Consider the following 57,010-nt stretch of genomic DNA (forward strand, 5'->3'; position numbering starts at 1 on the left):
CCGCCGCCCGCCGCCGGCAGCTCGTGCTCGTGCACCGGCATGTCGTCGCGCAGCAGGTTCTCGGGGATGAGGACGGCCGCGGTGACGCCGCCGCTCGGGGAGTCGCGGAGTTCGACGCGCAGTCCCTGGCGTTCCGCGAGGCGGTTCACCACAAACAGGCCGATCTGCTTGGCGTCGAGGAGGTCGACCTTCTCCGACTGGATCTTGCGGTTGGCGTCGGCCATCGCGTCCTCGTTCATACCGAAGCCGCTGTCCTCGACCTCGATGAGAACGCCGTCGCGCAGCCGGGCCGCGCGCAGCTGGACCTTGGTGCTGGGCGGGGAGAACGCCGCCGCGTTCTCGACGAGTTCGGCGAGCAGATGGATGACGTCGGCCACCGAGCCGCCGTTCAGGGACACGCGCGGGACCGCCCAGATCTGGACGCGGCTGCCGTCCTCGATCTCGGCGACCGCGGCGCGCAGGGTGTCCGCCAGCGGGATCGGGTCCCGCCAGCCACGGCCGGGCGCGATGCCGGACAGGATGAGGAGGCTCTCGGAGTGGCGGCGCATCCGGGTGGCGAGGTAGTCGACGCGGTACAGCTCGTGCAACTCGGCGGCCTCGCGCGGGCGTTGCTCCAACTGGTCGAGGATGTCGAGCTGGCGGTGGAGCAGCACCTGGCTGCGGCGGGCGAGGCTGACGTACACGCCGGAGATGCCGCTGAGGAGTTCGGCGCGCTCGGAGGCCGCCTTGAGCGCGGCGCGCTGTACGGCCGTCAACGCGGTGCCCACCTGGGCGAGTTCGTCACCGGCGAGGCGGCGCATCGGGGCCTCGGCGTCGATGTCGACGCCCTGCCCGGCGTGCAGCCGCCGCATGGCCTGCGGCAGCCGCCGCCCGGCGACTTCGAGGGCCGAGTTACGAAGGTCGAGAAGCTCGACGATCAGACCGCGCCCGACGGACACGGAGACGAGCAGCGACAGCAGCACACCCACCAGGCCCAGCACCACGGCGATCCCGGAGGCGCCGAGGGTGTCCCAGCCGAACGGGTTGGCCTTGGCGGCGGCGGCCGTACCGGCCTCGGTCTCGGCCTTGCCGAGCGCCCGCAGCACACTGCTCGCCGAGTCGTCCCAGCCCTTCAACAGACCGTCGGTCACGGCCGATTCACCGGGCCCGGCACTGCGTACCCGGTTCTCGACCGCTGCCACCTGCCCGTAACTCCCGCTCTCCAGAAGGGCGTTGTACGCCTTCTGGTGCTCGGGCCGCAGATCGGCGACGGCCGGCTTGAGCAGACCACGCTGGACGGTGACGGCCCCGACGAACAGCGCGTACTGCTCGCCGGTGAGCTTTCCGGCGGCGGCGCCCGCCGCGAGGAGCGCCTGCTCCTGGGCCAACGCCTCGCGGGCGCGGGAGAGTTCGAGGACGACACGGGCCTCGGAGGCGGTGGTCGTGCCCTTCTCCCCGGTGAGCCCGCCGGTGACGGCGAAGGCGTCCTCGACGATGCCGGTGTACGCCGTGTACGCGGTCTGCGTGGCGTTCTTGGCACCGCTCTGCTGCGCCGCGCGGAGCGCCGCGAGGCCCTTGGCGTCGTCGGTGAGCTTGTCGAGGCGTTCGGGGAGCGCGGAGTTGAGGAGCGCGGCGTCGGAGCTGGAGGAGTTGATGCCGTCGAGCAGCGCCTCGGCGGCCTTGTCGGTGGCCTTCTGGACCTGCTGCGGAACGTCCGCGTCGCCGCCGGCAGCAGTCCGCTCGGCCTGTATCGCGGTGACGAAGTCGGCGACCGGGGCGAGCAGTTCGGAGTTGACGTCCTTGGCCCGCTCGGCGTCACCGATGGTGGACGCGGTGGTGACCGCGGCAAAGCTCCACAGAGCCATGAGCGAGACGACGGGCAGCATCAGCAGGGCGACGATCTTCGCCCGGACGGATCTGGGGCGCAGTCGTTCGGAGGTGCGAGCCATACTCATCGGGGCCTCGTTGTGTTCTTCAGCCCGTCCGGCGTTTGAGGACGAGCGCGTTCAGCGCGATACGGGGGTCTGGGGGCAGAGCCCCCAGAGGATGGGAACGGGTAGGGGCGGCGGGGGCGCTGCATACATCAGCGGCTCCGCCGCGGGAATCAGGCGGTGGACAACTCGACCTCACGCAGCAACTCCGCCGCGAACGCCGCCTCCGCCCGCTTCCCCGTGGGCGACAACGCGACATACGCCGACGCCAGGAACAGGAACGACCCGAGCAGCACAGCCAACGGGAACAGGAACTCCGTGGACGTGGCCCCCGGCAACTCCGCACTGCTGGCCGCAAGCGTCACATCGACCGCGAACATCGCGGTGTAGTGCATGCTGCTCACCGCGAGCCCCATCACCAGCGCGGCAACCGTGGCGAGCACAGGCCCCCGCACGATCAGCGTCAGCGTCAGCGCGGCGGTGGCGGCGACGACGGCGATCGCGACGGAGGCGATGACGAGCATCGGGTCGTACGAGATGTCGCCGTGCAGGTTGAGCGCGTACATGCCGGCGTAGTGCATCGCGGCGACACCGAGCCCGGTGCCGAGGCCGCCGAGGATCACGGACCTGACGCGGGAGCGGCCGTACCCGGCGGTGAAGACACCGGCGGCGACGACGGCGATCGCGATGACGAGGCTGAGAACGGTCAGCGGGACGTCGTACCGGATGGGGGTGCCCTCGACGCTGAAGCCCATCATCGCGACGAAGTGCATGGTCCAGATGCCGGACCCGATCGCGAAGGAGGCCAGCGTCAGCCAGTTCCGCTTGGAGGCGCCGTCCGATTCCAACGCCCGTACGGTGCAGCGCAGTCCGAGTGCGGAGCCCAGGCAGGCCATCGCATAGGAGAGAACGGGAGTGACCCATCCGGCGCTGAAGTGATCCATGTGGCCCATGGGGGGAGTTCCTCTCGCCCAGGTAGTACCGCCGGTAACAGGGAACCGGGATCGGCCGATCATGCCACCCCTCCCCATGCGCCAGATGGCGCGAAAGGGACCTTGAGGTGGATTGACGAACATTCAATTGCGGTGATGTAGGTAACAGTTGACCCGTATATTTATGCAGGTCAACGACAGAGGGGCCGACTTTCCGCCGACCCCTCAGCGCTCTTCAGTACCGTTGGACACCGACGCTAATGAGCCATGATCACGTAATTACGAGGACTGCTCACGAGAACTGCTCACGAGGACTACTTGCCGGCGACGGCCGTACGGACCTCGCCGAGCAGGTCGTACATCGTCTGGCCGGGGCAGTCGGTCGCCAGCCAGTCGCGGTGACCGCTGATCGCGTTGACGTCCTTCGTCACGCCGTTGACCGGGTTCACATAGGTCAGCTTCGCCTGCGGGTCCAGGCCCTTGAAGCGGGCGATCACCTTGATCAGGCGGATCAGCGACGCCTTGGCCGCGTCGGTCGGCGGCTGGGCGACCAGGTTGCCGAGCAGCGCGATGCCGAGGTTGCCCGAGTTGAAGCCGCCGGTGTGGAAGGCGGTGACGAGCTTGCCGTCCGCGTCGAAGGCCGGGATCAGGTCGTCGCCGGAGTAGCGGCCCTCGTAGACGACGCCCGCCTCGTCGATGAGGAAGTGGTAGCCGATGTCGCCCCAGTCGAGGGTGACCGCGTGGTACTCGTAGATGGCGCGCACGGTCGCCGCCGGGTCGGGGTCGTTGTTCACGCCGTCCGTGTGGTGGACGGTGACCGTCTGGAACGGGTAGTACACCTCGGGCGAGTTGACCTTGCCGTCCTTGTACCGCTTCGACTCGTCGGCGCCCCACGCCGGCCGCGACAGGTACTGCACCCCGCGCACCCGGGTCGGCTCGGTCGGCACCCGGAAGGCCTTGGCGGCGCCGCCGGTCGTGTCGATCGCCAGCGACCGCGCCCCGCTCGCGCTCGCCCCGTCGGGCAGCTTCAGCTCGTACGCGGTGGCGTCCCCCGCCGCCACCAGCGCCGTGCCGCCGTCCTCGACGGTCGCGCAACCACCGCTCAGCTCCTGCCACTTGCCGGGCGCGGAGGCGCCGTCCGCGAACCTGATCCCGGCGCCGTCCGCCGCTCCGCTCCAGCGCACGCCGACGTACGAGATGGCGAACGCGGCGCTCGCCTCGGCGGTGCCGGTGGCGGCCTCGGTACGGGTGGCCGGGAACTTCTGCGGTTCGGTTCCGGCGGTGCCGGACGCGCTGTCCGTCGTACCGGAAGTGCCGGACGTGGAGTCCTCGCCGCCGCCGGCCGCGAAGACGACCGGGGTCAGCGCGCCGCCGACGGCGACCGCGCCCGCGGCGCCGATCATGCCGCGCCGGGTGAGGGGGATTTTCCTGCGATGGGAGGGTGACGAGGGGGGAGGTACGGACACGGAGGTGCCTTCCGGAAGTGCTGGGGGAGGTGGCAACTCAAGGGGGACCCCACGCCGCGCGCGCACCCATGCAACTCACACGACTCGTGCGACTCGTGTTGAGATCTGCGGCGGCGAGTGCTTGAAGTTGAAAAAACCCTACGCGTCACGCCCACCCCACCCGCACCTCCAGAAGCCAAGGAACGGTGAATTCCCTGTGCGGATCGGGCAATTCGGGTTACCTGAAAGTAACTCCCTGTACACGCTGTTACAGCACGCTGGCGCCCGGTACCGGCCCCGCCGCGACCCGTACGGACCGGCACGTGCCGGACGCCGACAGCGCCTCCGCGACCTGCCGTGCGGCCACCGCGTCCCGGGCGAGAAACGCCGTCGTCGGACCGGAGCCCGAGACCAGCGCCGTCAGGGCGCCGGCCGCGCGGCCCGCCGCGAGGGTGTCGGCGAGGGCCGGGAAGAGGGAGAGGGCGGCGGGCTGGAGGTCGTTGGAGACGGTCGCGGCGAGCGCGTCCGGGTCGCCCTTGGCTAGCGCGTCGAGGAGCTCGGGCGAGGCGACGGGCGCGGGAACCTCACTGTCCGCAACCGCGACCAGCCGGTCGAACTCCCGGAAGACGGCGGGTGTCGACAGCCCGCGCTCCGCCATCGCGAACACCCAGTGGAAGTCACCGCCGGTCTCCAGAACGGTCAGCTTCTCCCCCCGCCCGACCCCGAGCGCGGCACCACCCACCAGACTGAAGGGCACATCGCTGCCCAACTCGGCGCAGATGTCGAGGAGTTCGACACGAGAGGCGCCGGTCCCCCAGAGCGCGTCGCAGGCGAGCAGCGCACCGGCGCCGTCGGCACTGCCGCCCGCCATCCCCCCGGCGACGGGGATGTCCTTGGCGATGTGGATGTGCACGGCGGGCGTACGGCCGTACCGCTCGGCGAGTGCGACGGCGGCGCGGGCGGCGAGATTCGTACCGTCGAGAGGCACTTGGGCGGCGTCCGGGCCTTCACAGGTGATCCGCAGCTCATCAGCCGGCGTAACGGTGACCTCGTCGAAGAGTCCGACGGCGAGGAAGACGTTGGCGAGGTCGTGGAAGCCGTCGGGGCGGGCGGCACCGACGGCGAGCTGGACGTTGACCTTGGCGGGAACCCGTACGGTGACGCTCACAGCTGCCCGGACTCCTCGTCGTTCTTCCGCTCCTGAACCTTGTTCTCCGCGATACGGACGAAGTCCTCGACGCCGATGGACTCGCCGCGGGCCTGCGGGGAGACACCGGCGGCGACGAGGGCGGTCTCGGCGGCGGCGGCCGACCCGGCCCACCCGGCGAGCGCGGCACGCAGGGTCTTGCGCCGCTGGGCGAAGGCGGCGTCGACGACGGCGAACACTTCGAGCCGCGAGACGGTGGTCTTGAGCGGCTCGGCACGCCGAACGAGGGAGACAAGCCCGCTGTCGACGTTGGGCGCGGGCCAGAAGACGTTACGTCCGATGGAACCAGCGCGCTTGACCTCGGCGTACCAGTTGGCTTTGACGGAGGGCACTCCGTACACCTTGGACCCGGGCGGCGCGGCAAGCCGGTCGGCGACTTCGGCCTGCACCATCACCAGCGTCCGCTCAATGCTCGGGAACGTCTCCAGCATGTGCAGCAGCACGGGCACGGCGACGTTGTACGGCAGATTCGCGACGAGTGCGGTGGGCGGGGGACCCGGCAGTTCGGTGACGCGCATGGCGTCGGAGTGCACGAGGGAGAACCGGTCGGCGCGGGTCGGCATCCGGGCGGCGACGGTGGCGGGCAGCGCCCCGGCGAGCACGTCGTCGATCTCGACGGCGACGACCCGGTCGGCGGCCTCCAGCAGCGCGAGGGTGAGGGACCCGAGCCCCGGCCCGACCTCGACGACCACATCGTCGGGCCGCACATCGGCGGTGCGCACGATACGGCGGACGGTATTGGCGTCGATGACGAAGTTCTGCCCGCGCTGCTTGGTGGGCCGGACGCCGAGGACTTCGGCCAGCTCACGGATGTCGGCGGGGCCCAGGAGGGCGTCGGGGGCGGGGCTGGTACTCACGGGTCCAGGGTACGGGGGGTGGGGGGTGGGTTCGCGCAGTCGGGCTGGGGGCCGAGGCCGTCCGCCCCGACCCGCACCCCGGACTCGTCCGGGATGGCTTCGACGGCCGGCTGCTGTCTGCTGTCCAGGTCCAGGACAGGGGTGGGTTCCTTGTACCAGGACTCGATGACGGCGTTGCCCCGGAAGTCGCGGCGGCGGTCGTCGTGGAGGCTCCAGCGGTAGGTCTCGTGGTCCGGATCCCCGGCGTAGTAGTCGGAGGTGCAGATCTCGACCCGGTGCCCGTCCGGGTCACGGAGGTAGAGGTGCTTCTCCTCGTGGAGCGGGCCGAGGATGTCGGCGGTGCGCAGTACCTGATGCGACTCGTGGGTGGCCACGCCGAGGTGGAGCAGGCGCGGTCCGGCGCCGCCGGTGAAGGCGACGTCGTGTCAGCAGCGCGGGGTGGGGAGCAGCGGCAGGCCGCTGAGGTGGGGCAACGAACTGTTCACCTCCCGGATCCGTCCGGTCCCGGGAGCGATCCGCAGGTCCCAGCGGGCGGCGAGGGTGGCGAGAGCCACTGTCATGGTGGTCAGGGCAAGGTGCTCGCCGACGCACCGGTGGGGCCCGGTGCCGAAGGGGAAATAGGCGCCTCGCGGGCGGTCGGTACCGTCGTCGGGCCCGGCCCGGTCCGGGTCGAACGCGCGCGGGGCGTCGTAGAGGTCGGCGGCCCGGTGCACGGCGCGGGGGCTGTAGCCGATCTCGGCGCCTTCGGGGACGGTGACCCCGGCGAGGGTGACCTCGCGTCTGGTTCGGCGGGTGAAGAGCATCGGGGCGTGCAGCCGCAAAGTCTCGTCGATGACTTTCCGGGTGAAGGTCAGGTCGGCGAGCCGGGCGTACGTCACGGGGCCGCCCTCGAACACGGCGTCGGCCTCGTCCTGTAGGCGTCGCTGCACCTGGGGCCTGACGGTGGCCTCGAAGACCGCCCAGCTCAGCGATGTGCTGGTGGTCTCGAGTGCGGCGAAGAGCAGGATCAGGAACTCGCTGCGGATCTGGGCGTCGGTGAGCGGGGCGCCGGTCTCGGGATGCCGGGCCGCGAGCAGCGCGCCCAGGAGGTCGTGATGCCGTTCGGGGTCGGCGCGGCGCTCCTGCACAAGCCGGTCGACGGTCCGGTGGAAGCGGTTCACGGCAGCGGCGAAGCGTCGGTTGCCCGCGGTGGGCACGGTGCCGAAGACGCTGGGCAGGAGAGTCTGCGGGAGCAGCCGCCGGGAGATCGCGTACATCGTCTCGCGCATGTCCCGCACGGTGGCGCGGTCCAGTTCGGTACTGCACAGACAGCGCAGCGCGACCGCGGCGACCAGGTCGGAGATCTCCTGGTCGGCCGCCACGACCCGGCCCGGCTGCCACCCGCCCAGGCGCGTCTCGGCCTCGGCACCGATCACCTCGACGTGGTCACGGACGCTGCGGCGGCTGAAGGACGGCTTGAGGGTACGCCGTTGCTGCCGGTGCGTGTGGCCTCTGGCCGTGATGAGCGGGTTGCCGAAGTTGCCGGCCAGCGCCTCGAAGAAGCGGCCCCGCTCGAACGTGTCGGTGTCCACCTGCAGTCGGTGCACCAGGGCCGGGTCGTTCGCCAGCAACAGCCCGATGGGCCCGAATCCGACGCGGACCAGCGGGTCGGAGGTCCGGGTGGCCTCGAGGAACGACAGTGGCCTGCGCAGCAGGGCGGGGCCGTGGCCCAGGAAGGGGACCCGGCCGGGGGCGGGCGGGCAGTGGGTGCGGGAGGAGACGGGCGAGGAGACGGGCATCGGCGGGCTCCTGGATGAAGGGGTCTCCGAGGGACGAGCGGCGGAGAGGAGGAGAAGAGAAGAGGGCGTCCGGAATCCGGTGCTAGGTCGGACACGGCCTGAGCGGGTCTGGCGAAGTCGGCTGCGGTTCGGCCGCGCCATGAAGGGGCGCGGGGAACTGTGCGACCAGCCACGTTGGTGCCGCAGACGATCGACGGCGTGTCGCCGCACCTCCAGCGGAGCGCCTAGCGCTTGCCGCGGACCGCCGCCAGCAGCATGGCGGCGAACGCGAAGGCGGCGGTCGCGAGCATCGTCGGGCGGGGGCCGGAGGCGTCGACGATCAGGGCGCCGATGAAGGAACCCGCCCCGATGGCGCCGTTGAAGGCGGCCACGTACAACGAGGAGGCGGCCTCGCTCTCCTCCGGGACGAGCCGCAGCACCCAGGTCTGCAGGGCGACCGGCAACGCCGCGTAGAGCAGGCCCCAGCAGACCAGCATGGTGACGGCCAGCGGAAGTCCGGCGCCGCCCGCGTACATCACCACCATGACCACGGACAGCAGCCCGGTGCTGCCGATCAGAGTCGCCCGCAGGTTCCGGCCGACCAGGGCACCCGCCGCGAAGTTGCCCACCAGCCCGGCCACGCCGAAGACCAGCAACAACACGCCGATGAGGGACGACCTGACTCCGGTGACCTCCTCCAGATAGGGCGTCACATAGGTGAAGGCGAGGAAGTGACCGCTCATGATCAGCGCGGTGACGCCGATCGCGACCCGCAACGCACGGTGCCGCAGCACATGCGGCAGCGCGCTCAGGCTGCCGCTGCCCCGGGCCGGCAGCGCGGGCATGAACAGCAGCGTCGCCGCCAGGACGAGGAACCCGAGGATCCCGACGCAGAGGAAGGCCACCTGCCAGCCGGCGGACTGGCCGACGGCGGTGCCGAGCGGAGTGCCCGTGATGGAGGCGAGGGAGATGCCGCCGAGGACGAGGGAGGTCGCGCGGACGGTGTGCCGTTCCGGGACCAGCCGTACGGCGATCGACACGGCGATGGACCAGAACACCCCGTGGGCCAGGGCCACGATGATGCGGGCGGTCAGCAGCAGCGCGTAGCCGGACGCGGCGGCGGCCAGGAGATTGCCGATGATGTAGACCACCATCAGGCCGACGAGCAGCCACTTGCGGTCCACGCGCCCGGCGAGCACGGTGAGCGGTGCGGCGGTCAGCGCCGCCACCCCCGCGAACCCGCTGACCAGGAAGCCCGCGGTGCCCACCGACACCGATGTGCCGTCGGCGATGGCCGGGAGCAGTCCGATGGGCAGGGTCTCCGTGGTGACGAAGGAGAAGACGCCGAGAGCCAGCCCCACCACGGCCAGCCAGCCGCGCAGCGCAGAGTGCTGGGGCGCGTCGACGGACGTGCCGTCAGGTCCGGTCGAGGCGTCGTCGTCTCCGGACCGCCTGTTGTTCTGATCGGTCGCGCTCTGGGTCATCTTCGCTCCGGATTGAATTCAATGGTGGTCTGCCCGCAAGCACTGTCCGGGCCACCACACCGCCACCACCGGCGATCGTGATCAGCCCGAATGGCGCGGAGGAGTACGCACGAAAAGAGTGCGCTTATGTCCGCAGGTGAATTGTCGCGCGCATACGGTGCGCGGCGGAAGTGTCTCCCGATCATGGTGGTGTGACCACCACCCGCCGGGGCGGCCAGCGCCGCACGCTGCGGGAATGTGCACCGAGAAGGCCCAGGCAGGCGGCGCGCACGGTGGTGCTGGCGCTAACTGGATAAATTCACCCCGGTAATTCAGCCGCTCTTCGGGTAGCTTTCAGTTCGCCCGACGGATGTCTTTCCCGTACTCGTCAAATGCCCGCGACTCGGTCGCGTCGGGAATCACCGTACACATCGCAGATTCCCCCTTTCCCAAAGGAGTAGAGTTTTGTCGACGGAGAAATTGCGTGCGACGGGGCACGAGACAGCGGGACGTGTCTCGCCGTCCGCCGGCCCCGCGATACCGGGGCGAACCCGGGCCACCCGCCTCAACACACTCACCGGACTGCGCTTCCCCGCCGCGTTCGTGGTGTTCCTGTACCACGCGTCGCTCCTGGCGTTCCTGGGCGTCCCCTGGCTGAGCAGCAGCACGTCCGTGACCACCTACTACAACGCCGTCGCTCACGCCGGCGCCCTGGGCGTCACCTTCTTCTTCGTGCTCAGCGGGTTCGTGCTGACCTGGTCGGCCCGTGACACCGACACCGCGCCGCGTTTCTGGCGGCGCCGCTTCCTCAAGATCGTCCCGAACTACGTCGTGGTCTGGGCGCTGGCCATGGTGGTGTTCGCCGCCCCCTACACGGACATGACGATCGGGCTGCTCAACCTCTTCCTGATCCAGGTCTGGTATCCGGACTTCGCGATCAACTTCGGTGTGAACCCGGCTGGTTGGTCCCTCGCCGTCGAGGCGGTCTTCTACCTCTCCTTCCCGGTCCTGCTCCACTGGATCAAGAAGATCCCGGCGCACCGGCTGAACCTCTGGGTCGCGATCGTGGCCGCCGGAATCGTGGCGACACCGCTGCTCTCCGAACTGCTGGTCCCGGCCGGCACGACGATGATGGACATGGAACCCGAAACCTCGGTGAACCAGTACTTCTTCGCCTACATCGTGCCGCTGCCCCGGGTGCTGGACTTCGCCCTCGGCATCCTTGTGGCGCGCTCGGTGATGGCGGGACGCTGGCGCAACATCGGCATGATCTGGTCCGGTGCGCTGCTCGTGGCCAGTTACGTGGTCGGCTACTTCACACCGTTCATCTACTCGACGCGGGCGGTATGTGTCGTGCCCGCCGCCCTGCTCATCGCCGCGGGCGCCATCGCGGACAACGAGGGCAGGTTCACGTTCTGCCGCAACCGTGTGATGGTCTGGCTCGGCGACATCTCGTTCGCCTTCTATCTCGTGCACTACACCGTGATGGTCGCCGTGTGGAAACTGCTCGGCAGCAAGGCGTACTCGCCTCCGGAGGCGGCCGGGATGATGGCGCTGTTCATGGCCGTCGCGATCCTGGTCTCGTGGGCGCTGTACGGGCTGATCGAGAGGCCGATCACCCAGCGCTGGTCGAACCCGAAGAAGAAGCCGGTGGCCGAGCCTCCCCCGGTCGCGCCCGTGTCTCTCGCCCCCCAGCGCGTCGGCGAGGAGTGAGTGAGCTGGCGAACGCGTGAACGGGGGACCGCCTGTCCCACCCGGCCGGAGCCGGGCGGGGCAGGCGGTCCCCTTCGCTTCCGTCAGCGGATCCCCACGAGGTGGCTCAGCCGGCGACGGCGACCGTGCCGGCGACGGCGAGCCCGGCCGCCGCGCGCAGACCCGCAGGGGTGGAGACGTAGCCGAAGAGCGCGCCGCCCGGATCAACGGCGGCCGATTCGCCGAGACCGCCGAGATGGACCGGGACGAAGCCGGCGTCGTGCACCAGGGTCTCCGTGACCTGCTGGGCGGCCGGGTCGTCCGACGCGGTGCCCATGCCCCAGAAATGCGGCTGCTGGGTGCCGCGCGACCACAGCAGTTCGTCCGGGAAATGAGTGAAAGCCCGTGCGACGGAACTGCTGGGCAGCCGCTCGGCGGTCCAAGTCCCCTGGGTGACACCCGGACCGAGCTGGGAGACGAAGAGGCCGTCCTCCGACACACCGATCGGGCTGGTGGCGTCGATCACGGTCTTTCCGGCCAACTGGTCCGCCAGCCGGTCCAGCAGGTCGCCGAGGGCCGGGTGCGGGACCGACAGCAGCACGACGTCACTCGCGTCGACCGCCTCGGCGTACGTCGTGGCCCGGGCCCGGTCGCCCAGCGGCTCGATGAAGGACGCGAGCCGGTCCGGGGTGCGGGAGCCGAACGTGACCCGGTGCCCGGCCGCCAGCCAGTGACGGCCGAGCGGGCTGCCTATGTTTCCCGCGCCCAGGACGGCAATGGTCAGGGGTGTCGCCGTATCGGTCATCTTGAACTCCTCGGTGTTTTCCATGAGATGTCGCTTACGGAGCCGGGTCCGGAGCCGGACACGGATGTCGGCCGTCGGTCACCTCTGACCGACGGCCGACAGCGCGGTCTCAGTGCGCCACTACGTCGGGCCAGACCAGAGCGGTCGAACCCCAGGTCACGCCACCACCGAAGGCGCTCATCAACACACGGTCGCCCGGTGTGATCTGCCCCGCGGTGACGGCGTCGGCGAGCGCCAGCGGGATGGAGGCGGCCGAGGTGTTGCCCACGCGGTCGAGATTGACGACCGTCCGCTCTCTCGCCATCCCGAGCTGATCGGCCACGGCGTGCAGGATCCGTACGTTCGCCTGGTGACCCACAAACCAGTCCACCGTGTCCGGAGCCCATCCGGCGCGGTCCAGCATGGCTTGGGAGGAGGCCGCCATACGAGTGACGGCGTGCCGGAACACCGGCTTGCCCTGCATGCTGAAGTACGACTCGGCCGGGCGTGATCCGGACTCGTCGGCCCCGGTGACCGGCTGCCGCGAACCACCGGCCGGAACGATGATGAGGTCCTTCAACGAGCCGTCGCTGCCGAGGTCGTGCCCCAGCAGCGCACCCGGTTCGGTGGGATCACCGGCCCGCAGCACCACGGCTCCGGCACCGTCGCCGAAGATGACCGAGGTCGTGCGGTCGGCCGGGTTGAGGATCGTGGAGTACGTCTCCGCGCCGATGACCAGCACGCGTTCGGCGATGCCGGCGGCGATGGCACCCGCCGCGGACGCCAACGCGTAGACGAATCCGCTGCACACGGCGGCGATGTCATAGGCCGCGACGGCCTCCATGCCCAGCCGGGAGGCGACGTCGGGAGCTGTCGCCGGGCACGGGTGGTCCGGGGTGGTCGTGGCGAGGACCACCAGGTCGACGTCGCCGGAGCCGGCCGACTTCAACGCCCGACTGCCCGCCTCCACGGCCAGGTCGCCGGTGGCGGTCCCGGGGTCGGCCCAGTGCCGCCGCGTGATGCCCGTCCTGGTGCGGATCCACTCGTCCGAGGTGTCCAGGGTCCGGGAGAGCTCCTCATTGGTCACGACCCGGGGCGGGACGAACGTCCCGAGCCCCGCGACGACCGCTGCTCGGCTCATCCCACCGCCTCCCTCACCGGCGGTAGATGTCCATGGCACAACACATACGTCACGGGGGCCTCCATAGTCGCCGGCGCAGGACACCGCTACCGGGCACGGTGGAATGGGCCGCCCTCCGCTCGGGAAGGCGACGGACGACGGGGCGTCATCGGTGGGTCCGCTGCACGGTCACCGGACGCTGCTCGATACGAACGGCACGGACTCCCGCGCCGTCCTGAAGACGTCACGACGATTATCCGGCGGTGGACCAGACCTCACCAGACCGTGCTGACGATGTGGGTGCGCACGGTGGTGGCACGGCCACCACCTTGTCGGCCGTGGGACACGGCGACCGAGCCCAGGAGCAGGTGAGCGCGACGCGGCTTCGATCGCGACCGCGACTACCGACGCGGCCTTGCTGTCAGGCCGACGGAGGACCGGCGATCCCCGGTGGCAGGTACACCAGAAGCCGGGTGCAGGGGGCTTCGTCCAAGTCCATGGTGAACAGCACGAAGGGGAGACGGCCGTCGTCGGGATGGTCCAGCTCGACGGTCGTCGGCATCCACTCCTCGACCTCGTGGCGGGCCCATAACTCAGCGAACTGCTCGCTGTTCTGGGCCAGTTGGTCCGCTATCCGCTCGTATCCCGGATCGTCGGCGTCGTACGCGGCCTGGAGGCGGAACCGGGCGGTCATCTGTCGGGCCACCTGGGGCCAGTTCAGATACCGCTGGCCGTGGGATCCGGTGAACAGGCTGGTCAGGTAGTTGTGGTTGCCGTCGCGACCCAGGCGCAGCACATCGGCCGCCAGTCGGTTGGCCGCGAGCACCTCCCAGTAGCCGTCGATGACGCACGACGGCCCCAACGACTGGGTGTCGACGATCCGTTGGTACACCTCGGGGTCCGGGAGGTCGGTATTCGAAGCCGGCATCGGGGGATTGGCGTCCGCGAGCCGGTACAGATGCACCCGTTCGAGTTCGCTGAGGCGCAGGGCGCGACTGATCGCGTCCAGTATCCCGTCCGAGACCCTGATGGGGCGGCCCTGCTCCAGCCACGCGTACCAGGACGCGCTCACCCCGGCCAGGACCGCGACCTCCTCCCGGCGGAGCCCGACCCGGCCGCGCCTGCCGACGGCCGCCAGCCCGACGTCCGCGGGGGAGAGCCTGGCACGGCGGCTGCGCAGGAAGTGCGTCAACTGGCTGCGCCGCTTCTTCGTGCTGCCGGTACGGGAAGGCACAGCGTCCATAGCCACGCAAGGTAGATCGCGCCTGCACGCACTGTCAACGGCGCGAATCGTCCGCCTGACGGTTCGAGACCCCTTCGCCCGGTCCGTCGCGCGCGACGGACGGTGGCGGTCGTTCAGTGCTCCGCGGACCCGAGCACACGCCTCAACTCGGCGAAGAACAGGTCCTTGTGCTCCCGGTTGAAGAAGTGCCCCCCTGGGAGAGCGCGGACCGAGAAGTGCCCGCTGCTGTGGGTACGCCACGCGGCGGCGTCCGCGGCGGGGACCAGCGGATCGCGGTCGCCGGTCAGGATGTGGACCGGACAGGGCAGCGGGCGGTGTCCCGCCGCGGGGTACCGGTAGGTGGCGCACACCTGGAGGTCGTCGCGGAGCCGGTCCACGACGGCTCTCACGCGCCCGGGGTTCTCCGTCACCAGACGGCCGGCTCCGCCCAGGCCCAGCAACAGCTCGAGGGTCGCGCCGTCCGACAGTTCCACGGCCAGGTCCGGCGCCGGCGGGAGATGCGGCGCACGATGGGCGCCGGCCACGAAACACGCGGGCGGGCGCCGCCCCGCGGCGAGTTGACGCTGTGCCACACCGTAGGCGACCAGCGATCCCATGCTGTGACCGTAGAAGGCGTAGGGCTCGTCGAGGGCGGGAGCCAGCTGCCGTGTCACCTCGTTCACCAACGCGTCCATCGTGCTGACACCACCCGGGACGCCGGCCGCGGACACCGACCTCGGGGGCATGGACACCGGCACCACCTCCACACTTCGACCGAGCCGGTGCGCCCAGCCCGCGAAGGACCAGGCGCTGCCCCCCGCATGGTGGAAGCAGAACAGGCGGAGCCGCCCGGCTTCGTCCTTCACCGAGACGCTCTGCGCCGTACTTGCCGCCGTGCTTACCGGGGTGTTCGCCGCTGCGTGGGACATGCCCGCCAGTCTGACGCCGAAGGCCGACGGGAGGCAGTGCGTGCCGAACCGGGTGTTGCCACCACCAGTCAGCCTGACCAGCAGGAGTACCTGATTTCGCCATTGGTATTGACCACCAAAAACGCCACCGACAAATTCGGCCAGTTACTTGAAAGATCTAGCTCTTGCGTCCCTGTCGCGGCGTCGAATAGACTGCCGCCGTCTATTTCCGTAAAGCCTTGACGCTCGCAGCGTGGCGAGAATGTAGACGGCAAGCTGGCAATAGGAACGAGGTCGATGCATGCAGAAGACCGCATCCCCCCCAGTATCCGGACTTTTACGGCGGGCGAAGCTGCGCCATTTTCTCCGGGCCCGTAGGGCCCAAATAACACCAGAAGAAGTCGGGCTGGTGAACATGGAGCGAAGGCGTACCCCCGGGCTCCGCCGCGAGGAGGTGGCGGCCCTGGCCGGGGTCGGGGTGTCCTGGTACACCTGGCTTGAGCAGGGGCGGGACATAAACGTGTCCGAATCGATCGTGAACGCCGTCAGTGACGCCCTGCGACTGGAAGGGTGTGAGCGCGATTATTTCCATCGGCTGGCCGGTCACAATCCGCCACAGCGCACCGATGGGCAGCGCCGGGACACGACGCAGGCACGGATGCACGCGCTCGTCGAAGGGTGGTCGTCCAATCCGGCCTACATCACCGACAGGTACGGACGTATCGAGCTGGCCAGCCGCTCGGCTCGTTCCCTGTTCCGCATCAACGTGCAGGGCGACAACTGCGTGGTGAAATTCTTCACCGATCCGTCCACGCGCGAGAAGTATCCGGACGCGGACACGGTGGGACGGGGTCTGGTCGCCGAGTTCCGGGCGCAGTCGGCCCGTTTCCCGGAGGATCCGGAATTCGGTCGGATCGCGGAATGGGTGTGCGAGCGCAGCCCGTACTTCGCCGCACTGTGGGACTGCCACGAGGTCGACGACCCGTGTCAGAGCGTGCGCAAGATCGTTCACCCGGACGCCGGAGTGATGGTCTTCGACCGGATGGTGATGCGTGCGCCCACGTGTCCCGAGTCACACCTGATCCTGTACATCGCCAAGCCAGGGACGGACCAGGCCGAGCAGTCGCGCGGTCTGGCCGGGTGTCACGCCGAGGCAGCCTGAGCCGTAGGCCGACGTGATGCCGGACGCCGACTCGGGACGTCGGCGTGTCCGGCTCGCCCCGTGTTCTCACCGGGGTACGGATCAGGTTCTCCGCACAGGTGGTGTTCGCACCACCACGATCAGGAGACACTTCCTCCATCAGTGCCGTACTCCCAAGATGAATGTGTGGGACGCGGCCGAATTGAAGCCGCTGAATTCCCCAGTCGTGAAGAACTGGTGTTGAAGAACCGTCCGTCGCACAGTGCGGCGCTTCAGGTTCTTTTTGCGCGATTCACGGAGGAAGAAATGGGTAATTCGATCGCCAGCCGTATTGTCGTGGTACTGGCTGAACTGACCGTGCCGACAGCGGATGTCACACCGGACACCACTTTCGAGGCCATGGAAATCGACTCACTGCTGCTGGAAGAACTGGCCCTGCGCCTGCAGAAATCTTTCGGTGTCGACATCGAGATGGGCGAACTCGTGCCTGAGCAGACCGTCGCCGAGGCGGCCGCGGTGCTCGCGTCCAAGGGCGTCACCGTAGCCTGACGCACACCACGTCCGCGCCGCGAATTCTCGCCATTCTTCACGCGGACCCAGGGGGCGGTACGGCACGCGAATCTCATCGCCGCGACCGGCGCGCCGGTCGACCGTGCCGTCCACCACGTTCCATCACTTCCAAGCCCGTTCAGCCATGTTCCAGTGAGAGGAATTCCGATGTCTTCCACCCTGCTTGTTCTCAACGAAGTCGCCGTGGCCCCCGGCAAGGTGGACCAGGTCCTGGCCGAGTGGAGCGAACTGAATCAGAAGGAGCCGGTGGCCGGCCGTGTGCTGTACCGCAGCACGGTCGACGACAACGTGCTGGAGATCACGCCCATCAAGGAACTCTCGGATCTTGGCGCCCTGAATTCCGTCTGGCAGAAGCTCTGGGAGAGTGTTTCGGCCGATCTCGTCTCCGACTTCAGGCGCCAGCTCCTGGAGTTCGTCGAGGCGCCCAAGGACGTCGCCGACGCGCTGCCGCAGACCCCGTACGTGCAGCTGCGTCACATCGAGGTGAAGCCGCGGGAATACACGGCCTACCGCGAGTGGCGCGAGAGCACCATCTTCGACGTCGTGCGGCGAGCGGACCAGGTCAAGGCGTTCCTGGCGTACCACTCGCTGCTCAGCACCGAGCCGGGCGTGATGTTCGTGTCCGGCTTCGAGTGCGAGCCGGAGGAGTACCAGAAGGTCTTCACGTCGCCGGAGTACCAGCAGATCGTCCAGCAGGCGGGCGACCGCTACATCGTGGGCGGCGAGAGCGGGCTGTACACCCGCGTCTACAAGCGCGCCGATGTCTGAGACCGGTACCGCGGTGACCGGCCCGGCCTGGCTCGCGACCCCGAACCGCAAAGAGACCCACGAGCTCAGCCTCACCACCCAGGGGCCGCTGTACCCGCCGAGCGAGGTCATGGACGGCGACGGCAACTTCCTGGTGGTGGGCATGATCAACCGGCCCGCCGGTGGAGGAGGCGCCGTGCCCGAGTGGGGCGCGGCCGTCGTCTCCCCGGGCAGCCCGGTCCCCGGGTTCGGCCGCCTCGCCCCGTACACGGTGCTGCGCGAACTGGACACCGACCCCACCGGAGTGGACCGGGACGTCGTCCTGTACACGCTGCCGCTGCCCCTGCCGTGCAACAACTACCCCATGGTGTTCGCGCCGGAGCAGTTGCCCGACGCCGACCAGGTCAAGCGGGAGAGCCACGCCTTCCACGAGGTGCCCATCCCGGACCTTCGCCCGGAGGACGGACCCAAGGTCGTCGAGCCGGTGACGTTCGGCGAGTGGATGCGGGCGAGCGGCACCCTTGACGTCGGTGTCACCCCCGACGGCCACTCCGGGACCTTCGACTTCGGGTTCTCCCACCTCGTACCGAACAGCGTCTACACCGTCATGTCGCTGCGCGCCCACGACCTGGATCCGGCGGGGCCGACCCGACCGGGCCCGCTCGGCGTGCCGAACGTGTTCGTCACGGACGCGGACGGCGCCGGCCGGTACCACGCCACGATGCCGAACCCGTTCCCGGACCCGGAGCTGCCCGGCGCCAACCGGATCATCAGCGTGGTCGTGCTGTGGATGAGTTACCAGCGCAGCTACGGCGGCGCCATCGGGGAGTTCGGTCTCGGCGGCGACATCCACGCCCATCTGAAGCTGCGCGGCGCGTCCTTCCAGAACCTGCGGACCACGCAGGCTCCACGGTCCTGACGGACCGCCACCGAACGCCAGTTCGCACAAGAGAAGCACGACAGAGCACAAGAGAGGTCCCATGCCCATCATCTCCGTCACCACCTGGGACGGCCAGGACGACGCCCAGTGCCAGGAACTCCTGGAGGAGCTGACCCGGACCGTCAGGCGGGTCACGGGAGCACCCCTGGACAAGATCACCGTCTACATCCAGGAGGTGCCGCGCAACCGCTGGGCGGAGGGCGGAGCCCTGGGCGACGACCCGAAGTTCCCGGAACTGAGCCGCCGCCTGGCCGAGTGAGCCCGGCCGAATGACCCGCGGGTCACGAACATCCAGCAGGAGCACGCGAGAGGCCGAGAACCCATGCCCCATGCGATATCCCAGGTCACCGACGCCCAGCAGGACACGCTGTTCCTCGTGGGCGACGTGTTCGCCGAGTTCGCCTACCACCAAGGCGTGGTGACCGTCTCCCAGTTGGCCCGCCAGATCAAGAACGGGACGTTCCCGGGAGACACCGGCGAGGTCCGGGTGACGCCGGGCCAGGGAGTCTCCCTGTTCGACGTCCAGTTCGTACGCGACACCCTGGCCCGGCGCGGCCTCGCGGACCGGGTCGCCATCGACGACCAGGCGCTGCACGCCCGCGCCGGGCGCGAGATCGCGCACAAGCACCGCCAGGAGAACGTGCTGATCTCCCGGCCGCGTCCGGTCGGCGTCGACTGGTTCGAGGCGGACCTGCTGGTGGACGCCGGCAACGAGGTGATGTCCGACCACCTCACCGGGCAGCACATGCAGGGGATGCTGGCCATGGAGGCCGGGCGGCAGATGTTCATCGCGGTGGCCGAGCAGCACTACCTGCCGCCCGAGGCGGTCGGCGCCAGTTACTTCGTCATCGACACCTTCGCCACCCGGTACCGCAATTTCCTCTTCCCGCTCCCCGCGGTGGTGCGCTGCAACGTCCTCAGCCACCGCTCCCCGCACCGCACCCGCACCGCGTTCCACTGTGAACTCTCCGTCAGCCAGGGCGGATCGGAGACCGCGGGCATGGAGGTCCGGTTCACCGCCTTCGACAACCAGGTCTCCCACACCAAGGAGACACGGGCGGCGGAGCGTTCCCTGCACGACTCCGCGGCACTGGCGGCGGCGACGGAGGCGGCGAACCAGTCGAGTCCGGCGCATTCGGTTACTCCGGTGAGTCCGGCGGAGATCCGCACGCCATGACCGTGCCGGACAGCCGCGCCTGAAGCGGCGGCCCGTGCGTGCGACGGGCCGCCGACCGTCATGACAAGGAGCCAAACACATGCCAGATGTGGATCGGTCCTACCTGGTTTTCAGTGATGTCGACGAGACGCTGATCACGGTCAAGAGCATGTTCGACTTCCTCCACTACCAGCTGGTGCGCCGGCACGGCGCGGCCGGCGAGGAGGAGTACGAGCGGATCATGTCCGTGGTCCGCCGACGTGCCGCCGACGGCGTGCCCCGCGCGGACATCAACCGCTTCTACTACAGCCATTACACGGACGAATCCGTGGAGACGATCACGGCTCTGGCGAACGACTGGTTCGCCGAGCGCACCACGTCCACCCGGGGCTTCTACATCGACTCCACCCGCCGCGCCCTGCGCGAGCACCGGGCCGCCGGCGCGACCCTGGTCCTGGTCTCCGGTTCGTTCCCGCCCCTCGTGGAACCACTGGCGCGCGAGGTGGAGGCCGAGGCGATCCTCTGCACCCGCCCGCTGATCGCGGACGGCCGCTACACCGGCGAGGTCGACACCCCGGTCATCGGCGAGGGCAAACGCACGGCGGTGCTGCGGCAGTTGGCGGCCCGGCCCGATGTCGACCCGCTCGACTGCTACGCGTACGGCGACCACGTGTCCGACCTGCCGATGCTGGAACTCGTGGGGCACCCCGTGGCCGTGGGAGACGACAGCGAGTTGCGCGAGCGCCTGGCACGGCTCCCCGAGAGCGTGCGTACGCGATGAGCGAGCGTCGGTTTCACGTGTTACTGGGGCCCGACGGGGCCGGCAAGTCGTCCGTCATGGAGCGCCTCGGCCGGACGCTGCCCGAGTGGCGGCTGCTGTCGACGGACAGCGCCTTCGTCGCCCCCGAGCACGCGTTGATCTCCCGGCTGCGGCGGGACCTGCACGACCACCTGCTGCCGGGCCTCGGCACCGCCTACTCGGTGGACTTCCTGGCCGGCGTGCTGCAGACGGCCGTCATCCACCTCCGCGACCAGGTACAGGACAGCGACCCACGGGTGCCGCTGCTCGTGGACTCCTACTACTACAAGATCCTGGCGAAATGCCGGATGGCCGGCGTCCAGGACAGCCGCCTGTACTCCTGGTGGCGCTCCTTCCCGCAGCCGAGCCGGGTGGTCTTCCTCGACGTCCCGCCCGAGACGGCGTGGCGCCGCCGGGGCGACGGGACACAGCTCAACGTCCTGGAGCACGACGGCGAGGACGGCGACTGGGCGGGATTCGAGCGTTACCAGAGGAACCTGCGCAAGACACTCCTGGAAGAGACCCGGGACCTACCGGTGACGATGCTGCCGCAACACCCCGACGCCGACCGCGCCGCCGAAGCCGTACGAGAGGTGCTGGTCGCGTGAACGCCCCTTCCGCCGCCCCCTCCGTCTGGCACACCCCGGGCCACACCGGCCGCTACCGCGAGCGGGTGTTCGCCGCACGCGAGCGGCTGGCCGGTGAGCACGCCGACCCGCGCGGCGCGCAACAGCGTGTCCTCGCCGACCTGCTGGACTTCAACGCCGCCACCGAGTTCGGCGGGCAGCACGGCTTCGGCCGCATCCGTACGATGGACGACTTCCGCGCGGCCGTCCCCGTACAGGACTACGCCGCCCACGCCCCCCTGATCGAGCGGACAGCCGCCGGGGAACGGAACCTGCTGTCGGCGGACCGCCCCGAGGTCTACTTCACCAGCAGCGGCAGCACCGGAGCCCACAAGAAGGTTCCGGTCACCCCGCGCTTCATGAGCACGACCTTCATGCCGTTCTACTTCGCGGCGTGGGCCCCGCTGATCGAGCACTTCCCGGATGTGCTGGACCGGCCCGACGCCGTACTCAACCTCAAGCACGATCCGCTGACCGCCCCGCCGACCACCGCCGACGGCCGGCCCCATGTGGGCGCCAGCCAGGTGGACTTCGGCGCCAGGTTCGGCGAACCGCTCTCGGCCGAACCCGGCACGGGCGCGCCGTGGGCGACGCTTCCGGTGCCGACCGAGCCCGGCGACCACCTGGAGCGGGCGTATCTGCGGCTCAGACTGGCAGTGCAGAGCGATGTGCGCTGTCTGATCGGCATCAACCCGGCGATGATCGCCGCCGTCCCCTACCAGCTGAACCTGTGGTGGCCGCGGATCGTGAAGGAGGTGCGCGACGGCACCCTCGGCGGGCTGCCGCACGGCACGCCGGACCCGGACCGCGCCGCCGAACTCGAACGGCTGATGGACTACTTCGGGACGGTACGACCCGCCCATGTGTGGCCCCGCATCCGTGCGCTGTTCTGCTGGACGACCGGAGTGGCGTCGCTGTATCTGCCCGCGCTGCGGGAGGAGTTCGGCACCGGCGTCACCGCGCTGCCCGCGCCGGTGGCCGCCTCGGAAGGGCCGGTCGGTGTGGCGCTGGACCGGCACGCCTCGGCGGGCAGCCTCGTCGTGTCGGCCTCGGTGTACGAGTTCGTGCCCGCCGACCAGGATCTCGCCCCCGACAGCGCCACCCTGCTGCCGCACGAACTGGAAGCGGGCCAGGACTACCACGTGATCTTCAGCCATGTCGGCGGCCTGTACCGCTACGCGGTGGGCGACGTGGTCCGGGTCGTGGACCGGGTCGGCGGAGTCCCCCGGGTGGAGTACGCCGGCCGCGGCGGCCGATCCGACGCGGTGGGCGAGCGGCTGCGTGACGCCCAGGTCGTCCGGGCCCTGCGCACGGCCCTGACATCAGGCGGACTCCAGCTGCGGAACGTGGCGTGCCGGGTCGAACCGGCGGCGAACGGCACCCCGCGCTACGTCTTCGCGATCGCTCCCCGCACCCCCTGGCACGAGTCCGAGACCGCCCGTTTCACCGCCGCTCTGGACCGCTCCCTGTCCGCGGAGTCCGACGGGTACGCGCGGTTCCGGGGGACCGGGCGGCTGGCGGCCCCCGTGGTGCGGCTGCTGGACACCGAGGCGTTCGCCCGCGACTGGCACGACGCGGTCGCCACGGGCATCCGCCCGACCCAGGTCAAGGACCGCCTCTTCCGGCAGGACGACGCCCTATGGCATCGCCTGACCGATAGGGCGAGCGGCTGACCGGCCCATCGGCCTGTCAGCCGTACAACCACCCGAACACTCCCCCCACCCCCCACCCCGCCACTCCCCCCACGACGAGGAGCCCACCGTGCCCGTGCTCAACCCCGTCGAACGGACGGCCCTGCTCACCGCCGCCCTGCGGGCCGCCGAGACCCGCCGCGAGGACCGGCTGTACGAGGACCCGTACGCCGCCGGACTGGTCGGAGACGCCGGTCCGGGACTGCTGGCCGAGATCCAGGCCGCGACCTTCCCCGCCGACCGGCCGCGGACCCTGCCCAGCACCCCGGACTACAACGCCATCCGTACGCGTTTCTTCGACGACCTGCTGCAACAGGCGGCCCGGGAGCCGGAGACGACCCAGATCGTGCTGGCCCCGGCGGGCATGGACTCACGCGCCTACCGCCTTCCCTGGCCCGGGCACATCCGCTACTTCGAGGTCGACCGGCCCGCGGTGCTCGACTTCAAGGCCCAGCGGCTGCGCGGCGTCCAGCCACGGGTGGACCACCGCACGGTCGCCGTCGACCTCACCGCCGACGACTGGGAGGACCACCTCGTCGCGGCCGGCTACGACCCCGCCGTCCCCTCCACCTGGCTGCTGGAGGGGCTGCTGTACTACATCCCCGAGACCGACGCGCACCGCATGCTGAAGCGGGTCGCCGCCCTCTCCGCACCCGGCAGCCGGATCGCCGCCGACATCGTCAACCGGGCCGCACTGACCCTTCCGCACATGCGCGGCCTCCTCGACGTCTTCGCGGGCTGGGGGTGCCCCTGGGTGTTCGGCACCGACGAGCCGGAGGACCTGTTCGAGGCGTACGGGTTCGACGTCCGCGCCGTCCAGCCGGGGGAGCCGGACGCCGACTTCGGGCGGTGGCCCGACCCGGTACCGCCGCGCGAGGTCGAGGACGTACGACGGGTGTTCTTCGTGCACGGCAGGCGTCGCTGACCATGACGACCACCGTGATCGCCGGGGGCGGCATCGCCGGCCTCACCATGGCCCTGGCGCTCGGCGGGCGCGGCCACCGGGTACGGGTCCTCGACCGGAGCGAACCGCCGCCGGACGGGCCGGTCGTCAAGAGCGCGGAACTGTGGCAGCGGCCGATGGTTCCGCAGGCCGCCCACGACCACATCCTGAACGCACTCGGCGTACGGATGCTGCGCCGCTACGCACCGGCCGTCCTCGACACGGCGCTGGAGGAAGGGGCCCGGCTCCTCGACCTCACCACCGCGGCACCGGGCGGCACCCGGGAGCGGGGCGACGACGACCTGGTCACGCTGGTCGTCCGTCGCCCCGTACTGGACCTCGTGCTGCACCGGGCGGTCACGGCCCTGCCGGGCGTGACCGTCGACCACCGCACCACGGTCGCCGGACTGCTGCTCGACCCGTCCGGACCACCGAGACCGTCCGGACACCGAGTCACAGGAGTCGTGACGGACGACGGTGAGCGGATCCCCGCCGACCTGGTCGTGGACGCGTCCGGCCGCAGGTCCGCGTCCCGGTCCTGGCTCGCCGCGGCGGGCGTCCCGGTGCCGGCCGACCTGACCGGCCCCTCCCAGCTGCGCGCCTTCGGCCGCTTCTACCGGCTGCGGGACCCCGACGGCCCGCCGCCGGGGCCACTCAACCGGGGCGACGCGGCCGGCGGCATCTGGGGCCACTATTCCGCCGTACTGCACCCGGCGGACAACGACGTCTTCGCCATCACGCTCGGCACCCTGCCCGGCGACCGCACGACCACGGCCCTGCGCACCCCCGGCGCCTTCACCACCGCCTGCCGTCTCTCCCCGTTCCTGGCGGACTGGGTCGACGAGGACGCCGCGCAGCCGCTCGGCCCGGTACGGGTCATCGGCATGCCACCGAACATCCTCCGCGGTACCGCCACCGACCCGCGGCGCCCGGTCGCCGGACTCCTCCAGGTCGGGGACGCCGCCTGCGTCACCGATCCGATGTTCGGCCGCGGCATGTCCCTGGCCCTCGCCCACGCCTTTCGGCTCGCGGACCTGATCGAGGAGCACCCGGCGGCGGACGACCGGCTGGGCCGGGCCGCCGCGGCCCTCACCGAACGGGTGCTGCGCCCCTGGTACGACCGGGCGGTGCACGACTCCTGGCAGCGTGTCGAAAGGTGGCGGAGCGCGGCCGGCGTACCCGTGGACCCCGACGCCGGCCGGCCCACGCCGCCAGGGCCTGTGCCGGCGGCGGCGATGGCGGCAGCGGCGGCCACCGACCCCACCGTATGGCGTGGGATCACCCGTATCCGGACGAGCCTCAGCACACCTGCGGAGGTCTTCGCCGACGAGGAGTTCCTGTCCCGCGTACGGGCTGCCGCCGACGCCCCCGAGCCACCCGCGCCGTCCGGACCCGTGCCCCCCACCCGCGCAGAACTGCGGCACGCCATTGCCGCCCAGGAAGGAGGATGACGGTGCCGCCTCGCAAGAACGTCCTGCTGGCACCGGTCACGGTCACCCCCACCAAACCGCTGACCCCCAGCCACCTCAAGGGCCTGCTGTGGACCGACGTGATGTTCCGGGCCACCGCGCCGCTCGCCGAGGTGACCTACCGCTACAGCCACACCACCTACCACGTCACCGAGCAGACGGTCGGCTTCTGGGAGTACCTCGACCGCACCCACGGCGAGACCGACTACACACAGCTCTCCGAGGAGGACATCGGCGACCTCTACGTCCGCTACCGGTCCGGCGAGCAGCACCAGAGTGCCGACGCCCTGCGGCCCTACCGGGACGCCGTCGAGCACAGCGACTGGGTCCACCCCGCGAGCGAGCGGTTGCTGCGGCTGTGGGCCGGGCACTACAAGCGGCTGGGGATGCACGACCCCGGCCTCCAGGAGCACCAGCCGCCCGGTCTCGGCCTGGAGGAGATGATCGAGCGGCTCGCCGCCGTGGACCTGGTCCTCGACCAACGGCACGGCGGAGGCCCCGTCTACCTGGACCTCACCCGGTACGGAATGCCGCTGCGCCGGATCATCACGACGGACGGCCGCCCCAACTACCTCGCCTGCGCCCTGCGTGAACTGCTGCCGCTCGTCCCCTGGTACGACGAGGTCGTCCTGCTGTACGACCGCGAACTCGACGCGGACTACCAGCTGCTGAACCGTGTGCTGACCAGGCTGGGGCCGACCGTGCGGCGGGTGCCGATCGGCCGGGTGCCCATCGACGGCAAGATCACCTCGGCCCGGCACGGCGGCTGGCGCGGCCACACGGCCGGAGCGCTGCTGCGGGCCGCGGCCGACGTGTACGAGGGGGACGACTCCGGCGCCCTCCGGCTCGGCATGCGCCTCTACTTCATCGCGACGCTCGGCCCCGGTCAGAGCCAGTCGTTCCGCCACGACCTGTTGCGCCAGTGTCTGACCGTGGCCGCCCGCCTCCTGGACCGTTCCAGGGCCGCCGTCGCGACCGGCGCCGGCGATCTGTCCGGCACCCTGGGCCGGCATCGCCGCGACCACACCTATGTCGACCCCTACCGGCTGACCTGCTCGCTCCTGGGCAAGGGCCGGCCCGCCCCCGATCCCGGACTCCTGTCGGCGGTGTTCCTGTGACCAGTTCCCTCGACCCCCTGGCGACCGCGGCCCTCGCACCGCCCCCGCCCTTCCCCCTGTCCTCGGCGGCGCTGCTCAAGTCGGCCGTGGACCGCGTACGGACCGCCCGCCCGGAGCTGGCCGACCGTCTCGACCTGTCCAGCCCCTACGCCCTGAGTGCCGTCCGGGCCGGCCTCCACGGCGCGAGCACGGCCGGGGGCGACGAGGTGCTGGCCGTCGTCGTCATCGGCCGGCTCGACCTGCCCGGCTGGGTCCGCGAGACATGCGCCTTCGCGCACGCCCTGGAACCCTCGGCGAGAAGCGCCTGGCGACGCTCCTTCACCCGCACCGTCTACCTGGCGGGCAGCCCGCACAACCTCCGGGAACGGTTCACCTTCGACCACATCGCCGACGACGGCTCGGTGGCCTGGGCCGGGCCGGCGTCCGGCGCGGCGACGGCCACGCTGCGCCGGCTGCTCAAGGCCTTCGAGTCGTCGCACGAGCTGACCGCCCAGCCGTCGGCCACCGTTACCGTGCCCGGTCGTCCACGGGCCCGTCCCCCGGTCCACCGCGATCTGTACATCGCCACCGCCAAAGTGACCGTCACCGACGCCCTCGTACACGTCAACCACCTGGTCGCCGAGGCTGTCCTCGACGGGCTGATCGGCCCCGGAGACCGGCTGACACTGCGGTTCGTCCCACGCCTGACCGGCCTGGGCGCACGGTTCGCCATGCTCCGCGTCGACACCGATGTCCACCGCCCGGACGAACTCCAGGCACACGCCGGACTGACCATGGAGGTCTGAGTTGCCATCCCCGCACACCAGTACGAGTAAGGGCACGGGGGTCACAGGCACCCCGCCGCGCCCCATTCGCCTGGGCATCCACGGCTCCCCCCGGCTCGCGTCCCGCATCGTGACCGCCGCCGGGCACCCACAGACGTCGGTGGAGTACGTCCCCTACGAGGTCACCAAGCCGTTCGACCCGCTGCGTGCCGGCCACTTGGACATCATGATCGTCAAGTACGACCCGGAGGAGGAGCCGGACATCGCCGTGAGCGCCCCCGTCGGCTTCGACGGGCGTGCCGTGCTCGTCGGCGCCCACCACCCCCTGGCCGACCGCGCCACGGTGTCGATCGAGGAGGTCGCCGACTACGAGGGCTTCCTTCGCCCCGGTGACTTCCCGCCCGGCGTATGGGACCTGGTCGTACCGCCCCGGACCCCGCAAGGCCGTACGATCCGCCGCGTCCACCCCATGACAACCCTCACCGCGATGGCGAACCTGCTCAGGACCACCTCCGCGATCCACGTGTCCTTCCAGTCCCTGGACGCGGTTGCCCCGCCCGGCATCAGGGTCGTCCCGGTGCACGATCTGCCGCCCTCCCCGGTGGCTCTGGGCTGGCTACGGAACACCGAACTGCCCGAGCACATACGGCAGTTCGTCGCGGATGCGGAACGGGCGGCGCGGCGGTGAGCGCCACACGGCGCGGCGCGGCGCACGGAACGGAGCACGGCGCGGCATACGGAACCACCCGTGGAACCGAGCACGGTGGTCCGGGAGCGGGCGAGGCCACCGGCGGCCTCCCTGTCGTCCTGCTCCATGCCCTGCCCCTCGACTCGTCCATGTGGGACGCGGTGGCACGGAAGCTGCCCGCCCGTGCCCACCACGTCATCACCCCCGACCAGCGCGGTTTCGGCGCGGCTGGGCCGACGGACCAACCCCCCTCCCTCGATCTCGTGGCCGACGACCTGGCCCGGGAACTCGACCGGCAGGGCATCGACGCCGTCGCCCTCGTCGGCTGCTCGATGGGCGGCTACGTGGCGATGTCCTTCCTGCGCCGCCATCCGCACCGTGTCCGCGCCCTGGCCCTGCTGGCCGCCCGGGGCACGGCCGACGCCCCCGAGGGGGCCGAACAGCGCCGGCGGTTCGCCGACCTGATCCTCGACGACGCGCAGCGCGGCCGGATCGTCGCAGGGACGACGCCGTCCCTGCTGGGGGCCACCACGCGCGTCCGGCAGCCCGACGTCCTGGCACACGTGACGGGCGTGGCGGAAGCCGCCCGGCCCGAGGCCGTCGCCTGGGCGCAACGGGCCATCGCGACCCGCAGGGACTCCATGGACATCCTGCGCGCGGCCGACATCCCCGCCGTGGTCGTCATCGGTGACGAGGACGAACTCGTCTCCCTCGACGAGGCACGCCGGACGGCCGAGGCCCTGCCGCGGGGCCGGTTCGTCATCCTTCCCGGCGTCGGCCACCTCGCGCCCCTGGAGGCACCGGAGGCGACCTTGGACATCCTCACGGACCTGCTCGCCTCTGTGGAGGCATCGGAGGCGAGGCCATGCTGACCACAGGGAACGACGGATGGGGGTACGCGGCGTCCACCGGACTGGCGTTCACCCACGACGAGATCGTGGACGCGCACTTCCACGCCTGCGCCGCGTACTACCAGGACGCCCTGGACAGTGTCGGTATCCGGCCCGGCTGGCACGTACTGGACGCGGGCTGCGGCAGTGGCTCGTTCCTGCCCCGGATCGCGGAACTCGTCGGCGCCGGGGGCCTGATCTCAGCCCTCGACCTGGCCGAGGAGAACGCGGAGCTGGCCGCCGACCGGATGCGGGACCACCCCGCCCGCCCGCGGCTGGACATACGCCAGGGCAGCGTCCTCGAACTGCCCTACCCGGACGGCACGTTCGACGCCGTCTGGTGCGCGAACACGACGCAGTACCTCGACGACGGGGAACTGACCCGCGCGTTGGCGGAACTGCGCCGGGTCACCAGACCCGGAGGCCTCGTCGCCGTCAAGGACGTGGACGGCTCCCTGAGCACCGTACGCCCGGCGGACCCCTTCCTGATCACCGACTTCTTCCGCGAGTCCGCCGAGTTCCCCGGCTACGCCCGCCAACTGCTGAGAGCCCGTGATCTCTACCGCTGGTTGCGCGCGGCGGGTCTGACGTCGGTACGGCAGCGCACGATCCTCATGGAGTTCCACGCCCCCCTGACCCCGGCCGCCCTCCGTTTCTACGGGAATGCGTGCGCCCGCTTCGCCCAGCAGGCGACGAGCGCGGGGATTCCGGGGGACTGGAGCCGGTTCCTGGACCCGGACGACCCGGCCGGCCCATTACGTGACCCGGACGGATACATCAGCGAGGGCAATGTCATCGCGATCGGCACGGCCTGATCGGAACGAGGAATTGCTTCGTGTGCACTCGAATTCTATAGATTGGGCCGACATGAATGAATCACAGAAGAAATCCGAGATCACCCGTCGCGCCACGCTCGCCGGGAGCGCCCTCATCGGCATCGGAGCGGCCGACAGCCTGCTGAACGCGACATCCGCGACCGCGTCGTCGTCCACCGCGTCCACCGCGTCCACCGCGCCCACCGCGCCCGAGAACACCCGCTACACGCGAGGGTGGGAAGCCCTGCGTGAGGCGTCGGGCGACCGCGGGGCGTCCGTGATCGAGTCGCTCAAGGACATCGCTCCGGACCTGGGCCGCTTCGTCGTCGAGTTCGCCTACGGCGACATCTTCACCCGGAAGGGACTCGACCTGCGCGAGCGGGAGTTGGCGACGGTCGCCGCGCTGGCCGCCCAGGGGGGCGCCGCGCCACAGTTGAACTTCCACATCGACGCGGCACTCCACGTCGGCGTGCGTCCCACGGAGATCATCGAGGCCCTGATCCACATCGTCCCGTTCATGGGATTCCCCCGGGCGATCAACGCGGTCACCGTCGCCAGGACGGTCTTCAAGGACCGCGGTGTCACCTTCGAGCCGCCGGTCATGAACGACTCTCGCGACAGGTATCAGCGCGGCGCCGAGAAGCTGGTCGAGATCGACGGCGAGCACGGCCTGGAGGTCATCGAGTCGCTCAAGGACATCGCCCCGGACCTCGGCCGCTTCGTCGTCGAGTTCACCTTCGGCGACGTCTACTACCGCCCGTGGCTGACAGCGAAGAAGCGGCAGATCGTCACCGTCGCCGCACTGACGGCCTTCGGCGACACCGCCCCCCAGCTGCGCGTGCACATCGGCGCCATGCTGAATGTCGGCTGGAGCCCGGCGCAGGTCGTGGAAACACTGATCCAGGTCGTTCCTTATGCCGGATTCCCGCGGACGCTGAATGCCATCACGGTGGCCAGGGAGGTATTCAAGGAACGGAACACATCGGCACGCTGAAGTCGGACATGACGAGATTTGACATGACGAGAGCGGCCATGATGAGAACGGAAATCGCGGAAGACTTCGGGGCGCTCGGCGAAGAATTCCTCAGGAATCCCCATCCGGTCTACGCCGGACTCCGCGCCCGGGGCCCGGTCCACCGTGTCCGGGTGCCCGAGGGCGCGGAGGCCTGGCTCGTGGTCGGCCACGAGGCATGCCGGTCCGCACTCACCGACCCCACGCTGTCCAAGTCCTGGACGCACGCCTCCCCGGCGCTGCCCCTGGCCCGGCTCTCCGCGGGCGACAATCTGCTGAGCTCGAACCCGCCGGACCACACCCGGCTGCGCAAGCTCGTCGTGAAGGAGTTCACACCACGCCGGATCGAGGGACTCGCCCCGCGCGTGCGAGCACTGACCGGCGAACTCCTCGACGTCATGCTCGCCCGCCCCGACGGACGGGCCGACCTCGTCGAGGCACTGTCCTTCCCCTTGGCCATGGGCAACATCTGCGAACTCCTCGGCGTGCCCTCCCTCGACCGCGCCGCCTTCCGCGACTGGGCCGAACAGGCACTGAGCAGCCCCGACCGGGACACCAGGACGGCCGCCACGGCCGCGATGACGCACTACCTCGTCGGCATGGTGGACGAGAAGCGGAAGCAGCCCGGCGACGACCTGATCAGCGCCCTCATCCGAACCACGGACGAGGACGGCGACCGGCTCTCCCCCGACGAACTGATCGGCATGGCCTGGCTCCTGCTCGTCACCGGCTTCGAAACCACCGTCAACCTCATCTCCAACGGCGTTCTCGCGCTGCTCCAGCACCCCGACCAACTCGCCGCGCTGCGCGCCGACCCCACGCTCATCGACAACGCCGTCGAGGAGATGCTCCGCTACGACGGCCCCGTCGAGACCACCACCTACCGCTTCACCACCGAGCCCCTCGAGATCGCCGGCACGCCGATACCCGGAGGCGGCGAACTGGTCCTGATCGCCCTCGCCGACGCCGACCGCGACCCCGCGCGCTTCCCCGACCCGGACCGCTTCGACATCCACCGCCCGGCGGGCGGCCATCTCGCCTTCGGCCACGGCATCCACTACTGCCTGGGCGCCCCACTGGCCCGCCTCCAGGCCCGCACAGCCATCACGGCCCTCCTGGACCGCTGCCCCACCCTGTCCCTGGCCGCCACCCCCACAACCCTCACCTGGCGCACCGGCCTCCTCATCCGAGGCCCCCGCCACCTCCCGGTCCACTGGCTGCCCGAAGTCTGACCGAGGAGTTCACGTTCGGTCCGCTGTGTTCGGAGGGGTTCGGGGCGAGCTCAATCGGTGCCACGGACGATATGTGTCTCCTCCGAATCATCCTCCGGCTCAACCGCCGGACGGAGTGGAGGCACAAGGATCTCGTTCTCGGAATGAGCGACGCTTCGACGAGCGAGGGGAACCTCGCGGTGCTTGTCCTCAGCGTTGTTCGGTGCTTCGTACACGCGACCTCCTCAGCGGTAGTGGTCCGGCTCGTACGGGCTCGTGCTCGGCCGGGGAGAGATCTGCGACCTTGAAATCGGTGACGTCAGCTGTGCGCGAGGGCATGTGCGCTCCGTGAGTCCAGGATGCTGCGGTGGATCTCGAGCGTCGCCGTGGACCGGTTGAGCGTGATGTAGTGCAGGCCGGGAGCGCCTTCGTCGAGGAGCCGGTCGGCCATCGTGGTGGCGTACTCGATGCCGATCCTCCGCCCTTCCGCCGGGTTGTCCCGGGCCGCCTCCAGACGCCTGGCCAGGTCGTCGGGAAAGGTGGCGTTGCTCAGCTCGGCGAACCTGGCGATCTGCCGGATGTCGGTAGCAGGCATGATCTCCGGGATGACCGGGGTGTCACAGCCGGCTGCGGCAACCCGGTCACGCAGCCGCAGATAGTCCTCCACGTGGAAGAACATCTGAGTGATCGCGTAGTCGGCGCCGGCCTCGCACTTGGCCACGAAGTGCCGGATGTCGCTTTCCCAGTCCGGGGAGCGCGGATGCCGTTCGGGAAAGGCGGCGACACCGACGCTGAAGTCACCCGACTCCCGCACCAGCGCCACCAGTTCATGCGCGTACCGAAAGCCCTGCGGATGCGGTGACCAGGGTGCGTTGGGATCCCCCGGCGGGTCGCCGCGCAGTGCCAGCACGTCCCGCACTCCCGCGTCCGCGTACTGACCGATGATGCGGCGCAGTTCGGCCTTCGAATGCCCGATCGCCGTCAGATGCGCCACGGGCTGGAGCGTTGTCTCGTTCACGATCCGCTCGGTCACCTCCACCGTGCGGTCCCGTGATGAGCCGCCCGCGCCGTAGGTGACCGACACGAAGGAGGGCGCGAGCGGTTCGATCCGGCGGATGGCGTCCCACAGGACCCGAGTACCCGCCTCCGTCTTCGGTGGAAAGAACTCGAAGGAGAAGGACCGCTCTCCTCGGGCGAGGAGTTCTCGCAGGGCACTCATGCTCGATTGCCTCCGGCGTCGAAGTATTTCGCCTCGGGGTGATGGATCACGATCGCGTCCGTGGACTGCTCGGGGTGGAGCTGGAACTCCTCCGAGAGCTGTACGCCGATCCGGGAGCCGACAGTGACGACCTGGTGCCCATCGCACCGTCGGCCACCACCACACGCGTGGCGAGCGCCTCGCGCAGGGCGTCGGAAGACGCCGTCACACCGGCACCTCCACACAGCGCGCGATGTCCACCGAGGCGCCTGCGCCATATGTGTCTGCGACACGGGCCAACAGATCATCACTCAGTCGATACTCCTGGGTCCCCACCGTCTCCAGAACCGTGGTGGCCAAGGCACAGCCCAACTGAGCCGCCCTCTCCTTGGACAGGCCGCGTGACATGCCGACGAGATATCCCGCGCGGAAGCCGTCACCCACACCCGTGGGATCGACAGCCTTCTCGGACGGCACGGCAGGGATGGTGAGGACTGCTTCTCCCCGGGTGGCGACCGTCACCCCGTTCGCACCCCGAGTGGTGACCCAGGTGCCCACGCGATCCAACACCTGTTGCCTGGTCCATCCGGTGCGTTCGCACAGGAGCGCGGCCTCGTATTCGTTGCCGAAGAGCAACTGCGCTCCGTCGACGAGGCGACGGGCCTCCTCGTTCTCCAGGCGGGCCAGTTGTTGCGAGGGATCCGCGGCGTACGGAATGCCCAGCTGTCGACTCTCGGAAGTGTGGCGCTGCATGGCCAGAGGGTCGTCCGGCGCGATGACGACGAGGGCGGGCCTGCCCCAACTGGCTGTGATGTCAGCCAGACTGATATGCCGCGCTTCGGTCATGGCACCCGGGTAGAAGGCGGCAATCTGGTTCTGGTCCCTGTCGGTGATGCAGATGAATCTGGCCGTCTGGGACTGCTCGCTCACCTTCACATGACTGATGTCGACCCCGTGCATGCGTAACCAGGCGCCGTACTCGGCGAAGTCAGTGCCCACGGCACCGACCAGCAAGGGAGTGACTCCGAGCAGGCCGAGGCCGAAGGTGATGTTCGCGGCGACTCCACCCCTGCGTACCTGGAGATCGTCCACCAAGAAGGACAGCGAGACGCTGGCGAGTTGGTCGGGCAGCAGATGTTCGCTGAAGCGGCCCGGGAACGTCGTCAGATGGTCGGTGGCAATGGACCCTGTGACAGCGATTCGCATGTCAGACACCTGCTGCCCTGCGCAGCGCCTCGACCCGGTCCGTGCGCTCCCAGGTGAACTCGGGGAGCTCACGGCCGAAGTGGCCGTACGCGGCGGTCTGGCCGTAGATCGGGCGCAGGAGGTCGAGGTCGCGGATGATGGCGGCCGGGCGGAGGTCGAAGACCTCGTCGATGGCCTTCTCGATCCGGTCGGTGTCGACCTTGGCGGTGCCGAAGGTCTCGACGAAGAGACCGACGGGCTCGGCCTTGCCGATGGCGTACGCCACCTGGACCTCGCAGCGGGAGGCGAGGCCCGCCGCGACGACGTTCTTGGCGACCCAGCGCATCGCGTACGCGGCGGAGCGGTCGACCTTGGACGGGTCCTTGCCGGAGAAGGCGCCGCCACCGTGGCGGGCCATACCGCCGTAGGTGTCGATGATGATCTTGCGGCCGGTGAGGCCGGCGTCGCCCATCGGGCCGCCGATCTCGAAGCGGCCGGTGGGGTTGACCAGCAGGCGGTAGCCCTCGGTCTCCAGCTTGATGCCGTCGTCGAGGAGCGCCTTCAGCTCGACCTCGACCACGAACTCGCGGATGTCGGGGGCGAGCAGGGAGTCCAGGTCGATGTCGCTCGCGTGCTGCGAGGAGACGACGACGGTGTCCAGACGGACCGCCTTGTCACCGTCGTACTCGATGGTGACCTGGGTCTTCCCGTCGGGACGGAGGTAGGGGATCGTGCCGTTCTTGCGGACCTCGGACAGGCGCTTCGACAGACGGTGGGCCAGGAAGATCGGGAGCGGCATCAGCGTCGGTGTCTCGTCCGACGCGTAACCGAACATCAGACCCTGGTCGCCCGCACCCTGGCGGTCCAGTTCGTCACCCTCGTCCCTCTGGGAGGACTCCTCGCCCCGGGTCTCGTACGCGGTGTCGACACCCTGCGCGATGTCAGGGGACTGCGCGCCGATCGACACCGACACCCCGCAGGAGGCGCCGTCGAAGCCCTTCTTCGACGAGTCGTAGCCGATGTCCAGGATGGTGTCGCGCACCAGCTGGGCGATCGGCGCGTACGCCTTGGTCGTGACCTCTCCGGCCACATGCACCAGGCCGGTCGTGATGAGCGTCTCCACAGCGACACGGGACTTGGGGTCCTCGCGCAGGAGCGCATCGAGAATGGCATCGCTGATCTGGTCAGCGATCTTGTCGGGGTGACCCTCGGTCACGGACTCCGAGGTGAACAGACGACGGGACATGCGTTCTCCAGGATTGGGAGGCAGTGAGGTGACTCGACGTCAGGTGGTGAGCGCCGCGGCCGGTCGGACAGGCCCCGTGATCATGCTGGGTGTGCAGGGCGTCGGCGGTCACCACCGAGTTCTTCGGATCCAGCCTGCAAAACGCGCCGATCGCGGCGTCCAGCGCATGCTGCGGGGCATCCGTGAGCACCGCCGAGGCGGTCGCGCACAGCAACGCGACCGCCGGATACGAGGGAGTTGACAGCCTTCACTTCATGCATCGTCTTTGGTGACGGTGATGTTGTTGAAGCTGATGGTCGCAGAGAACTGGCGGTTGGTCTGCATCCACTCCTTCATCTCCGCCTCGATTCCGGCTTTGTTCTCTGGTGACATCCCCAGGGTGTAGTTCCTGAATGCGGTACCCATCAGGAGATTCCAGCCTCCGTCGGCTGTCCTGTAATCCATTACGGCGTCGCGGTGGGTGAGCTTGACCTGCTGCCCGTGCGTCACCTCTTCGAGGAGTGTTTTCAAGAAGAAAATGTCTTCTGTGATGCGCCAGGGTGTGGAGATCTGCAGGTCTTCAGTCCTGTTTTGCGCCAAGTCCAGGAAGACGCCGGAGATGGGCGTGAAAAAGTTGCGCCCCAAGGTCATGAGGACCAATTTACCGCCAGGCTTGACGGCGTCCCACAGTTTCCCCAGGAAGGCTTTGAGGTCCGAGGCAAAGAAGGGGCCATTGGCTGACACGACGATGTCGTATGCGGCGACATCGAACTGGGCCTTGTCCATGTCCTCCACGACGAATTGGATGTTCTTGACGCCTGCAGCCTCTGCCTTTTCTTTGGCTTCTTCGACCATGGAGGCAGAGATGTCGATGGCCAGGGCGTGTCCTGTCGGCCCTGCGAGCTCCATTGCCTTGACGATCGAGTTGCCCGTCCCGCAGGGCAGATCAAGTATCCGGTCGCCTTCTTTCACTGCCATGTCGGCCAGCAGCGGGTCGCGTATCACCTCGGGGAAGGCGTCCTGGATCTTCGCGTACTCGTCCGCAGCCTTCTGGAACGTTCCGCGAGAGTCGAATTCATCCATTTCTTGAATCCCCTTCAGGTCTGTGAGCCGCCGATGAACATGTCAAGCCCCGGATTTCGTGGACAATTGGTTAGCTGGTTTTCTGGACCAGTTCTTCACGACTGGGGAATTCAGCGGCTTCAATTCGGCCGCGTCCCACACATTCATCTTGGGAGTACGACACTGATGGAGGAAGTGTCTCCTGATCGTGGTGGTGCGAACACCACCTGTGCGGAGAACCTGTGTCCCAACCGAAGGTGATCCCTTGTTTTCCACTGGTCAGGAATGGTTTCGCTCGGGTCGAGGGAGGCATCGCGACGTCTTGTCCCCGCTTCGGTGGTGATCGGTTGGGGTGGCGGTGTTGGTCCGGTCTGCTTGGTGCATGAGCCCGATGGCGGGATTGCGCAGGGTCGCGATGGCGTGGGGTGCGGTGGCGGTGTGTATGCGGGAGGTGTCCTCGCCGGAGGGCATGTCTCTGGCGTGGTGCGGGGCTTCAACCGGCCAGTGATTCTTGACGAGTTCGGTGGGTTGTGCGGGGCTGGCCGCCGGTGGCCGTGATGTGTTCGGTGTGGGCGTGCTGGGTGTGCGTCGCATCGGCGGTGGTGACGACACCGTGCGGGTCGGTCCGGTGCGGTAGCGGGGCGTGGGCGGGGGTTTCGTTGCTCTTCGCGGTGGTCTGGTGCTGGGCGGTCATGGTCTGGCGGGTGTGGAGTGCGGTGGCGGGCAGGTGGGCGGCTGCGGGGTCGGTGCGGGGTCCGCGTACGGTCTTGCCGTCGGCGGCCGAGCCGGCCGGCGTGTCGCCGGGTTCGTCGGCCGGGTGCGTGGCGTGCCGGGGGAGCCGGGCGCCCACGGCGTCGTCGGGCGCGTCGCCGTTCGGAGGGGCCGGGAGCCGTCCCTGTGTGGATGCGTTCGGCGTGTGGGTGGTCGGTGCGAGTTGTTCGCGCGGGTCGTGGTCGGTGTCGGCGCGGCGAAGCGGGCGGTGGCGGCCAGGGACGTGGCTACGCCGGGGACAGCGAGCAGGCACAGCGCGGGCATCGAGTTCGCAGAGCGCACTCTGGCCTCGGCCGTGATCTACGAACGCGAGCGGGGCAGTTCCTGGTCGGAGATCGCCCAGTACCTGGGAATCGGTCCAGCGGAAGCGCGCGAGCGTTTCGCCACGGACCTGGAAGGCTGGAACACGGCCTTCGACGTTCCCTGCCGCCTCGACGAAACCGGCCGCAAGCGCGTACCGCAGCTGCCCACGGCAGCGTACGACCCCGCCTGGGCCTGCGAGAAGCTCGACCGTTGGGCCTACCTGTCATGGCCGCGCCGGAGGAAGAGTCCCCGCCGGTCACCCCGTAACGGCGTTGACGCCCTTCGGCACGAGGGAAAGGTCAGGCCGCGTGCGATCGACGGGCGGAAGAAGCGTTGCCGATGGGCGACTTGACGGACTCGATGAAGGAGGCGAAGGCGCCGGCGGGGAAGGTGAGGGTCGCTCGGGCCGGGGTCTTGGAGTCGCGGACGGCTATGTGGGTGCGGCGGTCCGCGATCTCGACGCACGCGTCGCCCTGGCCGCCGCCGGAGTAGGACGACTTCTGCCAGGTGTCGGGGGTAGTCACGTTCCTACAGCTCCTTCGCCAGCCTGTGGATGAAGTCACGCGAACGCTCGGGGTCGAGTGACGCCGCTTCTACCCTACGGAAGAGTGTTCGGTAGCGGCTGAGTTGGGCTTCGGCGTCGATGAACACAGGGCCGTTGGGTCCGTCGCGCACCACGGTGTCCAGCTTGGGGACAGGGCCGCCCGCATACACCATCGTGCTTCCGGCTCCGCCGAAGTCGTCCAGGTCGAAGGGGATGACTCGCACGGTGACGTGGTCGGACTCGGAGAGTTCCAGGACTCGGGTGAGCTGAGCCCGTGTCGTGGACCGGTCGCCGACCCTGATACGCAGCGCCGCTTCGTGGATCACGGTCTCGTACGGGATCGGGTCGGGGCGCTCGATGATGACCCTCCGCTTCATACGGTGCTCCACCCAACGCGCCACCTCGTTCACCGGGAACTCCGGGTTGACGTACGAGAAGAGTGCCCGGGCGTAGTCCTCGGTCTGGAGCAGGCCAGGGACGTGCAGGAAGTCCATGTCCCATCGGCAACGGGCGTGGTGCTCCAACTCGGCCAACTCCAGGAAAGGTGTGGGCAGTCGACCTCGATCCTCCTCCCACCAGCCGCGCGTGCGGTCCCTCGCCATGGCCACCAGGGCATCGATCAACTCTCCATCCGTACAGGCGTAATTGGCGGCGAGGTGGCGTAGCCGCTTCTCACTCACGCCGGTGAGGCCGGACTCGATCTGGCTGATCTGAGCGGAGCTCACTCCGAGCAGTGCTGCCGCATCGCGGGCGGCGAGTCCTGCCGCGTCCCGGAGCCTGCGTAGCTCGACCGCCAGGCGCATCTGACGTGCCGTTGGGTCGCGCCTCAACACCATCGCCTGCTCCTCTCAACGCGCCCGTGGGCGCGACTCGTTCGGGGGTCAGGTTACGCGATCGACTTGCGGAACCTAAAAAAGAAGGTCTACCGTCGGTGACGCGACGCACACCCTGCGGAACCCCGGGACCCCCGGAAGCGCACCACCCCGTCCTGCCGCGACGGCTGCGGCATGCCACCGCCCGCCGACCGTAACCCCCCACCACCGAACGGGAGTTGACGCATGCCCGAAACCGAGAAGGACACCAAGACCGAGCCCCGGCCCTGGGAGTACTCCCTCTACATCCCCAACGACCCCCGAGCCGTCACCGTCAGCCGCCGCACCCTCCGCCTGATCCTCACCATCCACGGGCTCATCGGCCTCGTCGACGTCGCCGAACTCCTCGCCTCCGAGCTGGTGTCCAACGCCGTACGGCATACCGAGGGGCCCGCCGCCCTGCGCGTGCGCTGGTCGGCCGGCGTTCTGCGGATCGGGGCGTGGGATGCGGACCCCCGACCGCCGGAGCCGCCACGGGAGTTGGGGCAGCTCATCGAGCCGGAGTCGGAGGACGGGCGTGGGCTGGGGATGGTGGTGGCCTGCGCCGATCTGTGGGGGTGGCAGCCGTTGAGCCGGTTCGGGAACCGCGGCAAGTACGTCTGGTGCGAACTTGCCACCGGTGTCAGCACCTGCGCCTGAGGGTTGCCCCGGGTGGTCGGCCGAGAGCTGAGCGGGACCGGCCGCGCCCGGTACGGCAGCAGGGCCTGGACCGCGCGTCGCGGTTCGGGCCCTGCCTCGTGCGGTGTTGCCCTGCGACGGCGGTGCGTCAGCTCTGCGCGGTGTCGTCGCCCGCCTGCCCGGCACCCTCAGCTGCGCCTGCCTTCTCACGCATCTTCCGCACCAGCTCCGCCTTCTGGTCGGCCGCGACCTGGCGGTCGAGGTTGCGGTGCGGACCGTTGTTCTGCCGTTCGGCGCGGGACAGCTTCTTGCGCTTGCCGCCGCCCATGCCCACAGGGTTGTTGATGTTCTTGCTCACGGTCACGGGCTCTCCCGGTCGGCGTCTGGAAGAAATATGACAAGGACGTTACCCGGTTCCGTCGACCCCGCACACCAACCGAGGGACAGCCTCCAGGTCTCCAGGTGAACTGGCCCGAGAAACTGGACCGAGAAAAGGCCCTCACCCATGCAACCGCACCCCGCAGTGCGGCCAAGGCCCCGCCCCCCTCTTCACATACAGCTTCTTCGCGCGGAACGTCTGTTCCGTCGCCGTCGCGTCCTGGGGCCGCCCCGCACCCCCCAGGCTCTGCCAGGTCTGTGTGTCGAACTGGTACAGGCCCCCGTACGTCCCGGACGGGTCCACCGCGTTGGGCCGCCCCCCGGACTCACAGGCCGCCAGCGACCCCCAGTCGAGATGGTCCGCCCCCTGCACCGACGTCGGCAGCGGTTTCGCGCCCACCCTCACCAGCTGGGCCCGCGGCTCGCGCACCACCTCCGTACGCACCCGGCGCGGCTTCTGCTTGACGCCGTTGACCGCGCGGATGGCGAAGGTGACCCGGCGCAGACCCGGGCGTCCCGCCTGGTCGACGACCTCCGTGCCCTTGAAGAGAGTCGCGTCCTGGGTGCGCCTGACGTCGAAGGGGATCGGCTCCTCGCGTACCTCCTTCGAGCCCGTCACCCGCAGGACCGTCACCGTCTGGCCGTCGCGCGGGAAGCTCCCGGCGGCCACCGAGACGGTGTCCTCGCCGCGGAGCGTGATCCCGGCCGCCGCCACCGCCTCGCCGACCGTCGCCACGTTCGTACGGATCGTGCGGGCCCGCCCGTCCGCCATGATCGTCACCGTCCGCTCGGTGCGGACGTCGATGGTGAGGCCCTGCCTGCCGATCTTCTGGGAGCGCGCGAGCGACAGGTACGCGCCCTCCGCGCGCACCCCGAGCTGCCTGAGTGCCTCGTCCACCGTCCGCGCCGTCGTCCACACCTCACGCCGTTCACCGTCCAGAGTGATCCGTACGGGTCGCCCGTAGTGGACGCGGACCTCGTCGCCGCTGGCCAGCGCGGTGCCCGGTGCGGGGGCGACGACGTCGTGGGCGCCGACCGCGACCCCCTCGTCGGCCAGCAGTTCGGTCACGTCGTCGGCGAAGGTGTGCAGGGTGCGCGGCTTGCCGTCGACGCTCAGTTCGATCGCCTTGTCCTTGGCGACGAAGGCCGTCGTACCGCCCGCCAGGAAGGCCACGACGAGTGCCTGCGGCAGCAGGCGGCGGATGGCGTCGGGGCGCTCGGAACCCTTGCGACGCCTGGCCGCCCGGCGGTCCTGGGCCCTCCCGCCGGCCGGCTGCTGCTGCTGCTGCTGGGGAAGCGTCGGCGGCGGCTCGTAGGCGGGCCGGTACGTGTCCTCGTACGGCACCGTAACCGGTACCGACATCCCGTACGCCACCGTCTCGGCGCTGTGCGGGTCGTACGGCTCATAGGGCTGCGGCGGCTGCGGCCCGCTGACGGTGCTGTACGTCTCGTACGGCGGCGAACTGCTCACGACGACACGCTCCAGGTTCCGGCGACGGGCACCAGAACCTAGCGGAGCGGCCGTCACTCTCCAAAGCGACGCGACTACGTAGCGTCAACGCACGTGCGTGCGTGTCAGTAATCGAAGGCGCGTGCGGTGTTCGTCGCGATGGCCGTCGCCAGGGTGTCCTCGTCGATGCCGCGTACGTCGGCCATCGCCCGCAGGGTGATCGGGATGAGGTAGGGAGCGTTGGGGCGGCCACGGTACGGCGTGGGCGTGAGGAAGGGGGCGTCCGTCTCGACCAGGACCAGCTCCAGGGGCGCCACGGCCAGCGCGTCGCGCAGTGGCTGGGCGTTCTTGAAGGTCATGTTGCCGGCGAAGGACATGAAGTAGCCGTTCGCTGCGCACACCTCGGCCATGTCCGCGTCGCCGGAGTAGCAGTGGAAGACGGTCCGCTCGGGGGCGCCCTCCTCCTTCAGCACCCGCAGGACGTCGGCGTGCGCGTCCCGGTCGTGGATGACCAGCGCCTTGCCGTGCCGCTTGGCGATCTCGATGTGGGCCCGGAAGGACCGCTCCTGGGCTTCCTTGCCCTCGGGCCCGGTACGGAAGTAGTCGAGTCCCGTCTCGCCGACCCCCTTGACCTGCGGGAGGCCTGCCAGCCGGTCGATCTCGGCGAGCGCCTCGTCGAGGGCCGCGTCCCCGCCGGGCACCCGCGCGCCCTGCCTTGACCAGCCGTCCGGATCTCCATGGACGATCCGGGGAGCCTCATTCGGGTGCAGGGCGACGGTCGCGTGGACGCTCTCGTACGTCGCCGCCGTCTCGGCCGCCCACCGGGAGCCCTTGATGTCACAGCCGACCTGGACGACCGTCACCACCCCGACCGCCGCGGCCTTGGCAAGCCCCTCCGCGACGGACCCGGACTGCATATCGAGGTGAGTGTGGGAATCAGCCACCGCCACACGGAGGGGCTCGGGCAGAGGCGGCGCTTCGGACTTGGCAGACATGCCCCGATCCTACGAAAGGGGCATGTCTTCAATTCCAGCGGTGCGGTCGCGCCCCATAGGGGCGCGGGGCTGTATTCGATTTGCGGCTCCGCCGCGTGGGCGCGACCAGCCACGACGGCCCCGCAGCCAAAGAACCGCCCAACCAGCGGAGCTAACTCGCCTTGCGATGGAACGGGTGCAGGAGATCCGAGAAGTGCCAGTGGTGCGGTTCCTTCGGCGCCCCGGGCTCCGCGGAGGCCTCCGCGTCCGAGACCGCAGCCTCAGGAGCAGACCGCTGCCGCTGCACCGACCTCTGCACGGCAGACACCTGCCCCGCCCTCATGATCCGCACCACATGGTTGTCGCAGTTCTGGCAGGTGGGCCGGGTCAGCGGGGACGGCACGACCCGGCCGTCCGCCACGTACATCACCATCTCGGCGCCCTCGCCGTCGATGTGGTGCTCGATCTCGTACGACTGTTCCCAGCCGTGCCCGCAGCGCATGCAGGCGAAGGAATACGACTCGTGAACGACGGCGGTGGCCGTACCGCGGTGGCCGGTGATCTCGCTCATGCCAGCTCCTCTTGTCCGCTGGACACAGGACGGGTGCGTCCCTGTGAACCAGTGGACGCCTCCACCGGCGCGAAGGCATCAGACCTGTCGACTGTTGAAGGCGTTTTGGGTATTCCTTGTGGGAGCAGCCCTGGTCCGAGGCCTGGGCTTTGCATTTCGCCTCACTCTTTTGCCCGGTTATGACACCCGCGGATGCGTATCGCTCTTCACGGCGTTCTTGTCCGCCACCACCGCGTCGAACACCTCCCGCTTGGGCACCCCCACCTCGGCCGCGACCGCCGCGATGGCCTCCTTGCGCCGCTCCCCCGCCTCCTCGCGCACCCGCACCCGCCGTACCAGTTCCTCGGCGCCGACGTCCCCCGCGCCCTTCTCGGGGGCGCCCTCGACGACGACGGTGATCTCACCCCGTACGCCCTCCGTGGCCCACTCCGCCAGCTCGGCCAGCGGACCGCGCTTCACCTCCTCGTACGTCTTCGTCAGTTCGCGGCAGACGGCGGCCCGGCGGTCGGCCCCGAACACCTCCGCCATGGCGGCGAGGGTGTCGTCGAGGCGGTGCGGGGCCTCGAAGTAGACGAGGGTGCGCCGCTCCTCGGCCACCTCCCGCAGCCTCGACAGGCGCTCGCCCGCCTTCCTCGGCAGGAAGCCCTCGAAGCAGAAACGGTCGACGGGCAGCCCGGAGAGCGCGAGCGCGGTCAGGACGGCGGACGGGCCGGGTACGGCCGTCACCTTGATGTCCTTCTCCACGGCGGCGGCGACCAGCCGGTACCCGGGGTCCGACACCGACGGCATGCCCGCGTCCGTCACCAGCAGCACCCGCGAGCCGCCCAGCAGCGCCTCGACCAGTTCGGGGGTGCGCGCGGCCTCGTTGCCCTCGAAGTACGACACCACCCGCCCCTTGGGCTGCACCCCGAGCGCCTGGGTGAGCCGGCGCAGCCGCCTGGTGTCCTCGGCCGCGATGACGTCGGCGCCGGACAGTTCCGTCGCGAGCCGGGGCGGCGCGTCCGTGATGTCGCCGATGGGTGTGCCCGCCAAAACCAGTGTTCCTGTCACGTTTCCATCCTCGCAGGGCCCCAAGGACCCCTTACACGGGACGCACACAGCGCTGTTCCCTACGATGGCGCGGTGACCAGTACCGCGCCCTCCACGGACACCCGGCATAGCGCACCCTCGCCAGAGCAGCGGCCGTCGTGGCAACAGCGGCTGCGCCGCTACGGATACACGGCGAAGCCGAGAAGCGATGTCCGGGACCGGCTGGTGCCGCCGTACACCGAGCCGAGCCCCCGTCTGTGGGCGACCCTCGGGGTGCCGCCGGCCCTCACCGACCGGATCAACCGCTGGTCGGGCTGGGGCGGCCCGCTGCTGGTGACGCTGCTCGCGGGCCTGCTGCGCTTCTGGGACCTGGGCAATCCGAAGCGGGTGATGTTCGACGAGACGTACTACGCGAAGGACGCGTGGGGTCTCATCCACCGCGGCTTCGAGGTCAACTGGGACAAGAACGTCAACGACCTGATCCTGAAGTCCGACGGGAACGTCCCGATCCCGTCCGACCCGGCCTATGTCGTGCATCCGCCCGTCGGCAAGTACGTCATCGGGCTCGGCGAATGGATGTTCGGGTTCAATCCGTTCGGCTGGCGCTTCATGACGGCGCTGCTGGGCACGCTGTCGGTCCTGATCCTGTGCCGGATCGGCCGCCGCCTGTTCCGCTCGACCTTCCTGGGCTGCCTGGCGGGCGCGCTGATGGCCGTGGACGGCCTCGCCTTCGTGATGAGCCGCACCTCGCTCCTCGACGGCGTGCTCCAGTTCTTCGTCCTCGCCGCCTTCGGCTGCCTGATCATCGACCGCGACAAGGCCCGCGAACGGCTCGCGGCGGCCCTTCCACCGGACGCGGACGGTGTCGTACGACCGGACGCGCACGTCGCCGAGACGACCCGCTTCGGCTTCCGCCCCTGGCGCTGGACGGCGGGCCTGATGCTGGGCCTGGCCATCGGCACGAAGTGGAACGGCCTGTACATCCTGGCCGCGTTCTGTGTGATGGCGGTGCTGTGGGACGCCGGCTCCCGCAAGGTCGCCGGCGCCCGCCACCCGTACTCGGCGGTCCTCAAGCGCGACCTGGGCTGGGCGTTCCTGGCGACGGTCCCGGTGGCGATCTTCACGTACGTCCTGTCCTGGACGGCCTGGATCCTCTCCCCGTCCAACGGCACCGGCGGCTACTACCGCAACTGGGCCGCCACCGAGGGCAAGGGCGGCAGCTGGACCTGGCTGTTCCCGGACTGGTGGCGCAGCCTCTGGCACTACGAGCACGCGGTGTACGAGTTCCACGTCGGCCTGCACTCCCCGCACAACTACCAGTCCAACCCGTGGAGTTGGCTGGTCCTGGGCCGCCCGGTCTCGTTCTTCTACGAGTCCCCCGCACCCGGCAAGGACGGCTGCCCCACGGACGCGGGCGAGCAGTGCGCCCGCGAGGTCCTGGCCCTCGGCACCCCCCTGCTGTGGTGGGCGGCCTGCTTCGCGGTGCTGTACGTCCTGTGGCGCTGGCTGTTCCGGCGCGACTGGCGGGCGGGCGCGATCGCCTGCGGCATCGCGGCGGGCTATCTCCCCTGGTTCATGTACCAGGAGCGCACGATCTTCTTCTTCTACGCCATCGTCTTCCTGCCCTTCCTCTGCCTGGCCGTGGCGATGATGATCGGCGCGATCGTCGGCCCACCGGGGTCGAGCGAACGCCGCCGGGTCGCGGGGGCGGCGGGCGCGGGCGTGCTGGTGCTGCTGATCGCGTGGAACTTCATCTACTTCTGGCCGCTGTACACGGGGACGGCGATCCCCATCGACAGCTGGCGGTCGCGGATGTGGCTGGACACCTGGGTCTAGTACTCCAGCGGTAGACCGTGATCATGCTGGAATTGCGGCCTGACGCCAGTAGTGACCGGCTTGGTGTTCTGGACGCGCTGGGCTACGTGCGCGATGAACAGGGGTGCGATCTCGTTGCAGGTGAGGGGGATCAGAAGGTCCGGGGCGGGATGTTGAAGATGTTCGTCTGCGCGGATCACGGACAGAAAGGCGTGGGCGAGCATGGCGAGGGTGACCCAGCGGGACCAGGACGTATGGCGGCGGACCTGGTGCTCGTCCAGTCCTGCCAAACCTTTGGTGGACTGGAAGGTCTCTTCGACCCGCCATCTGGATCCCGCGACGCGAACCAGAGGCGTCAGCGGTACGCGCCGTGGAGAGTAGCAGCGGTAGTAGGCGAGTTCGCCGGCGGTGCGGTTGCGGCGGATCATCAGGTGGCGGTGGCCGGGCCCGGGGTCGGGCAGGTCGATAAGGGCCCAGTAGTAGAAGCGTTACCCCTTGGCCCCGGCTCCGGCGGACAGCTTCTGCCATGCCAGCTTGGGAATCTTCTTCACGAGGGTGTCTGCGTGGAACTTGCCCGCTCTGGTGGCCACTTCGTGGATCCGGGCGACCGCGAGGACGTAGCCGGTGGTGCGTTGTTCCAGGGCTGTGCGCAGTTTCGGGTTGCCGCCGTAGACCTCGTCGCCAGCGACCCAGGGAGCCTGGTGTTCGGCGTCGAGGAACCGTGCGAACATCCGGGTGGCCAGTTCCGGTTTGGTCGCGAAGGTGGTGTCGGGGTCGAGTCCGGCCGCCTGGCAGCGGTCGGGCTGATCGGTCCACGAGCGGGGGACGTACAGTTCCCGGTCCACGGCGGCATGGCCGCGCTGACCTGCGTAGACCAGGTAGACGGCGACCTGGGAGTTCTCGCTGCGGTGCCGGTGTACTGGCGCTGGACGCCGACGGTTCGGCTGCCCTTCTTCAGATCGCCGGTCTCGTCGACGACGAGGACCGCCTGGTCGTCGTGCAGATGCTCGGCCTCGTAGTCGCGCAGGTCGTCGCGTGACACCGTCGGCGTCCCATTTGGCGCGGTTCAGCAGGTGCTGCATCCCGTCCGGCGTTGCGTCACCGGCCCATTCGGCGATGGTCCAGCAGTTCTTGTGTGTCAGATCCGAGAGCAGTCCCAGGACCAACCGCGGTATCCGGCGCCGGGGTTCGACACGGGTAAACCGGCCCGCGATCCTGGCCATCAGGGCCTCGAAAGCCTTCCTGCCAGCGGGCAGGGTCTACGCTGTGATTCGCGGCCACGGCTTGGTTGTTTGTCTTCACACACCGATGATCAGCGGTGGCCGCACCCCTGCCCACACCGGCCCACCGGCAAAAACTAGATCTTGATCCAGTAGCGCTGCACGGAGCCGTGATCGGTATCCCGGACGTCTTCAAAAACGCCGCCGTAATGCTCGATTGTCTTCACCGAGGCGAGGTTGTCGACTTCGCAGACGATCAGCACCCGGTCCAGGCCGAGCGCCCGTGCCTCGTCGAGCGCCTGGCCCAGCGCCCAAGTGGCCAGCCCACGCCGACGTGAAGACGGCCGGATCCCGTAGCCGATGTGACCAAACTGCGCCACATAATCGTTGGGCCCGTGCCGCAGCGCGATCCCGCCGTGCACTCGGTCGCCCTCGACGATCCATCGGTACGTACAACCCCGGCCGGTCTCTACTGCTTTCGGATCTGACTCGTCAGCCAGCAGCGCGACCCAGGCCGCGAACCCGGACGGCGAGTCGACCTCGTCAGATGGCCGCAGCCCGAATCCGTCCTCGTGGAGGCCGGGACCCCACTCTGCACGCGCCTCGAGCCAGGCGGAGTGCAGGCGGGTGGCCGGGGCCATCAGTTCAGGCATGCGGCCACGATAACGATCCAGACGATCACGATCTACGGCTGGAGTACTAGCCGGGCTGACGTACCAAGAGGGCGCGAAAGTCTACCGAGCTCTCTTGGCCGTTAGCGGTTGTCGCTAGTGCTCTGACCGCATAGGTGCGCCGGGTTGGTGGTCGTGGCGGTTGGATGTGCGGTGACGTCCGATCCGACTGCTGGAGGCGCGGTGGCCGAGCCTGTCCGTGTGTGCAGACTGACCGACCAGGAGGGGCAGAAGCTGCAGCAGATCGTGCGCCGGGGCAGCACGAGCTCGGTGCGCTACCGGCGCGCGATGATGCTGCTGGCCTCGGCCGGCGGAAACCGGGTTCCGGTGATTGCCCAGCTTGTGCAGGCCGATGAGGACACCGTGCGGGATGTGATCCACCGGTTCAACGAGATCGGCCTGGCCTGTCTGGACCCTCGGTGGGCGGGAGGCCGTCCCCGCCGACTCAGCCCTGACGAGGAGGACTTCGTCATCCAGACGGCCACCACCCGCCCGACCAAGCTGGGCCAGCCCTTCACCCGCTGGTCCCTGCGCAAGCTCGTCGCCTACCTGCGGAAATTCCACGGCCGGATGATCCTCATCGGCCGCGAGGCGTTACGCGGCCTGCTCGCCCGCCGCGGCATCACCTTCCAGCGCACCAAGACGTGGAAGGAATCTCCCGACCCGGACCGGGAGGCGAAGCTGGACCGGATCGAGGAGGTCCTTGACCGCTTCCCGGACCGGGTCTTCGCCTTCGACGAGTTCGGACCCCTCGGCATCCGGCCCATCGCTGGCTCGGGGTGGGCCGCACGGAACCATCCCGACCGACTGCCGGCCACCTACCACCGCACCCATGGGGTGCGCTACTTTCACGGCTGCTACTCGGTCGGCGACGACACCCTCTGGGGTGTCAACCGCCGCAAGAAAGGGGCCGCGAACACGCTGGCCGCGCTGAAATCGATCCGCGCCGCCCGGCCCGACGGCGCCCCGATCTACGTGATCCTGGACAACCTGTCCGCCCACAAAGGCGCCGACATCCGCCGCTGGGCCAGGAAACACAAGGTCGAGCTGTGTTTCACCCCGACCTACGCCTCGTGGGCGAACCCGATCGAAGCGCACTTCGGACCACTGCGGCAGTTCACCATCACCAACTCCAACCACACCGTCCAGACCCGGGCCCTGCACGCGTACCTACGCTGGCGCAACGCCAACGCCCGTCACCGCGACGTCCTGGCCGCCGAACGTAAGGAACGCGCCCGCATCCGCAGCGAGAAGGGCATCCGGTGGGGCGGACGCCCCCTCGCCGCCGCGGCCTGAAGAACTCGGCGACCTATGCGCTCGCAGCACTAGCCAGTCGAGCTGACCAAAGTCTCGAAGCCCGAGCTGTCGCAGTAAGACACTGCACGACCCTCAGCCCCGATGTCGCCGCCGACCGCATTGACGGTGTCATCGAGGATGCGGTTGCCACCATGTTCAAGGCCTTCCCGGTCAAGCCTTTTCGAGGCGTCGATGACCGCCTGCCCTGCTGATTCGGCGTTGTCGAACTCGGGCGACTGGACATTCTGCCCGTCACTGGCGTCGGCGTCTGCAACGCTCGCTGTCGTGGCGCGCTTGGCGTCCTGCCAGGACCCCAGCTTGGTGCAGTACTGCCGCTGCCACTCTTTGGCCTGCGCTGGATCGTCTGACGAGCAACTGCTTATCAGGACAGCGGCAACGACAACGGCCGCTGCTCGCCTGACTGCTCGTGTACTCGTACCGCGATGCTGCATGGACACGCCCTCCCCGAAGCTGCCGACACTGAGTATGGATCACGAGGGTGTCACCTTGCGCTGATCTACACGCATCAACAGCGCCAGCTCGGCGAGGAGTAGGTGCATGCTCAACCCGGCGCACCTATGCGGTCAGAGCACTAGCCGCCCTATGACTACTTGTCTCTGCCCCCTGGGAGATGCGCAGTCCCCCTGAGGTTCGCAAAGGCGACAGGCATTTGACGAACGAACATATGCCAACATCACCTCTCGACCTGTCTCCTGTCACCCAGAGGAAGTGTTGGCAGCGCGGGTTGGCGGCTACGCACCTCGCCGGAAGTTCAAGGGGCCTACGGGTCGCTGTCGTGTATCCAGACAGCTGCACCGCGTCCTGCTCACCGAACTCAACGCGGCCGGCAAACTCGATTGGTCGAGAGCACGTGTGGACGGCTCCCACATCCACCCGAAAAAAGGAGGAACCGACACCGGTCCGTCGCCGGTCGACCGGCGGAAGACGGGCAGCAAACACCACCTGATCTGCGGCGGACGCGGCACCCCGCTCAAGGTCATCACCACCGCAGCCAACGTCAACGACGTCACGCTGTGTGCCGTGAGCTGCGACGCCGCCGGATCCTGCCGGTCATCTCCGGCAAGGGCGCCCCGAGCGTCGCCGAACAGGCCTTCGCCCTGCGCCACCAATTCAAACGCCTCGCCGTCCGCTGGGAACGCCACAGCGAACTCCACAACGCCTTCCTCTCCCTCACCTGCAACCTCATCTGCCAGCGACGCCTCAAGAAGGCCAGATCTTGATCGTGTTGCGAGCTCGTAGGGTACGTCGCAGCACCAGCCAAGTTGAGCCGTACACCTTGCCAGCGCAAGCACAGCTTCGCCAAGATGATTGCCCACAGAAGCATGTGAACTTGGGGGCACCGCAGATGGCTGTGAAGAGTAACGATCAACGCCTGCTCGACCGAATCCTGGAAGATCAGAGGCGGCGGCTTGCGCCAAATCAAAAGATGGACGATTTCTTTAACTACTTCACAGCCAGCACCGCACTACAAGACCTCGACCTAGATATCGATGAACTCCGTGACGGTATCGTTGACGGCTCTCACGATTGCGGTGTCGACGGCCTCTGGGTTTTCGTTGACGATCGATACGTTTCTGCCAGCATCGATCGTCACGTGACCATTCGGGCAAAGAAGATCGAGCTCGTTATCTTGCAGGCCAAAACTTCGCCTGGCTATCAAGAGACAGCTTTCGAGAAGCTGCACTATCATCTGCCGCTACTTCTCGATATGGGCCGAGATGCAAAGACTCTATCCGAGTCGACGAATGCAAAACTACTAGATCGCACTGGCAGGTTTCTTGACGTACTAGAAGCCCTTGCCTCTTCCTTCCCGGAAGTTTCGATCCGGGTGATTTACGCCACCCGATCCGTCGAGTCGCCGCATCCTAACGTGCGAGCTAAAGGGAACAGGCTCGCCAACGAATTAGCCAAGGTTGCCTCACAAACAAAATGCCATGTTGAGTACCTCGGAGCCCCAGAACTCAGGGAGATGTCAGGGCGCGGCGCTTCGACCGTCTTGGATATGACGTTCACCGAGACGCCAGTCAGTACATCACTCGGCGACGGCTACATATGTCTAGTACGCCTTGATCAATACTATAATTTCATCACGTCCGAAAATGGCGCACTCCGACTCGAACTATTCGAATCCAACGTACGAGACTACGCAGGCCAGACCTCCGTCAATGCCGCAATCGGCGAAACTCTGAAGTCCAATCACCCCGAGGATTTCTGGTGGTTCAATAATGGCGTAACAATCGTCGCAGAAGAGGTCAGCATCGCTGGCAAGAGGATCGTAGTCAGGGATCCTCAGATCGTAAACGGCCTGCAAACGAGCCACGAAATATTCAACCATTTCCGAAACTCAGGGCACCATAACGACCGCTCAGTACTCGTGCGAGTCATGGTCCCACCTTCCTCCGGGCGCGCCAGGGACGTAATCATCCGTGCAACAAACAGTCAGACACAGCTCCCGCCCGGCGCTCTGCGCGCCACCGAGAAAATCCAGAAGGACATCGAAGAAGCGCTCGCGCGTGACGGATATCGTTACGAGCGGCGGGCGAACTACTACAAAAATCTGGGCTTTCCGCTAGAGCAAGTGGTCAGCATGTCCAGATTGGCGCGCGAGTACACTGCCTTTACGGTTGGGGAACCCCACACGGCGCTCAAGTACTCAGAAACACTGCTCCTAGACGATTCCCACTACTACAAGGTGTTCTCGACCGACACGGACATCGACCTGTACGGGCTCGTCCTAGACATTCATGCGCGCATCAGCGATTTCTTGACAGATTACGCCCAAGATCGACCGCTATTGGGCGACACAATGGAGAATTGGCGATACCATCTCGCATACATGAGCCGGTTCACACTAACGCGACTAAGGCGACCCACGCAGGGCGACCTTCTGAACGTAAAGCTGGAACACCTGTCAGATGCTCTCGTGGGAGCAATGGCCAACCTACTGGATCGCGAATATCGAAGCGCCTTGCGCGGGAACAGGACTCAGGGAATTGACAGGGTTGCCCGCAGTGAGGATTTCACAAACAGGCTGCGCCAAGCGACCGTCGTGATGCGCCGTTTCAAAATCGACAGGTAGCACCTGCCACCATATCGTCACCCACGGCAACCAGCACTCGCTTGACAATCGCGCCGTCCCACCCACCGGCCGACACAAGAAGACTCGGACGACGGCACCCACGAAGATGCGTGCACCGCTCTCACAGGCTGCCCATCCGCCAGGATCTGTGTCCGCTCAGCCAAGTGGTGATTGTGCTGCCCTACACGGTTGCACGCCTGTTGATGTCAACCCCTTCTAACTTCCCTGCACCAGTACGGCGATTCCTGCCGATTCGCGGCGTTCGCGTGTATGGCTGAAGACCTGGGTCTAGTCACTCTTCGGACAAGAGTTGGGACAAGAGACGGAAACACTCCCCACAGCAGCCCCTCAGGCCACTTACAGTGCTGTGGCCAACGGGGAGGGAAACACGCATGCGCAAGGGAGCGAAGGCCGCCATCGTCGGGACCGTGTTCACGGTGATGGTCGGCGGGGCCGGGTACGGCGCGTTCAACGTCGTGTCCGCGCTCAGCGAGGACGGCGGTACGGGTGTGAAGACCGGGCCGCCGTCGAAGGACGAGATCGCCGAGGCCGGCGAGGAGTTCTTCGCGGCCTGGGAGAAGGGGCAGGCGCAGGCCGCCGCCGATCTCACCAACAACGCGATACCCGCGAAGAACCTGCTCACCGGGTACAGCGCGGACGCGCACATCACCGGGGTGAAGATCACCCCCGGAACGGCCACCGGAGCGACCGTGCCCTTCTCCGTGAAGGCCACGGTGTCGTTCGAGGGGAAGACGAAGCCCCTCGCCTACAAGAGCAGTCTGACGATCGTCCGGGGTACGACGACCGGGAAGGCGCTGGTCGACTGGAAACCGTCGGTCATCCATCCCGGTCTCGCCGTCTCCGGGGACAAGCTGGTCACCGGGGAGGCCGCGAACCCGCCGATCGAGGCCGTGGACCGGGACGGCAAGGTGCTGACGAAGGAGAAGTACCCGTCGCTGGGGCCGATCCTGGACACCCTGCGGGCGCGCTACGGCGACAAGGCGGGCGGTACGCCGGGCGTCGAGCTGATGATCCGGCACGCGGACACCGAGACGGCCGACACCTCGCTGCTGACCCTCGCCGAGGGCACCCCGGGCAAGCTCCCGACGACGCTGAGCGCGAGCGCGCAGGCCGCCGCCGAGAAGGCGGTGCTGAAGTTCTCCGAGTCGTCCGTGGTCGCCGTACAGCCGAGCACGGGTGAGGTGCTGGCGGTCGCCAACCACCGTACGGACCAGTTCAACGCGGCCTTCGAGGGCACGTTGGCACCCGGCTCCACGATGAAGATCATCACGGCGGCGATGCTGATCGACAACGGTGTCGCGACGATGAACGGCCCGGCGCCCTGTACGCCGACCGCGATCTGGAAGAGCCAGACCTTCAGCAACCTCAAGGGCATGGAACCGAACGAGGGCGCCACTCTCGCCAACGACTTCCTGCGCTCCTGCAACACCGGTTTCATCAAGCTGATCGACGGCACCACCACGAACAAGCTCACCGACGAGTCGCTGACGACCGAGGCCCAGGAGCGGTTCGGGCTCGGGCAGGACAACTGGAAGACCGGGATCACCTCCTTCGACGGCAGCGTCCCCGCCTCCCCCGGCCCGGACCGCGCGGCCAACGCGATCGGGCAGGGCCAGGTGCAGATGAGCCCGCTGAACATGGCGTCGGTGACGGCGACGGCGATCACGGGCGAGTTCCGGCAGCCGTACCTCGTATCGCCCGACCTGGACGACCGTCAGCTGGCGAAGGCGAAGGGGCTGCCGTCGAGCACGTCCGCGCAGCTCAAGGAGATGATGCGGATGACGGCGACCCAGGGCACCGCCCAGGAGGCCATGTCCGGGCTGACCGGGGACATCGGTGCGAAGACGGGGTCCGCGGAGGTGGACGGCCAGGAGAAGTCCAACAGCTGGTTCACCGGATTCCGGGGCGACATCGCGGCGGCGGCCATGACCTTGGAGGGCGGTCACGGCGGCGACGCGGCCGGTCCGATTGTCGCAGCCGTGCTACGGACCGGCGGCTGAACTCACCCGCACAGGACGGGACTCTAGGGTGGTCGTTGTCGTTGAGGTGTAGGTGAGGGCAACGGGGACCCTGGGGATTACCGCGGAGGATCGGGAGCTGTGGGCAAGAGGGGCAAGAAGAGGCACGTCGCCGAGCGACAGAGTGCACGGAAGACCAGGCCCGCCGCGATCGGCGGGATGATCGCCGTGGTCGTCGGCGGCGCCGCTTTCGGCGTCTACGCGCTGTACGGCGGCGGAGCGGCGGCCGAGGACGGCTCCTCGACGGCCACCACGGCCGACCAGAAGTCGAAGGTACCGACGGGCCCGGTGTCGGCGGCGCAGGTCAAGGCAGTCGCCACGCAGTTCCTGACGGCGTGGCAGACGGGCAGGACCGCCCAGGCGGCGGCAGCCACGAACGCCACGACTGCCGCAGCCACAACGCTCCTCACCGGCTACACCAAGGACGCCCACATCACCGGCGTGACGATCACACCGGGCGTGGCGACGGGCGCCAAGGTCCCGTTCTCGGTCAAGGGCACGGTGACGTTCGGCGGTACGAGCAAGCCGCTCGCGTACGAGAGCGCCCTGACCGTGGTCCGTCGTACGTCCGACGGGAAGCCGCTGGTCGACTGGCACGCGTCGGTGGTCCACCCCGACCTGGCGGACGGCGACAAGCTGCTCACCGGGGAGGCGGGCACCCCGCCGATCAAGGCGGTGGACCGGGACGGCGGCGAACTGACGCTGAAGAAGTACCCGTCCCTGGGCACGGTCCTGGACAGCCTCCGGGAGAAGTACGGCAAGAAGGCCGGCGGCAAGGCGGGCATCGAGCTGCGGGTCGTGCGCGGTACGGCGTCCAAGGCGGCCAAGTCGGCCGACAAGACCCTGCTGGAGCTGAGCAAGGGCACGCCGGGTGTGGTGAAGACGACGCTGAGCCCGAGTCTGCAGGCGGCGGCGGAGACGCAGGTCGCGAAGAAGGCGAAGTCGTCGGTGGTGCTGATCCGCCCGTCGACGGGCGAGGTGTTGGCGGTGGCGAACCAGTCCCACGGCTTCAACACGGCGTTCCAGGGGTCGTTGGCGCCGGGTTCGACGATGAAGGTCATCACGTCGTCGCTGCTGATCGAGAAGGGGCTGGCGTCGGCGGACGAGGCGCATCCGTGCCCCAAGTACTCGACGTACGGCGGCTGGAAGTTCCAGAACGACGACGAGTTCGAGATCAAGGGCGGGACCTTCAAGGCGAGTTTCGCGCGGTCCTGCAACACGGCTTTCATCAGCCAGGCGAAGGAACTCGACAACGACAGCCTGACCAAGCAGGCGCAGCAGGTGTTCGGCCTCGGCATGGACAACTGGGCGATCGGCGTCTCGACCTTCGACGGGTCGGTGCCGGTGCAGTCGCAGGCGCAGATGGCGGCGTCGTTGATCGGGCAGGGCGGGGTCCGGATGAACCCGCTGAACATGGCGTCGGTGGCGGCGACGGTGGAGTCGGGGGTGTTCCGGCAGCCGTACCTGGTCTCGGCGGACGTGGACGGCCGTACGTTGGCCACGGCGTCCCGGACGATGTCGTCGGCGACGCTGTCGCAGTTGCGGGAGCTGATGCAGTACACGGCGGCGTACGGGACGGCTGCGGAAGCGATGGTCGGCCTGGGCCCGGACTACGGGGCGAAGACGGGGTCCGCGGAGGTGGACGGCCAGGACAAGCCGAACGGCTGGTTCACGGCGTACCGGGGGGATCTGGCCGGTGCGGGTGTGGTGGTGCAGGGTGGGCACGGGGGGAGTACGGCGGGGCCGATCGTGGCGGCGCTGCTGAAGGCTGGGGGCTGACTTTTCTCGCCCCCGCCGCCCCTACCCATTCCCATCCCCTGGGGGCTGCCGCCCCCAGACCCCCGCTGTCGGCCTGAACGGCCTCGTCCTCAAACGCCGGACGGGCTGGGTATCTCAGCCCGGCACCCGCGCCCCCGCCGCCATGTACGTCCGCCGCAAAAACCTCATCAGCGTCTTCGTCTCGAACTGCACCACCGACACACTCCCCGCCGAGTGGAACTCGACCACCGCCTGCACCCGCCCGCACGGCCACACCCGCACCTCCCCCGACCCCACCGGCGCCCGCAACCCCTCCTCCAGCAACGACCGCGAGAACGTCCACTCATGCGGACCGGGCAGCCCGATCCGCACCGCGCGCGGATCCGCCTCCGGGTCGTAGCGCAGGACCACGGGAACCGCGCCCCGGTCGTCGTCCTGGGTGTCCGTGACGATATGGGCTCGCGCGTACTGCTCGACTGCGGACATCGGACGGCCCCTAACGCTGCGTGACCTATGCAGAAGCTGTGAATCCACTTCTTCTCCAATGTCGCACATTCTCCCGATTCCGCCTCAGATTGCCCTCGCTTCGCTCTTGCAAGAGGTTCGCAACAAGCCACTATTATCGAACGGTGCATGTGCCTGATGGATTCATCAACGCCCCCGTCTCCGTAGCGGCCGGAGTCGTCGCCGCCGGCGCGGTCGCCGTGAGCCTGCGTGGCGCCCGGCGCGAGCTGGACGAACGGACCGCGCCGCTCGCCGGTCTGGTGGCCGCGTTCATCTTCGCCGTGCAGATGCTGAACTTCCCGGTCGCGGCCGGGACCAGCGGACACCTGCTCGGCGGGGCCCTGGCCGCGATACTCGTGGGGCCCTACACAGGGGTCCTGTGCGTGTCCGTCGTACTCCTCATGCAGGGCATCCTCTTCGCGGACGGCGGTCTGACCGCGCTCGGCGTGAACATCACGGTCATGGCCGTGGTGACGAGCGTCGTCGCCTACGCCACCTTCCGCGGACTGGTGAAGGTGCTGCCCAAGAAGCGCCGTTCGGTCACCGTCTC

The 57,010-nt window shown here is 68.8% G+C and carries 56 protein-coding genes and 2 pseudogenes (2 of these 58 running past the window's edge); 27 read left to right on the forward strand and 31 right to left on the reverse strand.

The window, feature by feature from the left end; all coding sequences use genetic code 11:
• From ACWDR4_RS19115 to ACWDR4_RS19150, 8 genes are all read right to left on the reverse strand, one after another.
• Nucleotides 1–1,928 carry the 5' portion of a sensor histidine kinase gene (locus ACWDR4_RS19115; RefSeq protein WP_450410015.1) on the reverse strand. 55 nt of this gene lie to the left of the window's left edge, so only the first 1,928 of its 1,983 coding nucleotides appear in the window; its start codon is at nt 1,926–1,928; the stop codon falls past the left edge of the window.
• 155 nt (nt 1,929–2,083) lie between these two features.
• Nucleotides 2,084–2,863 carry an MHYT domain-containing protein gene (locus ACWDR4_RS19120; RefSeq protein WP_450409872.1) on the reverse strand — a complete coding sequence of 260 codons (780 nt, stop codon included), beginning with the start codon at nt 2,861–2,863 and terminating at the stop codon, nt 2,084–2,086.
• 293 nt (nt 2,864–3,156) lie between these two features.
• On the reverse strand, nt 3,157–4,245 hold the full coding sequence (locus ACWDR4_RS19125; protein ID WP_450409873.1) for a peptidoglycan recognition protein family protein: 1,089 nt from the start codon (nt 4,243–4,245) through the stop codon (nt 3,157–3,159).
• 310 nt (nt 4,246–4,555) lie between these two features.
• Nucleotides 4,556–5,455 carry a 4-(cytidine 5'-diphospho)-2-C-methyl-D-erythritol kinase gene (locus tag ACWDR4_RS19130; RefSeq protein WP_450409875.1) on the reverse strand — a complete coding sequence of 300 codons (900 nt, stop codon included), beginning with the start codon at nt 5,453–5,455 and terminating at the stop codon, nt 4,556–4,558.
• Complete coding sequence (gene rsmA, locus ACWDR4_RS19135) at nt 5,452–6,351, reverse strand: 16S rRNA (adenine(1518)-N(6)/adenine(1519)-N(6))-dimethyltransferase RsmA (RefSeq protein ID WP_450409877.1); 900 nt, start codon at nt 6,349–6,351, stop codon at nt 5,452–5,454. Before rsmA ends, ACWDR4_RS19130 begins: the two co-directional genes overlap by 4 nt.
• Complete coding sequence (locus ACWDR4_RS19140) at nt 6,348–6,725, reverse strand: hypothetical protein (protein ID WP_450409879.1); 378 nt, start codon at nt 6,723–6,725, stop codon at nt 6,348–6,350. The genes rsmA and ACWDR4_RS19140 overlap by 4 nt, the downstream gene beginning before the upstream one ends.
• A gap of 51 nt (nt 6,726–6,776) precedes the next feature.
• Entirely contained in the window at nt 6,777–8,129 is a 1,353-nt protein-coding gene (locus ACWDR4_RS19145; protein ID WP_450409881.1) for a cytochrome P450, read from the reverse strand.
• A gap of 224 nt (nt 8,130–8,353) precedes the next feature.
• Nucleotides 8,354–9,592 (reverse strand): MFS transporter, encoded by a 1,239-nt coding sequence (locus ACWDR4_RS19150; protein WP_450409883.1) that lies wholly within the window; start codon nt 9,590–9,592, stop codon nt 8,354–8,356.
• Between the two features lie 444 nt (nt 9,593–10,036).
• On the opposite strand from ACWDR4_RS19150, the gene ACWDR4_RS19155 reads away from it, so the two are divergent.
• Nucleotides 10,037–11,284, forward strand: coding sequence for an acyltransferase family protein (locus ACWDR4_RS19155; RefSeq protein ID WP_450409885.1), 1,248 nt, complete (start codon nt 10,037–10,039; stop codon nt 11,282–11,284).
• A gap of 106 nt (nt 11,285–11,390) precedes the next feature.
• Here ACWDR4_RS19155 and ACWDR4_RS19160 read toward each other — a convergent pair whose 3' ends face one another.
• The 4 genes from ACWDR4_RS19160 to ACWDR4_RS19175 all read right to left on the reverse strand — a co-directional run bounded on the left by ACWDR4_RS19160 (nt 11,391) and on the right by ACWDR4_RS19175 (nt 15,318).
• Nucleotides 11,391–12,068 (reverse strand): NADPH-dependent F420 reductase, encoded by a 678-nt coding sequence (locus ACWDR4_RS19160; protein ID WP_450409887.1) that lies wholly within the window; start codon nt 12,066–12,068, stop codon nt 11,391–11,393.
• A gap of 109 nt (nt 12,069–12,177) precedes the next feature.
• The gene (locus tag ACWDR4_RS19165) at nt 12,178–13,188 is read right to left on the reverse strand and encodes a beta-ketoacyl-ACP synthase III (RefSeq protein WP_450409889.1); all 1,011 of its coding nucleotides are present in this window, start codon (nt 13,186–13,188) and stop codon (nt 12,178–12,180) included.
• Between the two features lie 400 nt (nt 13,189–13,588).
• Nucleotides 13,589–14,410 carry a helix-turn-helix transcriptional regulator gene (locus ACWDR4_RS19170; protein WP_450409891.1) on the reverse strand — a complete coding sequence of 274 codons (822 nt, stop codon included), beginning with the start codon at nt 14,408–14,410 and terminating at the stop codon, nt 13,589–13,591.
• A 113-nt stretch (nt 14,411–14,523) separates the two neighbouring features.
• Nucleotides 14,524–15,318 (reverse strand): thioesterase II family protein, encoded by a 795-nt coding sequence (locus tag ACWDR4_RS19175; RefSeq protein ID WP_450409893.1) that lies wholly within the window; start codon nt 15,316–15,318, stop codon nt 14,524–14,526.
• A 280-nt stretch (nt 15,319–15,598) separates the two neighbouring features.
• Here ACWDR4_RS19175 and ACWDR4_RS19180 point away from each other — a divergent pair, with 280 nt between their 5' ends.
• The 18 genes from ACWDR4_RS19180 to ACWDR4_RS19265 all read left to right on the forward strand — a co-directional run bounded on the left by ACWDR4_RS19180 (nt 15,599) and on the right by ACWDR4_RS19265 (nt 31,898).
• Complete coding sequence (locus ACWDR4_RS19180) at nt 15,599–16,459, forward strand: helix-turn-helix transcriptional regulator (protein ID WP_450409895.1); 861 nt, start codon at nt 15,599–15,601, stop codon at nt 16,457–16,459.
• 165 nt (nt 16,460–16,624) lie between these two features.
• Nucleotides 16,625–16,987: a phosphopantetheine-binding protein gene (locus tag ACWDR4_RS19185; protein WP_450409896.1), complete on the forward strand. Its 363-nt coding sequence runs from the start codon at nt 16,625–16,627 to the stop codon at nt 16,985–16,987.
• Between the two features lie 168 nt (nt 16,988–17,155).
• A complete protein-coding gene (locus tag ACWDR4_RS19190; protein ID WP_450409898.1) occupies nt 17,156–17,776 on the forward strand; it encodes a hypothetical protein in 621 nt (206 codons plus the stop codon).
• Complete coding sequence (locus ACWDR4_RS19195; protein WP_450409899.1) at nt 17,769–18,674, forward strand: hypothetical protein; 906 nt, start codon at nt 17,769–17,771, stop codon at nt 18,672–18,674. Before ACWDR4_RS19190 ends, ACWDR4_RS19195 begins: the two co-directional genes overlap by 8 nt.
• 61 nt (nt 18,675–18,735) lie before the next feature.
• The gene (locus ACWDR4_RS19200; protein WP_450409901.1) at nt 18,736–18,954 is read left to right on the forward strand and encodes a tautomerase family protein; all 219 of its coding nucleotides are present in this window, start codon (nt 18,736–18,738) and stop codon (nt 18,952–18,954) included.
• A gap of 63 nt (nt 18,955–19,017) precedes the next feature.
• Complete coding sequence (locus ACWDR4_RS19205; RefSeq protein ID WP_450409902.1) at nt 19,018–19,872, forward strand: AfsA-related hotdog domain-containing protein; 855 nt, start codon at nt 19,018–19,020, stop codon at nt 19,870–19,872.
• Nucleotides 19,873–19,951: 79 nt separating this feature from the next.
• A complete protein-coding gene (locus ACWDR4_RS19210) occupies nt 19,952–20,632 on the forward strand; it encodes an HAD family hydrolase (protein ID WP_450409903.1) in 681 nt (226 codons plus the stop codon).
• Nucleotides 20,633–20,649: 17 nt separating this feature from the next.
• Nucleotides 20,650–21,258, forward strand: coding sequence for a hypothetical protein (locus ACWDR4_RS19215; protein ID WP_450409905.1), 609 nt, complete (start codon nt 20,650–20,652; stop codon nt 21,256–21,258).
• Nucleotides 21,255–22,949 carry a GH3 family domain-containing protein gene (locus ACWDR4_RS19220; RefSeq protein ID WP_450409907.1) on the forward strand — a complete coding sequence of 565 codons (1,695 nt, stop codon included), beginning with the start codon at nt 21,255–21,257 and terminating at the stop codon, nt 22,947–22,949. Before ACWDR4_RS19215 ends, ACWDR4_RS19220 begins: the two co-directional genes overlap by 4 nt.
• An 88-nt stretch (nt 22,950–23,037) precedes the next feature.
• Complete coding sequence (locus ACWDR4_RS19225; RefSeq protein ID WP_450409909.1) at nt 23,038–23,892, forward strand: class I SAM-dependent methyltransferase; 855 nt, start codon at nt 23,038–23,040, stop codon at nt 23,890–23,892.
• A gap of 2 nt (nt 23,893–23,894) precedes the next feature.
• Complete coding sequence (locus tag ACWDR4_RS19230) at nt 23,895–25,361, forward strand: NAD(P)/FAD-dependent oxidoreductase (protein ID WP_450409911.1); 1,467 nt, start codon at nt 23,895–23,897, stop codon at nt 25,359–25,361.
• Nucleotides 25,358–26,497: a hypothetical protein gene (locus ACWDR4_RS19235; protein ID WP_450409913.1), complete on the forward strand. Its 1,140-nt coding sequence runs from the start codon at nt 25,358–25,360 to the stop codon at nt 26,495–26,497. Before ACWDR4_RS19230 ends, ACWDR4_RS19235 begins: the two co-directional genes overlap by 4 nt.
• On the forward strand, nt 26,494–27,282 hold the full coding sequence (locus ACWDR4_RS19240) for a DUF6182 family protein (RefSeq protein ID WP_450409915.1): 789 nt from the start codon (nt 26,494–26,496) through the stop codon (nt 27,280–27,282). The genes ACWDR4_RS19235 and ACWDR4_RS19240 overlap by 4 nt, the downstream gene beginning before the upstream one ends.
• Before the next feature lies 1 nt (nt 27,283).
• Nucleotides 27,284–27,949, forward strand: a complete 666-nt coding sequence (locus ACWDR4_RS19245) for a substrate-binding domain-containing protein (protein ID WP_450409917.1) — start codon at nt 27,284–27,286, stop codon at nt 27,947–27,949.
• Entirely contained in the window at nt 27,946–28,821 is an 876-nt protein-coding gene (locus ACWDR4_RS19250) for an alpha/beta fold hydrolase (RefSeq protein WP_450409919.1), read from the forward strand. The genes ACWDR4_RS19245 and ACWDR4_RS19250 overlap by 4 nt, the downstream gene beginning before the upstream one ends.
• A complete protein-coding gene (locus ACWDR4_RS19255) occupies nt 28,815–29,654 on the forward strand; it encodes a class I SAM-dependent methyltransferase (protein WP_450409921.1) in 840 nt (279 codons plus the stop codon). The genes ACWDR4_RS19250 and ACWDR4_RS19255 overlap by 7 nt, the downstream gene beginning before the upstream one ends.
• A 52-nt stretch (nt 29,655–29,706) precedes the next feature.
• Nucleotides 29,707–30,648, forward strand: a complete 942-nt coding sequence (locus ACWDR4_RS19260) for a carboxymuconolactone decarboxylase family protein (protein ID WP_450409922.1) — start codon at nt 29,707–29,709, stop codon at nt 30,646–30,648.
• 38 nt (nt 30,649–30,686) lie between these two features.
• On the forward strand, nt 30,687–31,898 hold the full coding sequence (locus tag ACWDR4_RS19265) for a cytochrome P450 family protein (protein WP_450409924.1): 1,212 nt from the start codon (nt 30,687–30,689) through the stop codon (nt 31,896–31,898).
• Nucleotides 31,899–32,196: 298 nt separating this feature from the next.
• On the opposite strand, the gene metF is transcribed toward ACWDR4_RS19265, so the two are convergent.
• From metF to ACWDR4_RS19305, 8 genes and pseudogenes are all read right to left on the reverse strand, one after another.
• Entirely contained in the window at nt 32,197–33,096 is a 900-nt protein-coding gene (metF, locus tag ACWDR4_RS19270; protein WP_450409926.1) for a methylenetetrahydrofolate reductase [NAD(P)H], read from the reverse strand.
• Nucleotides 33,093–33,302: pseudogene (locus tag ACWDR4_RS19275) on the reverse strand (vitamin B12 dependent-methionine synthase activation domain-containing protein); the annotation flags it as partial. The gene metF and the pseudogene ACWDR4_RS19275, both read right to left, overlap by 4 nt.
• Nucleotides 33,301–34,281, reverse strand: a complete 981-nt coding sequence (locus ACWDR4_RS19280; RefSeq protein WP_450409928.1) for a carbohydrate kinase family protein — start codon at nt 34,279–34,281, stop codon at nt 33,301–33,303. The pseudogene ACWDR4_RS19275 and the gene ACWDR4_RS19280, both read right to left, overlap by 2 nt.
• Nucleotide 34,282: 1 nt before the next feature.
• The gene (gene metK, locus ACWDR4_RS19285; protein ID WP_450409929.1) at nt 34,283–35,506 is read right to left on the reverse strand and encodes a methionine adenosyltransferase; all 1,224 of its coding nucleotides are present in this window, start codon (nt 35,504–35,506) and stop codon (nt 34,283–34,285) included.
• 252 nt (nt 35,507–35,758) lie between these two features.
• Nucleotides 35,759–36,568 (reverse strand): class I SAM-dependent methyltransferase, encoded by an 810-nt coding sequence (locus tag ACWDR4_RS19290; protein ID WP_450409930.1) that lies wholly within the window; start codon nt 36,566–36,568, stop codon nt 35,759–35,761.
• A gap of 472 nt (nt 36,569–37,040) precedes the next feature.
• Nucleotides 37,041–37,571, reverse strand: a complete 531-nt coding sequence (locus tag ACWDR4_RS19295) for a hypothetical protein (RefSeq protein WP_450409932.1) — start codon at nt 37,569–37,571, stop codon at nt 37,041–37,043.
• Between the two features lie 349 nt (nt 37,572–37,920).
• The gene (locus ACWDR4_RS19300) at nt 37,921–38,145 is read right to left on the reverse strand and encodes a DUF397 domain-containing protein (protein WP_450409934.1); all 225 of its coding nucleotides are present in this window, start codon (nt 38,143–38,145) and stop codon (nt 37,921–37,923) included.
• 4 nt (nt 38,146–38,149) lie between these two features.
• Entirely contained in the window at nt 38,150–39,001 is an 852-nt protein-coding gene (locus ACWDR4_RS19305; RefSeq protein WP_450409936.1) for a DUF5753 domain-containing protein, read from the reverse strand.
• A gap of 222 nt (nt 39,002–39,223) precedes the next feature.
• On the opposite strand from ACWDR4_RS19305, the gene ACWDR4_RS19310 reads away from it, so the two are divergent.
• The gene (locus ACWDR4_RS19310) at nt 39,224–39,676 is read left to right on the forward strand and encodes an ATP-binding protein (protein WP_450409938.1); all 453 of its coding nucleotides are present in this window, start codon (nt 39,224–39,226) and stop codon (nt 39,674–39,676) included.
• A 127-nt stretch (nt 39,677–39,803) separates the two neighbouring features.
• Here ACWDR4_RS19310 and ACWDR4_RS19315 read toward each other — a convergent pair whose 3' ends face one another.
• From ACWDR4_RS19315 to rsmI, 5 genes are all read right to left on the reverse strand, one after another.
• Nucleotides 39,804–40,019: a DUF6243 family protein gene (locus ACWDR4_RS19315; protein WP_450409939.1), complete on the reverse strand. Its 216-nt coding sequence runs from the start codon at nt 40,017–40,019 to the stop codon at nt 39,804–39,806.
• A gap of 135 nt (nt 40,020–40,154) precedes the next feature.
• Nucleotides 40,155–41,504, reverse strand: coding sequence for a ubiquitin-like domain-containing protein (locus ACWDR4_RS19320; RefSeq protein WP_450409941.1), 1,350 nt, complete (start codon nt 41,502–41,504; stop codon nt 40,155–40,157).
• Nucleotides 41,505–41,608: 104 nt separating this feature from the next.
• Nucleotides 41,609–42,478, reverse strand: a complete 870-nt coding sequence (locus ACWDR4_RS19325; protein ID WP_450409943.1) for a TatD family hydrolase — start codon at nt 42,476–42,478, stop codon at nt 41,609–41,611.
• Between the two features lie 151 nt (nt 42,479–42,629).
• Complete coding sequence (locus ACWDR4_RS19330) at nt 42,630–43,028, reverse strand: hypothetical protein (protein WP_450409944.1); 399 nt, start codon at nt 43,026–43,028, stop codon at nt 42,630–42,632.
• Nucleotides 43,029–43,205: 177 nt separating this feature from the next.
• Entirely contained in the window at nt 43,206–44,078 is an 873-nt protein-coding gene (gene rsmI / locus ACWDR4_RS19335) for a 16S rRNA (cytidine(1402)-2'-O)-methyltransferase (protein WP_450409946.1), read from the reverse strand.
• Nucleotides 44,079–44,150: 72 nt separating this feature from the next.
• Between rsmI and ACWDR4_RS19340 the strand changes: the two genes are divergently transcribed.
• Nucleotides 44,151–45,893, forward strand: coding sequence for a dolichyl-phosphate-mannose--protein mannosyltransferase (locus ACWDR4_RS19340; protein WP_450409947.1), 1,743 nt, complete (start codon nt 44,151–44,153; stop codon nt 45,891–45,893).
• On the opposite strand, the gene ACWDR4_RS19345 is transcribed toward ACWDR4_RS19340, so the two are convergent.
• The 4 genes and pseudogenes from ACWDR4_RS19345 to ACWDR4_RS19360 form a co-directional block, all read right to left on the reverse strand.
• Nucleotides 45,890–46,300 (reverse strand): hypothetical protein, encoded by a 411-nt coding sequence (locus ACWDR4_RS19345; protein ID WP_450409949.1) that lies wholly within the window; start codon nt 46,298–46,300, stop codon nt 45,890–45,892. The genes ACWDR4_RS19340 and ACWDR4_RS19345 overlap by 4 nt on opposite strands.
• Before the next feature lie 60 nt (nt 46,301–46,360).
• Complete coding sequence (locus ACWDR4_RS19350; RefSeq protein ID WP_450410025.1) at nt 46,361–46,717, reverse strand: transposase; 357 nt, start codon at nt 46,715–46,717, stop codon at nt 46,361–46,363.
• Nucleotides 46,718–46,770: 53 nt separating this feature from the next.
• A pseudogene (locus ACWDR4_RS19355) lies at nt 46,771–46,914 on the reverse strand (transposase); the annotation flags it as partial.
• A 315-nt stretch (nt 46,915–47,229) separates the two neighbouring features.
• Nucleotides 47,230–47,745 (reverse strand): GNAT family N-acetyltransferase, encoded by a 516-nt coding sequence (locus ACWDR4_RS19360; RefSeq protein WP_450409950.1) that lies wholly within the window; start codon nt 47,743–47,745, stop codon nt 47,230–47,232.
• Nucleotides 47,746–47,946: 201 nt separating this feature from the next.
• Here ACWDR4_RS19360 and ACWDR4_RS19365 point away from each other — a divergent pair, with 201 nt between their 5' ends.
• Complete coding sequence (locus tag ACWDR4_RS19365) at nt 47,947–49,059, forward strand: IS630 family transposase (RefSeq protein WP_450409951.1); 1,113 nt, start codon at nt 47,947–47,949, stop codon at nt 49,057–49,059.
• A 29-nt stretch (nt 49,060–49,088) separates the two neighbouring features.
• Here the strand turns inward: ACWDR4_RS19365 and ACWDR4_RS19370 are convergent, their stop codons facing one another.
• Nucleotides 49,089–49,517: a hypothetical protein gene (locus tag ACWDR4_RS19370; protein ID WP_450409953.1), complete on the reverse strand. Its 429-nt coding sequence runs from the start codon at nt 49,515–49,517 to the stop codon at nt 49,089–49,091.
• 576 nt (nt 49,518–50,093) lie between these two features.
• Between ACWDR4_RS19370 and ACWDR4_RS19375 the strand changes: the two genes are divergently transcribed.
• From ACWDR4_RS19375 to ACWDR4_RS19390, 4 genes are all read left to right on the forward strand, one after another.
• Entirely contained in the window at nt 50,094–50,300 is a 207-nt protein-coding gene (locus tag ACWDR4_RS19375; protein ID WP_450409954.1) for a hypothetical protein, read from the forward strand.
• Between the two features lie 2 nt (nt 50,301–50,302).
• Entirely contained in the window at nt 50,303–52,159 is a 1,857-nt protein-coding gene (locus ACWDR4_RS19380) for an AIPR family protein (RefSeq protein ID WP_450410017.1), read from the forward strand.
• 392 nt (nt 52,160–52,551) lie between these two features.
• Nucleotides 52,552–54,180, forward strand: coding sequence for a penicillin-binding transpeptidase domain-containing protein (locus tag ACWDR4_RS19385; RefSeq protein ID WP_450409956.1), 1,629 nt, complete (start codon nt 52,552–52,554; stop codon nt 54,178–54,180).
• A 177-nt stretch (nt 54,181–54,357) separates the two neighbouring features.
• Nucleotides 54,358–55,977, forward strand: coding sequence for a penicillin-binding transpeptidase domain-containing protein (locus ACWDR4_RS19390; protein ID WP_450410018.1), 1,620 nt, complete (start codon nt 54,358–54,360; stop codon nt 55,975–55,977).
• A 114-nt stretch (nt 55,978–56,091) separates the two neighbouring features.
• Here the strand turns inward: ACWDR4_RS19390 and ACWDR4_RS19395 are convergent, their stop codons facing one another.
• Nucleotides 56,092–56,442 (reverse strand): SsgA family sporulation/cell division regulator, encoded by a 351-nt coding sequence (locus ACWDR4_RS19395; RefSeq protein WP_450409957.1) that lies wholly within the window; start codon nt 56,440–56,442, stop codon nt 56,092–56,094.
• 143 nt (nt 56,443–56,585) lie between these two features.
• Here ACWDR4_RS19395 and ACWDR4_RS19400 point away from each other — a divergent pair, with 143 nt between their 5' ends.
• Nucleotides 56,586–57,010 carry the beginning of an energy-coupling factor ABC transporter permease gene (locus tag ACWDR4_RS19400; RefSeq protein ID WP_450409959.1) on the forward strand. Its footprint extends 661 nt past the window's final position, so the window shows 425 of its 1,086 coding nt (coding positions 1–425); it begins with the start codon at nt 56,586–56,588; the stop codon falls past the right edge of the window.

It is taken from the genome of Streptomyces sp. NPDC000878 (genome assembly GCF_053599695.1).

Bases quoted from the DNA above. Each gene is read 5' to 3' on its own strand.
- ACWDR4_RS19120 (WP_450409872.1), bottom strand. From the start codon at position 2,863: ATGGGCCACATGGATCACTTCAGCGCCGGATGGGTCACTCCCGTTCTC.
- ACWDR4_RS19125 (WP_450409873.1), bottom strand. From the start codon at position 4,245: ATGATCGGCGCCGCGGGCGCGGTCGCCGTCGGCGGCGCGCTGACCCCG.
- ACWDR4_RS19145 (WP_450409881.1), bottom strand. From the start codon at position 8,129: ATGCCCGTCTCCTCGCCCGTCTCCTCCCGCACCCACTGCCCGCCCGCC.
- ACWDR4_RS19150 (WP_450409883.1), bottom strand. From the start codon at position 9,592: ATGACCCAGAGCGCGACCGATCAGAACAACAGGCGGTCCGGAGACGAC.
- ACWDR4_RS19160 (WP_450409887.1), bottom strand. From the start codon at position 12,068: ATGACCGATACGGCGACACCCCTGACCATTGCCGTCCTGGGCGCGGGA.
- ACWDR4_RS19165 (WP_450409889.1), bottom strand. From the start codon at position 13,188: ATGAGCCGAGCAGCGGTCGTCGCGGGGCTCGGGACGTTCGTCCCGCCC.
- ACWDR4_RS19170 (WP_450409891.1), bottom strand. From the start codon at position 14,410: ATGGACGCTGTGCCTTCCCGTACCGGCAGCACGAAGAAGCGGCGCAGC.
- ACWDR4_RS19175 (WP_450409893.1), bottom strand. From the start codon at position 15,318: ATGTCCCACGCAGCGGCGAACACCCCGGTAAGCACGGCGGCAAGTACG.
- ACWDR4_RS19180 (WP_450409895.1), top strand. From the start codon at position 15,599: ATGCAGAAGACCGCATCCCCCCCAGTATCCGGACTTTTACGGCGGGCG.
- ACWDR4_RS19190 (WP_450409898.1), top strand. From the start codon at position 17,156: ATGTCTTCCACCCTGCTTGTTCTCAACGAAGTCGCCGTGGCCCCCGGC.
- ACWDR4_RS19195 (WP_450409899.1), top strand. From the start codon at position 17,769: ATGTCTGAGACCGGTACCGCGGTGACCGGCCCGGCCTGGCTCGCGACC.
- ACWDR4_RS19200 (WP_450409901.1), top strand. From the start codon at position 18,736: ATGCCCATCATCTCCGTCACCACCTGGGACGGCCAGGACGACGCCCAG.
- ACWDR4_RS19205 (WP_450409902.1), top strand. From the start codon at position 19,018: ATGCCCCATGCGATATCCCAGGTCACCGACGCCCAGCAGGACACGCTG.
- ACWDR4_RS19210 (WP_450409903.1), top strand. From the start codon at position 19,952: ATGCCAGATGTGGATCGGTCCTACCTGGTTTTCAGTGATGTCGACGAG.
- ACWDR4_RS19230 (WP_450409911.1), top strand. From the start codon at position 23,895: ATGACGACCACCGTGATCGCCGGGGGCGGCATCGCCGGCCTCACCATG.
- ACWDR4_RS19235 (WP_450409913.1), top strand. From the start codon at position 25,358: ATGACGGTGCCGCCTCGCAAGAACGTCCTGCTGGCACCGGTCACGGTC.
- ACWDR4_RS19255 (WP_450409921.1), top strand. From the start codon at position 28,815: ATGCTGACCACAGGGAACGACGGATGGGGGTACGCGGCGTCCACCGGA.
- ACWDR4_RS19260 (WP_450409922.1), top strand. From the start codon at position 29,707: ATGAATGAATCACAGAAGAAATCCGAGATCACCCGTCGCGCCACGCTC.
- ACWDR4_RS19265 (WP_450409924.1), top strand. From the start codon at position 30,687: ATGATGAGAACGGAAATCGCGGAAGACTTCGGGGCGCTCGGCGAAGAA.
- metF (WP_450409926.1), bottom strand. From the start codon at position 33,096: ATGAGTGCCCTGCGAGAACTCCTCGCCCGAGGAGAGCGGTCCTTCTCC.
- ACWDR4_RS19280 (WP_450409928.1), bottom strand. From the start codon at position 34,281: ATGCGAATCGCTGTCACAGGGTCCATTGCCACCGACCATCTGACGACG.
- metK (WP_450409929.1), bottom strand. From the start codon at position 35,506: ATGTCCCGTCGTCTGTTCACCTCGGAGTCCGTGACCGAGGGTCACCCC.
- ACWDR4_RS19290 (WP_450409930.1), bottom strand. From the start codon at position 36,568: ATGGATGAATTCGACTCTCGCGGAACGTTCCAGAAGGCTGCGGACGAG.
- ACWDR4_RS19305 (WP_450409936.1), bottom strand. From the start codon at position 39,001: ATGGTGTTGAGGCGCGACCCAACGGCACGTCAGATGCGCCTGGCGGTC.
- ACWDR4_RS19310 (WP_450409938.1), top strand. From the start codon at position 39,224: ATGCCCGAAACCGAGAAGGACACCAAGACCGAGCCCCGGCCCTGGGAG.
- ACWDR4_RS19325 (WP_450409943.1), bottom strand. From the start codon at position 42,478: ATGTCTGCCAAGTCCGAAGCGCCGCCTCTGCCCGAGCCCCTCCGTGTG.
- ACWDR4_RS19330 (WP_450409944.1), bottom strand. From the start codon at position 43,028: ATGAGCGAGATCACCGGCCACCGCGGTACGGCCACCGCCGTCGTTCAC.
- ACWDR4_RS19345 (WP_450409949.1), bottom strand. From the start codon at position 46,300: ATGATCCGCCGCAACCGCACCGCCGGCGAACTCGCCTACTACCGCTGC.
- ACWDR4_RS19360 (WP_450409950.1), bottom strand. From the start codon at position 47,745: ATGCCTGAACTGATGGCCCCGGCCACCCGCCTGCACTCCGCCTGGCTC.
- ACWDR4_RS19385 (WP_450409956.1), top strand. From the start codon at position 52,552: ATGCGCAAGGGAGCGAAGGCCGCCATCGTCGGGACCGTGTTCACGGTG.
- ACWDR4_RS19390 (WP_450410018.1), top strand. From the start codon at position 54,358: ATGATCGCCGTGGTCGTCGGCGGCGCCGCTTTCGGCGTCTACGCGCTG.
- ACWDR4_RS19395 (WP_450409957.1), bottom strand. From the start codon at position 56,442: ATGTCCGCAGTCGAGCAGTACGCGCGAGCCCATATCGTCACGGACACC.